This is a genomic window from Kribbella sp. NPDC023855 (assembly GCF_040639475.1).
Taxonomy (GTDB): Bacteria; Actinomycetota; Actinomycetes; order Propionibacteriales; family Kribbellaceae; genus Kribbella.
On record NZ_JBFAAA010000002.1, the window covers coordinates 958,384 to 1,014,445 of the forward strand.

The window sequence follows — 56,062 nt, forward strand, 5'->3', positions numbered from 1 at the left end:
CGCCGATCAAGGCACTGCCTGCGTCGGCGGAGTCGAGCCCGAGCAGGATCCGCAGCGTGGAGGACTTCCCGGCGCCGTTGGGACCGAGGAACCCGGTCACCCGGCCGGCCGCGGCGGTGAAACTTATGTTGTCGACGGCAACCTTCTTGCCATGGCGTTTGGTCAGCGTGGTGATGTCGATCATGGCGATCAAGATGCCGTGCCGGCGGCGGCCGGCGCATCGGCCAAAGGTTGACAGTCAGCGGCCGGCGAAACCCGATTCGTAGGCCAGGATGACGAGTTGGGTCCGGTCCCGGACGCCCAGCTTGACGAACAGCCGGCTCAGGTAGGTCTTCACTGTCGCCTTGCTGAGGAACAAGTCGTCGGCGATCTCCTCGTTCGACAGCCCGCGCACGATCGCGCCGACCACGTCGCGCTCCCGTTCGGTCAGCGCCGCGAACGGGTGCGGTCGCGGCCGGCGGGCGGCAAAGCCGGCGATCATCCGCCGGGTCACCTCCGGCGCCAGCATCGCGTTGCCTTCGTGCACGGTGTGGATCGCCCGGAGGATCTCGGTGGCCGGCGCGTTCTTGAGCAGGAAGCCGGAAGCGCCGGCGTGCAGCGCCTCGTAGACGTACTCGTCGAGATCGAAGGTGGTCAGCATGATCACCTTGGTCCGCGGATGCCGCGCGCAGATCGACTTGGTCGCCGCCAGGCCGTCGAGCACCGGCATCCGGATGTCCATCAGGACCACCGCGGGCCGCAGCCGGTTCGCCGCTTCGATGGCCTGCTGACCATTGGCCGCCTCGCCGACCGCGGACAGCAGCGGATCGTCGTCGATCAGCTCGCACAGCGAGGTACGAAGCAGTTCCTGGTCCTCTGCCACCAGAACCGGGACGGATTCAGCCATCGGTCACCTCCTGCCGCCCAACCGGAAGCGTCGCCCGCACCCGAAACCCGCCGTCGGACCGGCGCCCGGCGGCGAACGTACCGCCCAGCAGCTCCACCCGCTCCCGCAACCCCACCAACCCAAAACCGACTTCCCCCGACAGCATTCCGGTTTGGACCGGCCGCCCTTTCGACGACAGCAATCCGCCTTGGCCTCGGCTGTCCGCCGGCCGCGCTCCGGCGCCGTCATCGTCGATCTCGATCAGGACGTCGCCGTCCATGCCGGTGACGGCTACGCGGCAGTGCGAACCGGGCGCGTGCCGGGCGGAGTTCGTGAGGCACTCCTGCGTGATCCGGTAGACGGCCAGTCCGATCGCCGGCGGTACCTCGTCCACACCGGTCACCCTCAACGTCACCTCCGTCCCGGCACCGCGAACCCGCTCAACCAAGCCGGCGAGCTGACCCAACCCCGGCAAAGGCTCCCGCTGAGCCGTCTCGCCTCCGTCCCGGATCGCACCCAGCGCGACCCGCAACTCGTCGAGCGCCTCCCTGCTGGTCTGCTCGATCCGTTGCAGCTTGCCGCGCAGCCGAACAGGGTCGTCCGCGTCGACGCGCGCCGCGACTCCAGCCGCCACCGAGATCGAGCCGAGAGAGTGCGAGACGACATCGTGCACCTCGCGCGCCACCCGGAGCCGCTCGGCCGCAACCGCCCGATCCTTCTCAGCGGAGACCCTGCGCTCGACCTCCAGCAGCCGCCGTCCGGTCGCAGTACCGAGTGCCCAGGCGCCGGCCAGCGCCACCAGGCTCAGCGTCACATAGCGGGCGGCGTCCTGCCCCTCCGGACTGCCGACCATGGAGACCGCCGCGACCACGGCCGCGAAGATCGCGGAGGCGACCGACGGGAACCGGCCGGTGCTCTTGCGGATTGCGACAGGGTAGAGAGTCCAGGCGGCCGCGATGAACGGGTCCTGGGTGAGGTGGAGTGCGGCACCCCCGAAGGTCGCGGTCCCGACCAGCGCCAACGCGGCTGACGGCGCCCAGGAGCGGAGCAGCATGCCGATCGTCAGCACGGCGATCAGCGCCAGGTGGACGGTCAGGGACCAGCCGGACCGGTCGTCCAGTGGAAGCCAGAACAGCGCGACGCAGAGGGCGGTCATCCCCAGCTGCAAGCCGAGCCGCGCGAACCGGGTCATCGCCCCACTCTAGTAACGCTGCGGAGTGGGTCAGAGGGCACGGAGTGCGTGGAGCGCGGCGGTCGCCTGGTCCACGAGTTGCTCGGCCGACGTCGGCCGGTCGGCTTCGGGGAGACCCGACCACTCGATGGCCAGGTCCTCGACGTACGCGAGCCACGCGTGCACGGTCATCCGGTCGCGGGAGGCCGGGCGGTCGGCTTCGGCTGCCGAGTCGAGGAGTTCCAGCACTCGGGTGGTGAGGCCGGCTCGGGTAGTGGCGTAGACCTGAACGACGAAGTTGTCGCCGCCGGCGGCGCCGCGGACGAAGGAGATGTAGGAGTCCCGGCGCCGGGTTACGAAGGCGACGAAGGAGAGCAGCATCTGGCGGAGCTGCTCGTCGGCGGGCAACGACGGGTCCGGCTTGGTGACCCGGAGCAGGCGGCGGCCGGCGGCGCTCATCACCTCGACGTAGAAGTCGCGCTTGGTCGGGAAGTAGTGGAACAGCAGTCCGCGGGAGATTCCCGCCTCGGCCGCGACCGCGTCGATCGACAGTTCGTGGATCGGCTGGGTCCGCAACATCATCAGTCCGATGCCGACCAGCTGCTTGCGGCGATCCTCCGCGCTCAGCCGTCGGCGCCGCCCGTCCACCGACTTATCCACAGGGCTGTCCACAGGCTGCGGATGCGCTGGGTGGCCCGGTTTCACGCTATTGAGCATTGCTCAGTAAGTGCGCTACCGTCAAGAACAGCCGACCGAGGAGACGTGATGGGGTTCGAACCGTCCGCGAGGGCGCAGGAGTTGATCGGGCAGGTCGCCGAGTTCATCCGGACCGAGATCGAGCCGGTCGAGCCCGAGCTGCACGCCGCGACCAAGGCGGCGGCCGATCCGTGGCAACCACAGCCCGCCTTCAAAGAACTCCAGGCGAAGGCGCGCAAGCAGGGTCTGTGGAACCTCTTCCTCCCGCCGGCGGAACCCGGCACCGCGCAGTACGGGGAAGGTCTGAGCAACCTCGACTATGCGCCGATCGCGGAGCTGACCGGCCGGTCGTTCATCGCGCCGTACGTGTTCAACTGCAACGCCCCCGACACCGGCAACATGGAGGTACTGCTCCGCTACGGCAGCGACGAGCAGAAGAAGCGGTGGCTGGAGCCGCTGCTGGACGGCGCGATCCGGTCCGCGTTCTGCATGACCGAGCCCGACGTCGCCTCGTCCGACGCGACCAACATGGCCGCCACCGCGATCGTCGACGGCGACGAGGTCGTGCTCAACGGGCGCAAGTGGTGGAGCACCGGCGTCGGCCACCCGGACTGCGAACTCCTCATCTTCATGGGCCTCACCGCCCCGGACGCCCATCGGTACGCGCGCCACACCATGGTGCTCGTCCCGCGTGACACCCCCGGCGTGAAGGTCGAGCGGCTGCTCCCCGCCATGGGCCGGTACGACGAACCGCACGGCCACGGCGAGGTTTCGTTCACCGATGTCCGGGTGCCGGTGGCCAATATCCTGGTCGGACCCGGTCGTGCGTTCGAGATCGCCCAGGGACGGCTCGGCCCGGGTCGCGTGCATCACTGCATGCGGCTGATCGGGCTGGCCGAGAAGTCGCTCGAGCTGGCACTGCGGCGTGGGACGAGTCGGACCGCGTTCGGCAAGCCGCTGGTCAACCTCGGCGGCAACCGCGAGCGGATCGCCGACGCGCGGATCGCGATCAACCAGGCGCGGCTGCTGGTGTTGCAGACGGCGTACCTGCTGGACACGAAGGGCCTGGCCGGTGCGTTGAGCGAGGTCAGCCAGATCAAGGTCGCCGTACCGCGGATGGCGCAGGACGTGATCGACATGGCGATCCAGTTGCACGGTGGTGGCGGGCTGTCCGACGACTTCCCGCTCGCCGGGGCGTGGACGAGTGCGCGGGCACTGCGGCTGGCCGACGGGCCGGACGAGGTGCATCGTGGAGTGATCGCGAAGCTCGAACTGGCGAAGTACAAGGAGTCCGAATGAGCAGGGTTCTCGTCACCGGTGGCGCGAGTGGGCTGGGTGAGGCGCTGGTCGCCCGATTTGTTGCCGATGGCCACCAAGTGCTCTGTACCGATGTCGCGGCGGAGTCGCGGGTGCCGGACGGAGCGCAGTACCGGCAGCTGAACGTGCGCGACGCGGACGACTGGGACAAGGCGGTCGCGTGGTGTGAGGAGAACTGGGGTGGGCTCGACATCCTGGTGAACAACGCCGGGATCGCCACCGGCGGCCGGATCGACGTCGAGTCGCTGGACGAGTGGGACCGGGTCGTCGACATCAACCTGATGGGCGTCGTCCGCGGCTGCCGCGCCTTCACGCCGCTGTTCAAACGGCAACGCTCGGGGCACATCGTCAACACGGCCTCGGCGGCCGGGCTGGTGCATCCGCCGATGATGAGCTCGTACAACACGGTCAAGGCCGGCGTGGTCGCGCTGTCGGAGACGCTCTCACACGAACTCCACCCGTACGGCGTGACCGTGTCCGTCGTCTGCCCGTCCTTCTTCCGCACCAACCTGGCGGACTCGATCCAGGGCGCCGACACCGAGATGAACGTCACCGCCCGCAAACTCATCGAGAAGTCACCCCGTACTGCTGACGAGATCGCCGCCAACGTGATCACCGGCATCAAGAAGCACCAGTTCCTGATCATCCCCGACCGCCCCGCCCTCCTCGCCTGGCGCACCAAACGCTTCGCCCGCCCGCTGTACGACCGCCAGATGCGCAAAATCGCCGCCCGAGCCAGAACCCGCACCGAGGCAGCCACCGGAGACCGGTAAATGCCCAACCCACCAACCGACGCCCGCCCAGTCCGCCCCGAAGACACCTTCGACGTCCCCGCTGTGGACACCTGGCTTCGACAGCAGACAACTCTGCCGGCCGGGCTGCCTGAGGTGCGGCAGTTCTCTGGCGGGGCTTCGAACCTGACCTATCTACTGCGGTATCGCGAGCATGACCTGATTCTGCGTCGGCCGCCGGTGGGTACCAAAGCCAGGGGTGCGCACGATATGGGGCGGGAGTTTCGGATTCAGGAGAAGCTCAAGCCGGTGTTTCCGTTGGTGCCGGGGATGGTTGCTTACTGCAACGACAGCAGTGTGATCGGGTCCGAGTTCTATGTGATGGAGCGGGTTGAGGGGATCATTCCGCGGCGGTCGGAGCTTGGGGTTGAGCTCGCGCCTGAGCAAGCGCGGCAGTTGGGGTTCACGTTGGTGGACACGCTGCTGGATCTGCATCGGGTGGATCCGGCCACGGCTGGGCTTGCCGATCTTGGCAAAGGGGAGGGGTATGTCGAGCGGCAGGTGAGTGGGTGGAGTGGGCGGTATCGCAAGGCGAAGACCTGGAACGTGCCGAGTTTTGAGAAGGTGATGGCGTGGCTGGAGGAGAATCGGCCGGCGGACACCAGGATTTGTGTGATTCACAACGACTTCCGGCTCGACAACGTGGTGCTGGCACCCGATGACCCGCTGAAGATCGTCGGGGTGCTCGACTGGGAGCTCGCCACGCTCGGGGATCCGTTGATGGATCTCGGCAGCGCGCTCGCCTACTGGGTTCAGGCCGACGACGACTGGGCTTTCCGGCGATTCAAGATGCAACCGTCCGACGTACCGGGGATGATCAGCCGGGACGAGATCGTGCGCTACTACTGCGATAAGTCCGGGCTCGACGCGTCCAACTGGGCGTTCTATGAAGTGTTCGGGTTGTTCCGGCTCGCCGTGATCGCGCAGCAGATCTACTACCGCTACCACCACAAGCAGACCCGCAATCCCCGGTTCAGGAATCTCTGGCTGCCGGTCAACCTCCTAGAGCGGCGCTGCCGCAAGATCATGAGTCGCTGAATGCCCACCATTTACCTCATCCGGCACGCGCAGGCGTCCTTCGGCCGCAGTGACTACGACCGGCTCTCGCCCCAGGGCGAGCAGCAGGCCGCAGTACTGGGCGAAGCGCTCGCCGAACGCGGTCTCAAGCCGTCCCTCGTCGTCAGGGGCGCGATGCGCCGGCACGCGCAGACGGCCGGGATCGCGCTGAGGGCAGCGGGTCTCGACGTACCGGTCGAGGTCGACGAAGGGCTCAACGAGTTCGACCACGACCAGGTGATCGTCGCGTACAAGCCCGCCTACAAACGCCGCGCGGTACTGCTTGCCGACCTCGCCCGCTCCGGCCATCCGGCGCGGGCGTTCCAGGAGATGTTCAGCGCCGCCACCCAGCGCTGGGTCGACGGCGAGGGCTATCCGGAGTCCTTCGCCGCCTTCTGCCAACGCTCGGAAGACGCAGTACGCCGTACTGCGAACCGCGTCGGCAAAGGCGAGACCGCTTTCGTCTTCACCTCCGGTGGCCCGATCGCGGCCGTCACGAGCAGGCTCCTCGCCGGGACCGACGACCTGTGGCTCAAGCTCAACCCGGTCACCATCAACACCGCGATCACCAAGCTCACCTCCGGGCGCAGCGGCCTGACCCTGGTCAGCTACAACGACCACGGCCACCTCGACGGCACCGAACTGCTCTCCTACCGATAGGGCCAGCTGATGCGACGCAACATCCTGATCACCGGGGCGAGCTCGGGACTCGGCGAGGAGATGGCCCGGCAGTTCGCCGCCAAGGGACACAACCTCGCGCTGACCGCCCGCCGCGAGGACCGGCTGAAGGCACTGCAAGCCGAGCTGACCGCGGCCTACCCCGACGCCACCGTGCTGATCCATCCGCTCGACGTGAACGACCATGACGCGGTGTTCGAGACGTTCCGCACCATCGACGCCGAGCTGCCGCTGGACCGGATCATCGTGAACGCCGGCATCGGGAAGGGCGCGCCCCTCGGCACCGGCCGGTTCGACGCGAACCTGATCACCGCCCAGACCAACTTCACCGCCGTCCTCGCCCAAGCGGAAGCCGCCCTCGAGCTGTTCCGGGCCAAGAACAACGGCCACCTCGTCTTCATCTCGTCAGTGGCCGCGGTGCGCGGGATGCCGAAGTCGGTCACCACGTACGCCGCGACCAAGGCCGCCGTCGCGACGCTCGCCGAAGGGCTCCGGCTGGAGCTGCTCGGCAAGCCGATCAAGGTGAGCACGATCTTCCCCGGCTACATCAGGTCCGAGCTGAACGAGCACGTGGCGAAGACCCCGCTGATCGTCGACACCGTGCCCGGCGTGCGCGCGATGGTCGCGGCGATCGAGGCGGAGAAGGCCAAGGCGTTCGTTCCGTTCTGGCCATGGGTGCCGATGGCGAGGATTCTTGAGTACGCTCCGCTGCCGCTGCTGAAGAGGATGATCTGAATGCGCTGGGGTCTCACCGTTCCGCTGACCGGCGTCCCGCTTCGGGACCACAAGCCGCTGATCACCGAGCTGGCTTCGCTGGGTTACACCGATCTCTGGTCTGCCGAGGTCGCGGGTGCCGACGCGTTCACGCCGTTGGTGCTGGCATCGGAGTGGGACGAGCGACTCCGGCTCGGCACGGCCGTCGTACCGGTTCACACCAGGGGGCCGGCGGCGCTGGCGATGAGTGCGGCCGCGTTGGCCGACCTCGCGCCCGGACGGTTCGTGCTGGGGATCGGGGCCTCGTCGGAGACCATCGTGACCGGCTGGAACGGGATCGCGTACGACCCGCCGCTGGCCCGCACTCGCGACGTACTGCGCTTCCTGCGGTCGGCGTTCGCGGGCGAGAAGGTCGACGGGGAGTTCGACAGCTTCACGATCAAGCGGTTCCGGCTGGAGAAGGCGCCGGACGTTCCGCCCGCGATCATGCTCGCCGCGCTGCGGCCGCAGATGCTGCGACTGGCCGCCCGGGAGGCGGACGGCGCGATCACCAACTGGCTGTCGGCCGATGACGTGCGCCAGGTCCGGGCCGAGCTGGGTGACGGCAAGGAGCTCGCGGCGCGGATCTTCGTCTGTGTCACCGAGGATGCCGAGATGGCCCGCAACATCGGCCGGTTCCTGATCGCGACCTACCTGACCGTGCCCGGCTACGCCGCGTTCCACGACTGGCTCGGCCGCGGCGAGGCGATGAAGCCGATGCGCGACGCCTGGGCCGCCGGTGATCGCAACGCCGCGATGGCCGCAGTACCGCTCGACGTGATCGACGACCTGGTCGTCCACGGCTCGGCCGCGGACTGCCGCGCGCAGATCAACGAGTACGTCGTCAACGGCCTCGACACCCCGATCCTCGCCACCCTGCCGACCGGCGACAACCTGCTGGAGACGGCACGCGCGCTGGCCCTCAACTGATCAGCGCGACCACCGTAGTACCGGCGGCGAAGGCTCCTCGGCGTACCTGGTCGAACAACGCGTACATCATCTTCGCCTCGTAGACCCAGTCGAGCCGGAGACCGTGCCGCGCCTCGAAGTCGTCCACAAACCCATCCAGCTCAGGCGTGCGCTTCGCGTACCCACCGAAGTGATAGCCGCCTTCGAGCCGCCAGGTCCCGACCCGTTGCCCGTACGCCGCCCGCTGCAACCCGGCAACGTCAGCTTCGAGCGACGCCTTCAGCACCGGTACGCCGATCGCCACCTGCCGCGGCTCGAGTCCTGCGGCGACCCCGGCCAACGTCCCACCCGTACCAACCGCGCAGACCAGTACGTCGAACGGCTCCGCGATCTCCGCCGGCAACTCAGCACACCCGAGCAACGCAGGCGTGTTACTGCCTCCTTCAGGGATCAGGTAGAAGTCCCCGAACTCCCTGCGCAGCCGGTCGATCACCTCATCCGAGGTCTTCGCCCGGTACGACGTTCTGTCGAGATAGGTGAGCCGCATGCCGCGCTCCACCGCGTAGGCGAGCGAGGGATTGAGCGGCAGATGCTCCTCGCCGCGAACCACGCCGATCGTCGCGAAGCCGCCGTGATGGCCGACCGCAGCAGTCGCGCGGAGGTGATTCGAGTAGGCGCCGCCAAAGGTGAGCAGCGTGCGAGCCCCAAGGTCGCGAGCAGCAGCCACGTTGTACTTCAGCTTGCGCCACTTGTTGCCCGGGACCTCCGGATGGATCAGATCGTCACGCTTCAGCAGCACCCGCACGCCACCCAGCCGCTCGTCGTGCAGCTCGGCCACTGGCGAGGGCAGTCGAAGCTCGATCAACGGACCGCTCCGTGGTCAGGAAGGTGACAGGTTGAAGGCCCGGATACAGCTGTCCTGGACGATCACGATGCCGCCCATCTTCTTGCCCTCGACGGTGCCGGTGATCGGGACGAGGTAGGGGTTCTGACCGATCGCCACGTCGGAGATGGCGAGCTTCGTCGGTGGCTTGATCCAGGTCTCGATCAGGATGGGAATGATCTGCTTGGTGTCCTCACAAGCCAGCGCGGTCGCCGCCTGGGTGTTGCCGGCGTTCAGCCGACTCACGAAGGTGTAGGCCAGGTTCACCGCACCGGCCGCGTTGGTGACCTTGCCTCCCGGCTTGGTCGGTGCCGGCTTGGTCGGTTTGGTCGTCGCCGCTGTGGGCGGTGGGGTCGGGGCTTTCGACGGCATCTTGGAGGGCACCATCGACGGGACGGTCCGTTGCGGCAGCGTCGGGGTCGCCGCGCTGGCCGGCGAGCTGACCGGGGGAGCCGCGGGATCGGGGTCACCGCCGCTCTCACCGGACGTCAGGCGATACGCCACGAAACCACCGATCCCGAGGATGACGGCCACCAGCATCATGATGACGACGATGATCAGTCCGGCCCGGTCCTTGCGCGGCGGTCCGCCGTACTGCGGAGCTGCCCAGTTCCCGCCCTGCGGCTGGTACGGCTGCGACTGCCAGCCCGGGTTCTGACCGGGCCGATCCTGAGGCCTCGGATCCGAGGAGCCGGGCGGCGGTGGGTAGCTCACAGGTCCAAGTGTGGCAGCGAGAGGTCCACTCCGGGGCGTGCCGGAGGCTGCGGTGCGCCCCGCAGTACAGCAGACTTGATCCGGTGACCGATCGTTCACGGGTAGTCAGGGCCTTTGTCGTCGCCCTGGTGGCCGGCCTTGCGCTGGGTTTCGCGACCCAGGACCTGCAGGCCAAGCTGCCGGGCAACTGGAACACCTTGGCCAACTCGGGCGTCGTCTGGGTCGTCTTCGCCTTCACAGTCACCGCCGTACTGCGCCTGGCGGCGGGCTGGTCCGCAGTACTCGGCTTCATCACCTTGGTCGGTGCTTTGGCTGGGTACTACGCATCGGCTCGCTTCATCGACGACGTCACCAGTTCGGGATCGACCATGGCGGTTTGGTTGTTCGCCGCGCTCGTTGGCGGGCCGGTCTTCGGGGTCGCGGGGAGCTGGTGGAGTGCGGGCGGCGCGGTGCGTAGTACGGGCAGCTGGTGGAGTGCCGGTGGTGGAAGGTTGCGCAGCGAAGGACGGTTGTGGCAGCTCAGCCGGCCGGTCGTTGCGGTGGCGCTGCTCAGTGGAGCTTTCCTTGCTGAGGGCATCTATTTCCTCGGGCAGGTGGAGAACAAGCAGGCCTCCGGCTTGGTGGAGATCGTGCTCGCGGTGCTGGCGCCGATGATGCTCGCGCGGACCAACCGCGACCGGCTGACCGGATTGCTTCTACTGCTCCCGCTCGGCCTGCTGGGAATGGCCTTCTACCGTCTGCTCAACGCCCTGCTGGCCGCCTAGGCCAGGCGGTGCTCCTCCAGCCAGGTGGTGGCTCGGCGTTTGGAGGCTCGGGAGAGCCAGGCGTCCTGGATGACCTCGGTGAGTTCCTGCAGGGTGAGTTCGCCCAGCCGGCTGGCGCGGACCAGGACGGACAAATGTCCGTCGAAGTGCGGCGTGGTGAAGAACGGGTTGCTCTCGTCCGAGACCAGCGCGAGCTTGTCCTCCTCGCTCGGCACCCAGAACACGATCACGTCGTCGTAGCGCTCGCCCGTCTCCGGATCGAACGCGTCCGGCCGGCGCGTCCGGAAGAACACGAACGACTTGCCGCCGACCTGGTAGACCGGGTTCTCCCCGCCACCATGCTCAACCGTCACGTGCGGCATCCCCAACGCCACCGCATGCACGTCGGCCACCCGAGCTTTCCGGCTTCGCTTGGCTGCCATCCCGGCAGTCTATTTACTTCGCGGGCAGGTAGATGGTGAAACTCGAACCGTGCCCCAACCGGCTGGTCGCTGAGATCGTGCCGCGATGCGCCTCGACCAGATGCTTGGTGATGGCCAGTCCGAGTCCGCTGCCACCCGTAGTACGGCTGCGGGAGTGTTCGGCGCGGTAGAACCGGTCGAACAGGTATGGCAGGTGTTCCTCCGCGATGCCCGCGCCGTTGTCCGTGACCGTCAGGTTGTAGCCGTCACCGACGCGGCGTACGCCGACCAGCACCGTGCCGTCGGCCGGGGTGAAGCGGATCGCGTTGGAGACCAGGTTGCCGAGGGCCTGCCGGACTCGTGCGTTGTCCACGATGGCAGGCGCCGGTCCAGTCACCTCCGCGACCAGGCTCACGCCGGCCGCCTCTGCCGCGGGCCGGTGCGCTGACACCACCTGCTGGGCGAGTTCGGACAGATCCTTCAGTTCCGGGTGGATGCGGAGCTTGCCCGCATCGGCCAGCGCGAGGTCCTGCAGGTCCGCCACCAGCCGCTCGAGCAGCCCGGCCTCCTCCAGCAGCGAGGTCACCAGCTCCCGATCGAGCGGTACGACGCCGTCCTCGGAGGCGACCAGATATCCCTTGATGTTCGCCAACGGCGTCCGCAGCTCGTGCGCCACGTCGCTGACCATCGCCTTGCGCTGGTGGTCGTGGTGCTGGATCGATTCCGCCATCGCATTGAACGCATGCCCGAGCCGCGCCACCTCGTCACGCCCCGTCACCGGGACCCGGGCGGCGTGGTCGCCGTTCGTCATCCGCTGAGCCGCTCCGGTGAGGGCCAGGATCGGCCGGACCAGCCGGCGTCCGGCGAACACCATCACGAGTGCCGCGATCAGGAGTACGCCGAGCGCGGTGGCCGCAGTACGGGCCAGGCCTTCGCCGGAGAAGACGTTGAACGAGCTCTTCGCGCCGAGGTAGAGCTTGGCCTCCGGTGCGACGTACGGCGTGAGGGCCGCGACGTGCGCGGTGTTCACGCAGTCGATGAAGGTCTCGGACATCTGCCCGGTGTCGCCGTTGCGGGGAGCGACCGCCTGCAGCATGTTGGGGGAGTCGCCGAGCAGGTCGTACTGCTCGCCGGCCGCGGTGAGGCACTCGGTCGCCCGGCGGATCTCGTCCTTGTTGACCGCGGCCGCCTTGGCGCTGGGAGCGTAGAGAGCGGCCGGCACACACGGATCGTCGTCGCGGCCGACCGTCGGGAACTTCATCACGTTGACGCCGTCAGCCGCGGGGGCCTGCCAGGTCAGTACTGGTACGCCGTCGGGGCGGCTGATCGCCTGCCCTTGCTTGCCCTGCGCCTGCCAGCAGGCGATCGCCTGGTTGGCCAGGTCGGTCCGCTGCCGCTTCTCCGCCTCGGTCAGACCCCACTCCGGCGAGCCGACCATCCGTGAGCTGACGAACTGACCGCCGCCACCCGCCGAGAGCATCGCCCGGGTCGTCGCGACCGATTCGGCGCGGCCGGCGACCGTGCTGGGAGACGAGGTGACGAAGAGCCCATTGGCTCCGGCCCGGGCATCGACCGTCGCCGCCGGCAGCGAAGGGAGTTCAGGGCCGGCGCCGAGCGTCCGGGCCGAGTCGGCGATCACGGTGCCGTCGCTCTCGGTGAGCGCGATCCGCCGGCCGGTCTGGTCGGACAGGCTGTTGACGAGCTTGTCCACCCCGGCCCAGGTCGGGTGGTCGGCGGCGTACGCGGTCAGCTTGCCGTAGATGTCGCCATCGGCCTGCAGCTGGGACGTGTTCTGGTCGATCTCGCCCTGCAGCTTCTCCGACGTGCTGTAGGTGGCGATCACCGCGGTCGCGATGACAGCGCCGAGCGCCACCGCGAGGGAAAGCCCGAGGAATCTGATCAGGACGCTACGACGCATCAGGAGCCACCACCTTGTCGGCCAGCTTGTAGCCCACGCCGTACACGGTTTTCAGGTACGCCGGGGTCGCGGGCGCCGGCTCGATCTTCTTGCGCAGGTTCATCACGTGGACGTCGATCGTCCGGTCGAACACGTAGTGGTCGAAGCCGAACGCGTGCTCCAGCAACTGCTGCCGGGAGAAGGCGCGACCCGGCGATGCGGCCAGGCAGGCCAGGATCTTGAACTCGGCCGGCGTCACCTCGACCAGTGCGCCGTCCAGCCGCACCTCGTGCCTGACCGGGTCGATCTCCAGCCCGCCGACCCGGTACACCTCACCCTCGGCGCGGCCGCGCGTGCGGCGCAGTACGGTCCGGACGCGGGCCACCAGTTCGCGCGGGTTGTACGGCTTGGTCAGGTAGTCGTCGGCACCCAGGTCGAGCCCGAGCAGCAGGTCGTCCTCGGTGGATCGGGCGGTCAGCATGATGATCGGTACGCCGCCGTCGGCGCCCTGGCTGGCCCGCAGGACCCGGCAGACGTCCAGGCCGTCGACCTTCGGCATCATCACGTCGAGCACGAGCAGGTCGGGGCTGCGCCGGCGCGCCTCGTCGATCGCGGCCCGCCCGTCGTGAACCACGACTGTCAGATGGCCCTCTCGCTCCAGGTAGCGCCGGATCAGTTCCGCCTGCTTCCGGTCGTCTTCGGCGACGAGGATCCGGGCTGGCATGGTTCGAGAGTGACTGATCTTCATGAGATTTCGATGAAGATCGGCTGAGAGCATCGGGTGCTGATCGGTCCTTCACAGGTTCTTCACAGCCCGGGAGTCACGCTCCACGGCATGAAGAACAACTCACGCATTGCGCTTTCGCTGGTCGCTGTACTGGCCCTCGCCGGCTGTGGCGCGGATGGCTCGGCCGCGGACAAGGAACCGGCCAAGAGCGACGACAAGAGTCCGCTCGCGGAGTACATGGGCGAAGGATTCACCAGCTTCGGTGGCGGCGGGATGATGCGCGCCGTGCGGATCGGCGGTGGTGAGGAGTCGTCGGAGGAACAGCTGGCCAAGCAGCGCAAGGTCGAGGACGCCACCGTCGCCTGTATGAAGGCGGCCGGTTTCGAGTACGTCGCGGTGCCGCCGGAGTCGCAGGGCAAGTCGAAGTTCGACGAGGCGTTCAAGTTGCCGCCGGACAAGTTCGCCGAGCAGTACGGCTACGGCATCAGCACGATCGACTGGTCCAAGGCGGGGGAGGCCGACGACAACAACCCGAACACGAAGATCCGCAAGGCGCTGTCGCCGAAGGCGCAGAAGGCCTACGACAAGGCGCTCAACGGTCAGTTCGCGCAGGGGAACGTGGCCATCGCCAAGGGGGACTCCACCAGCTCGACCGCGAAGCCCGACACCGGCTGCCGCGGCAAGGCCGCCGAAGAGGTCTTCGGCAAGCGCGACGAGAAGCTGGCCGACTTCAAGAAGTTCGACTCGCTGTTCAAGGACATCGAGGCGCTGCGCAAGCGGATCGAGGCCGACCAGCGGGTGGTGGACGCGACGGCCGCCTGGTCGGACTGTCTCGCCGATGCGGGACACAGCGGCTTCAAGAAGCCTGACGAGCCCCGCGAGAAGATCAGCAAGAAGCTGGACGAGCTGACCGGTGCGACCAAGGGCGGTCCCAGCAAGGGAGGCCCTGCGGTGGTGACCGGGCCGCCGTCGTTCGACAAGGTCGATGCGGCCAAGCTGGCCGACCTGCGCAAGGAGGAGATCGAGCTCGCCAAGGCCGACCAGACCTGTAAGAAGAAGTTCGAGGAGCCGTTCAAGAAGGCGCAGTACGAGCTGGAGAAGGAGTTCGTCGAGGCGAACAAGACCCAGCTCGAGCAGTACCGCGACACGGTGTCGGAGCGGTGACCGCCTCACCCAAGTCCCGCCGCCGGGTCCTGGTCGGGGTCTCCGCGGTCGCGACGCTCTCGCTCGGGGTGGGTGTCGCGGCCGGCAGCCGGCTGATGTCGCCGGAGGACGCGGCGGCCAAGACCGCTCCGCCGAAGGCCTCGCAGATCACCGTGCCGGTGGAGAAGAAGGCGCTGTCCAGCAAGGTCGTGGGCCGGGGAGACACCTCGTTCGACGGCGCGGTGAACATCCGGGTCGAGACGAGCGGGCTGAAGACACCGGCCGTGGTGACGGGCAAGGTGCCGAAGGTCGGCTCCACCATCGAGGCGGGCAGGGCGCTGCTGGAGATCGCGGGCCGTCCGGTGATCGGGCTGCCCGGCGTACTGCCGATGTACCGCTCGCTCGCGCCCGGCTCCAAAGGCCCGGACGTGCTGCAGCTGGAGCAGACCCTGGAGAAGCTCGGCTACGACCCGGGCACCGTCGACTCGAAGTACGACAGCAGTACTGCGCGGGCGGTCGAGGAGCTCTACGAGGCTGCCGGGTACGACGCACCGGAGCCGGACGAGCAGCTCAAGCAGGCGGTCGAAGGCGCGGACAAGAGCGTCGACGCGGCGAAGAACGCGTTGCGCCAGGCGAAGGCGGCGCTCAAGCAGGCCAAGGCCGGCCCGGGCAAGGCGGACACCTCGGTCCAGCAGGGCGCGGTCGACGACGCGGAGGAGAACCTGGCCGACGCCCAGGAGGCGAAGAACGAGGCCGAGTTCAAGGCCGGTACGCCGCTGCCGGTGTCGGAGATCGTCTACGTGAAGACGCTCCCGCGCCGGGTGGACGAGGTGAAGGTCGAGCGCGGCGGCACCGTCAACGGCGTGGTGATGTCGGCCAGCGGTGCGTCGCTGGTGGTCTCGATCAAGGTCGACTCGGCCACCAAGGAGCGGCTCAAGGTCGGGATGCCGGCCAGCTTCGACCTGGGCGACGGGACGATCGTGCAGGCCACCATCCGCCGGATCACCGGCAGTGGGGACGAGTACACCGTGGTGATCGCGCCGAAGTCGCTGACGCCGGCCCAGCTCGAGCGGCTGCGCGAGGCGAACGTCCGGGTCACCATCCCGGTCAAGAGCACCAACGGCAAGGTTCTCGCCGTACCGGTGGCCGCGCTGTCGGCGGGGTCGGACGGTGGCTCGCGGGTCGAAGTACTGCGGAACGGCAAGGTCGAGCTGGTCGCGGTCAAGGTCGGGCTGACCGCCGACGGTTATGCGCAGGTGACGGCAGCGGGCGACGGCAAGCTGACCGAGGGCGACCAAGTGGTGGTCGGCAAATGACCGCGACAGCTGTGGCGCTACCGGCGCCGGTGGTGGAGATGATCGGAGTACGGCGGTTCTTCCCCGGACCGCCCGAGGTACAGGCGATCCGCGAGGTCGACCTGACGATCCGCGAGGGGGAGTACCTGTCGATCGTGGGGCCGTCCGGGTCGGGCAAGTCGACGCTGCTGCACCTGCTCGGGCTGCTCGACAACCCGACCGGCGGGGTCTACCGGCTGGACGGTGTGGACACGATGAGCCTGCGGGAGCGTCGTCGGGCGGTACTGCGCGGTGAGCGGATCGGGTTCGTCTTCCAGTCGTTCCATCTGCTCGATCACCGGACAGTGCTGGAGAACGTCGCACTGTCGATGGTGTACGTCGGGGTGCCGCGCAAGGAACGGATGGCGCGGGCGCGGGTCGCATTGGAGCGGGTCGGGCTGGCACATCGGATGGAGTTCGGACCGAGCACGTTGTCGGGCGGTGAGCGGCAACGGGTCGCGATCGCGCGAGCGCTGGTGGCCGAACCGAGCCTGCTGCTGGCCGACGAACCGACGGGCAACTTGGACAGTGCGAATGCGGAGGCGATCCTCGAAGTCTTCGACGAACTGCACCACGAAGGCATGACGCTGGCCGTCATCACCCACGACAACCACGTCAGCGAACGAGCCCAACGCCAAGTCCGCATCATCGACGGGACCCTCCAATGGTGACCTGGCGCCGCAACCGCTCATCCCCCGACAGCTCCCCGCCAAAGCGGCAACCCAGTGGGTCGTCGCCCGAGGGGCAGCCCGGCGGCTCCGCGCCGGAGCGGCGACCCAGTGGGTCGTCGCCCGAGCGGCAGCCCGGCGGCTCCGCGCCGGAGCGGCAGCCTGGCGAGCCGTTCGTGCATCCTCAAGCAGGCCCCCCGGATCCCGCCGGCGGGCCGTCCACTTCCTCGCCCGGCCCGGCCCGGCCTCAGCGCGGATCGCCTCCGCGCCCGCGCAGGCGGGTCCGGCTTGCCGTGGCGGGCGTCGTACGGCGGATTGCTGGGCCTCGGCGGTTGACGGGTGGGCCGGCGGTGCGTGATCTCCTCGACGAGGCGCTGGCCGGGGTTGCTGCTCGGCCGACTCGGTTGATCCTGACCACGCTCGGCACGGTGCTCGGCATCGCGGCGCTGGTCGGGACGGTCGGGCTCGGGCAGACCGCGGCCGGGCAGATCACCCAGCGGTTCGACCTCGCCGCCGCGACGCGAGTGGTCGTCTCACCAGACGACGGCGGGCAGGAAGGCGAGGCGGCGACCGAGCTGCCGTGGGACGCGCCGCTGCGGCTCTCCCGGCTGAACGGCGTCGAGGCGGCCGGTACGGTCAGCGAGGTCGACGTCGGTGACGAGCTGGTCCGCAGCGTGGCCGGGCTTGGTCAGAAGGACGGCTACAAACTGCAGGTCATGGCCGCCTCAGGTGGGCTCTTCGACGCCGTCCGCTCCGTGTTGAAGACCGGCCGGTTCTTCGACTCCGGCCATGACCAGCGCGGCGACCAGGTCGTCGTACTGGGCAAGAACGCGGCGAAGCGGCTCGGTATCAACCGGGTCGACTCGCAGCCGGCCATCTTCCTCGGCGACCAGGCCTACACCGTGATCGGCATCCTCGACTCGGTCAACGGCAAGGCCGAGCTGCTCGACGCCGTGATCATGCCGAACGGCACAGCCAAGAAGGCCTACGACCTGACGGCACCGGATTCAGTCGAGATCCGTACGGCGGTGGGCGCGGCGCAGCTGATCGCCAAGCAGGCGCCGGTCGCGATCGACCCGAACAACCCGAGCGCGATCAAGGTCGACGCCCCGCCGCAGCAAGGCGGAGTACGCAAGGGCGTCGAGTCCGACCTGAACGCGTTGTTCCTGTTGCTCGGTGCGGTCGCACTGCTGGTCGGCGGCCTCGGGATCGCCAACGTGACGCTGCTGTCGGTCCTGGAACGCGTCTCGGAGATCGGCCTGCGCCGCGCACTGGGCGCCGCGCGAAGACACGTGGCCGGACAGTTCCTGGTGGAGAGCGTGATCGTGGGGTTCCTGGGTGGCCTGCTCGGGACGGCCGTCGGAGTGCTGCTGACGGTCGGCGTCTCGCTGCTGCGGGACTGGACCCCGATCCTCGACAACAAGCTGACCTTCGGCGCTCCGTTGCTCGGGGCAGCGATCGGGCTGATCGCGGGCACCTACCCGGCGTGGAAGGCTTCCGCCATCCAGCCGATCACCGCACTGCGGGGGACCTGAGCTCCGAAGACCAGCGGGAGTACACGAAAGCGGTCAGCAGGAAGCCGAGCACCACGAAGGCGAGGACCGGGTACGACTTCCCGTCGTCGGGCAGGATGACGGCGCCGAGCGCGGCGGCCGACACCTGCCCGACGTTGAAGATCATGTCGTAGAGCGAGAAGACGCGACCACGGTAGACATCGTCGACACCCGTCTGGACGAGGGTGTCGACGCTGATCTTCACGCCCTGCGCGCAGAACCCGGTGAGGAAACCGGCCACTAGCATCGCGGGCTGGGTGTAGAGCCCGCCAGGAAAGGCAGTCACCACCGCCGCCGCGACGAAGAGCACGGTGATCCAGCGACGCAGGGTCAGGACCCGCGTGGCCCACGGGGTCACCAGAGCGGCGACGAACAGGCCGGCGCCGATCGCTCCGGTCGCGATCGCCAGCGCGCCGAACGCCTCGTCCAACTGGTCGGGACCGTAGAACCTGTTGCGGTACAGCAGGATCATCGCGACCGTGACGAGGCCGAAGAAGAACCGCAGCGAACCGATCGCGGCCAGCCCGAGCGCCGCCTGCCGCCGCTCCTTGAGATGCCGGCCACCGTCGATCAACCCGGCGACGATGCCCCGGATCGCTTCCACCACACCGGGTTCCTCACCGGTCAGGTCCGGGCCGAGCTGGTTCCGCCGCAGCCGCAACGCGAGCAGGGCAGCCACGACGTACACGGCGGCCGTAGTACCGAGGACTGCGATGTCGGAGTCGGAGACGAGTTTGATCCCGGCTCCGAATCCACCGCCGATCAGGAACGACGCAGTACCGGAGGTCGGCGTGACCGCGTTGGCCATCACCAACTCGTCGGTCTCGACCACGTGCGGCAACCCGGCCGACAATCCGGACAACAGGAAGCGGTTGACCCCGAGCGTCAGGAGTACGGCGAGATAGAACGGCACCCCTGCGTTGCCGAGAGCAACAATCCCGGCAACCACCAGCACCAGCCCGGCACGGGTCAGATTCGCCCCGAACAGAATCTGCCGCCGCGACCACCGATCCAGCAACACCCCGGTGAACGGTCCGAGCACCGAGAACGGCAACAACGCGACCGCGAACAACCCCGCAATCGCCGCGGCATCCGGCGCCCGCTCCGGCGAGAACAACACGTACGACGCCAACGCGACCTGAAAAACCCCGTCCCCGAACTGCGAGCTCAACCGAACAGCAAACAGCCGCCGAAAATCCCCCCGCCGCAGCAACCTGCCCAAATCCCGGATGAACTGCACGCCTGCACTGTAACTACCCCCGGCTCAACCTCTCCGCGGCAGTGCGGCCGCGCTGGTTGACCGGTACTACGCCGGCGACCCTGCCGAGGCCGATCAGCGGCATGTTGCCGTAGATGGTTTCGGTGTGGCCGGCGGGAACGACGTAGGTCTCGTGCCAGATGCCGACGGCGTTGCTCTTGTAGGCGTACTTGAAGAAGTTGGTCCACGCCGGCCGATGAGTTCGCCCGGGGTCGTTGGCGAAGGCCTGCAGTTTCTCGGCGGACTCCCAGTACTGGATCATCGTCACGCCGCGGAAGGTCGGGAAGGTGCGAAAACCGAGCAGCCCGCTGTCTGGATCGGCGCTCAGCTCCCGCAGCATCGGGCCCATCGCCTTCGACACCGGAAGCCAGTGCCGCCACGCGCGGAGCTTGTTCACCCGGAAGCCGATCAGGAAGACCACCAGCTCCTGGTCGTACGCCGCGGTCTGACGTCCCTCGATCATCGCTCTCCCCTTAGATAGTTCAACTCCCCAATATTGGACAGTGATACTCTCCAAACGTCAAGAGGGAGACGACGAATGTGGATCGCTGAACTGTCCCGGCGTACCGAGGTGCCGGTCGCGACGATCAAGTACTACCTGCGCGAAGGCTTGCTAGCGCCCGGCGAGGCGGTCGGCGCGACGCGATCCCGGTACGACGAATCGCACGTGCGCCGGTTGCGGTTGATCCGGGCGTTGGCGGAGTCAGGTGGTCTGTCGCTGGCCCGCGTGCGGAGCGTGCTCGCCGAGGTGGACGAGGAGTCGCGTGACCTGCACGAAGTACTGGGCTCGGCCCATGGCGCGCTGATTCCGGACGATCTCACGGCGAGCGTCGAGTCACGCCTTCGCGTCGACGAGTTGATCGCTGACCAGGGCTGGTCGGTGTACTTCGAGGCTGCGGACCGCGTCTTGCTGGCCGGCGCACTCGATGCGCTGGAGAAGGTCGGATATCACCTCGACGACGAACTGCTGGCGACCTATGCGTCCGCGGCGACGCAGGTGGCGGACGCCGAGATAGCCCATCTCCCGACTGGCGACCGCCAGCAGACCGTCGAAGCCACCGTGCTCCTGACGGCGCTGGGCGGCCCGGTGCTCCTCGCTCTCCGGAGGCTGGCCCAGCAAAGCGCCTCAGCCCACCGCCTCGGCTCCGCGCACCAACCCAGCTGAGCGACCGCCGGCCGTGCGCACGCAGTACGGGCTAGTTGGCGCGGGCTGCTTGGCGTTCCAGGAGGCGGGTGCGTTGGTCTACGAAGCGGGTTGCCTGGGCGTCGAGGGCGGTCATGAACTCGGCGAGTTCGTCGCGGGCCTTGGCGCCGTCGCCGGTCAGGTCCTCGCGCTCGAAGACCTTCCACATCCGCAGGATCGGCGCGACCACCTCGTCGTGGTGCAGGCGGAGGTCGTAGATGCCGGCCTTGGCGATCGTCACCGAGTTGCGGGCGAAGCCTTCCATCGTGGCGCCGGGCATGGAGAAGTCGCGGACCTCGTTGACGACCGCGCGCATCGTCTCGTTCGGCGCCGACTCGAACGCGGCGGCGACCAGGTTGCGGTAGAAGATCATGTGCAGGTTCTCGTCGGTCGCGATCCGGGCCAGTAGCTGGTCGGCGATCGGGCAGCCGGTGGCCTTGCCGGTGTTGCGGTGCGAGACGCGGGTGGCCAGCTCCTGGAAGCTGACGTAGGCGATCGCCTCGAGCATGTTCTTGTCGACCTGGTGCCCGGCGGTCATGTGCGCCATCCGGGCCACTTCGAGCTCGACCGGGTCGACGCCGCGGGTGACCACCAGGTAGTCACGCAGCGCGATCCCGTGTCGGCCCTCCTCCGCGGTCCAGCGGCCGACCCAGGTGCCCCACGGCCCGCCGAGCCCGAACTGGGTGGCGATCTCCCGGTGGTACGACGGCAGGTTGTCCTCGGTCAGCAGGTTGGTGATCATCGCGACCTTGGCGACCGGGTCCAGCCGGGACTGCTCCGGCGCCCAGTCCTCACCACCCAGGAACGCGAAGTCGCGACCCTCGCTCCACGGCACGTAGTCGTGCGGGTTCCAGTTCTTGGTGATCGCCAGATGCCGCTCGAGGTTCTCCTCGACGACAGGCTCCAGCTCGTGCAGCAGGTTCGTCACCAGCTTCTCGTTCACCGGGATCTCCTTCGTCGTCGCCTCATGAGTCGGCAGAGCCTCTACCCTACGGCACCGTAAGTTACGCAAGCGTAGGTTTGGCGCGCCGCCACCGCTCCAGCAACTCGGCCAACGCGCTGGCCTGACCGAGCATCGGGAAGTGGCCACCGGGGAGTTCATGTGGGGCAAACCCGAGCCGGTCGACGGTCAGCTTGCGCAGATAGTCGGCAGGGAACAGCAGGTCCTCGGTGGCGATCACCGCCTGCGTGGGTACGGACGGCCAGCGCTCGAACAGCGCGGGCTCGCCCATCGGCCGCCCAGCCTGCGGCCTGAGCTGCCGTCTCGCCTCCGCGGCCAGTTCCGCCGGGAGGTCCTGGAAGAAGTAGTCCGACTCGGGGTCGCCCTTCCAGTCGTACGACGTGTTGCTCCAGTACTCGTTGACCGTCTCACCCGGTCGCGGGATCATCCCGGCCACGAACACGAGCAGCTCGACCGGCAGCCGTTCGCAGACCGCGGCCGCGGTGAAGCCGCCGAGTGAGTGCGCGACGACGACCAGGTCGGTGCGCTGACCGACCGCGGCCACCACCGCATCGCAGTACTGGCTGAGCCCCGCGGACTCGTCGTCGCAAGGGAGGTCGACGGCGATCACCTCCTGACCGCGTGCCTGGAGCTCGGCGGTCAGTGGGTGCCAGTGCCAGGGCGTGCAGCCGGCGCCGGGGATCAGTACATAGGTCACCCCGCCACCTTAGGGTGGGTGGATGGATCGGAGTGGGTATCCGCATTTCCTCGCGATCAGTACGCGGTGGAAGGACAACGACGTCTACGGGCACGTGAACAACGTCGAGTACTACAGCTTCTTCGACACCGTGATCAACGACTTCCTGATCCGGGCCGGTGGGCTCGACATCCATCGCGGCGACGTGATCGGGTTGTGCGTGGAGTCGCAGTGCACCTTCCAGCAGTCGCTCGCGTTTCCGGATCCGGTCGACGCGGGGTTGCGGGTGGCGAAGGTGGGCAACTCCAGCGTGACGTACGAGATCGGCTTGTTCCGTGGCGGTTCCACCGAGCCCGCGGCGACCGGCCGGTTCGTGCATGTGTTCGTGGGTCGCTCCGATCGCCGGCCGGTCCCGATCCCGCCGGGGATCCGCACCGCTCTGGAAGGGATCGCCGGATGATCGTGCGAGGCGCAGTACTGCGGGAGATGGGACTGCCGAGCCCGTACGCCGAATCGCGCCCGCTCGCGATCGAGGAGGTCGAGCTCGCGCCACCCGGGCCGGGCGAACTGCTGGTCAGGATCCGGGCGGCCGGGTTGTGTCACTCGGACCTCTCGGTGATCAACGGGTCGCGACCGCGGGTGATGCCGATGCTGCTCGGCCACGAGGCGACCGGCGAGGTGGTGCGGTCGGAGGCATCTGGGTTCGCCGTTGGCGACACGGTCGCGTTCGCCTTCGTACCGGCCTGCGGCACCTGCGGCCCTTGCGCAGAAGGCAGAGCCGCCCTCTGCGAACCAGGAGCAGCCGCCAACACCGCCGGCACCTTACTCTCAGGCACCCGCCGCTTAACCACCATCACCCCCACGCCCGGCTCCACCTCCACCGCCGGCCCGGCCAGCTCCCCCTTCGCCTCCACCGGCTCGGCCGGTTCCGGGTTCACCTCCGGGGTGCTTAACCATCACCTCGGGGTGTCCGGATTCGCTGACCATGCGGTTGTCTCGGCGCGATCCGCGGTGAAGATCGACCCCGAGCTGCCACCGGAGATCGCCGCTCTCTTCGGTTGTGCGGTGATGACCGGTGTCGGCGCGGTCGTCAACACCGCCCGCGTGCAGGCCGGTCAAAGCGCCGTCGTCTTCGGTCTCGGCGGCGTCGGTCTGTCCGCACTCCTCGGCGCGGCTCTCGTCGGCGCCCACCCGCTCGTCGCCGTCGACGTCGTGCCCGAGAAGCTCGCACTAGCCCGCGAACTAGGCGCCACCCACACAATCGATGCCCGAAGCAACGATGTCGTCGAGCAGGTGCGCGCCGCGACCAGCGGCGGCGCGCAGTACGCGATCGAGACCGTCGGCAGCGCCGCCGTCCTGGCCCAGGCCTACGCGGCGACCAGCCGCGGCGGCACGACGGTGACCGTCGGCCTGCCGGATCCTTCGCAACAGTTGAGCATCCCGGCGGTCAGCCTGGTCGCCGAGGAGCGCACGCTCAAGGGTTCGTACCTCGGCTCGGCGGTCCCGAGCCGAGACATTCCGCGGTACATCGCGCTCTACCAGGCGGGCCGTCTGCCGGTCGACCGCTTGCTGACCTCCACGGTCCGCCTGGAAAACCTCAACGAGGCGTTCGACACCCTGGCCGCCGGTACGGCGATCCGCCAGGTGCTGCTCCTTTAGTCAGGAGTCGACCGAGAAGGACGAGGAGCCGTCCTCCATCACAGCAGTGCCGGTCTGGAACGGCGTCGGCGTCAGTGCGGAGTACGTCGCTCCGGTGCTGGTGACCCGGCTCTCGACCAGCTTGAAGCCCGTCGCCGGCGCGTCCTCGGTGAAGAGCCGCTTGCCGGTGCCGACCGCGACCGGGAAGGTCAGCAGGCGGTACTCGTCGATGAGGCCGGCCTGGTGCAGCGAGCGGGCCAGCGCGGCCGAGCCGTGGATCTGGAGCTCGCCGCCAGCCTGCGCCTTCAGCTCCTCGACCTGCTTGATGACGTCACCCGTGAGCGCGGTGCTGTTGTTCCAGGCCGGCTCGAGCGGCGTGGAGGTGGCGACGTACTTCGGCAGGTTGTTCAGCCCGGTGGCGGTGTTGCTGCCGTCGTCGATCTGCGACCAGTAGGCCTGCATCATCGTGTACGTCGTCCGGCCGAGCAGGATGGCGTCCGCCTTGGCGAACCAGCCCTCGACGATCTCGCCCATCACCTCGTCGCCGTACGGGATCAGCCAGCCGCCGCGGTCGAAGCCGCCGCTGCGGTCCTCCTCGAAGCCGCCGGGGCCCTGCATGACGCCGTCGATGCTGAGGAAGGTGTGGAGGGTGAGCTTCATGGTTCTCTCCGTTTTTCGTCGCGGTGGTTTGTGCTTTCGACGACGCGTCGGGCGGGACCCGGGCCGATCGACATTCTGCCGAATGTGATCCACATCACAGCAAACCACTGCGGTGTCAAGGAGTCTGAACGGCCCTGGGGCAGCCTCTGGAGAACGTAAATTCGCCGGAAAAATATATACAGACCGGCAACCGATGGGGCACTCTACGCAGAGTGCGCGGCTGCGCACCACAAGTGAGGCAACGACGGTTCCGCCCCCGCCGGCGTCATCGCCACGGAACCGTCAGGAGTCCCTGAGGAGGGCCCCAGATGCATAGCAGGTTCCGCCGATCCGGTGCGCTGGTCGGCACCGGTGCCGTTCTGTTCGGAGCGCTGGCCGTCGTGGCCGGCAACCAGGCAGACGCCCAGCAAGGTCCGGCTCCGCTCGACACGCTGCTCGGGCAACCGCTTCAGGGTAAAGCCGCCCTCGGCAAGGTCCAGCCGCGACTCGCCGAACTGGCTGAGCGCAACGGCCTGGGCGAGCAGCAGTTGCAGCGGATCCTGGCCACCGACAAGACCAGTTGGCTGGACAAGGACGGCAAGCTCTTCTACGCCGAGCCGATGGCCAGCGCCAAGCAGCGGTCCGCCTCGGCCACCGCCAAGTCGCCGAAGTGGGCCACCACCGCGGTCGCCGCCGCGACCGGGCCGGCCTTCGAGCTGCACAGCAAGCCCGGCTCGAACCGGGTGATCTACCTGGACTTCGACGGCCACACCATCACCGGCACCGCCTGGAACACGAACGGCAAACCGTCGACGGTCAACGTCACGGCGTACGACACCGACGGCAACACCGCCAACTGGAGCACCACCGAGCAGAACGTCGTACGGGAGGTGTGGGCCCGGATTGCCGAGGACTACGCGCCGTTCGACGTCGATGTGACGACGCAGGCGCCGGCTGAGTCGGCCATCACGCGGTCGGGCTCGACAGATCAGCAGTACGGCACGCGGGTCCTGATCGACCCGACCAGCTGGTACCAGTCCGGTTGTGGGTGTGGTGGTGTCGCGTACGTCGGCGTCTACGACGACCCGTCGCGGCACTCGTACTACCAGCCCGCACTCGTGTTCACGAAGGGCGTCGGTACGGGCGCGAAGAACATCGCCGAGGCCGCCTCGCACGAGGCCGGTCACAACCTCGGGCTCAGCCACGACGGCACCTCGTCGGTCGGGTACTACTCCGGCCACGGCGCTTGGGCGCCGATCATGGGTGTCGGCTACTCCAAGGCGATCAGCCAGTGGAGCAAGGGCGAGTATTCCGGTGCCAACAACAAGGAAGACGACTTCGCGGTGGTCGGCCAGAACGGCCTGGCACTGCGCGGCGACGACCACGGCAACGGCACCGCCGACGCGACTGCCCTCACGCTTGGCACGGCCGTCAAGGGTGTCTACGCCAACGACTCGGACGTCGACACCTTCCGGGTCGACCTGTCGGCCGGCACCTTCACGTTCGCGGCCAGCGCCGCGGCGTCCGGCGCCAACCTGGACATCAGGCTCCAGCTGCTCAACTCCGCCGGTACGGTCGTCGCCACCGCTGACCCGGCGTCCGGCCAGAGCAACTCCGGTACGCCGACCGGCCTGAGCGCCAGCATCAACCGCCAGGTCACCGCCGGCCGGTACTACCTCCGCATCGAGAACACCGGCTACGGCAACCCGCTCAACACCGGCTACTCCACCTATGGAAGCCGAGGCGCGTACTCGGTGAAGGTCACCGCCGGCTAGCCAGCCGTGCCCCGGGACATGTGACCGCTCGCCCCGGCCACATGTCCCGGCCGCACCTACGGGAGTCGAGGCGCCTGCAGCCTCATCGTGTCCTGACCAGTTGTGTCATACGCCGACGCCGTGGTCGGCGAGGAGAGCGATGAGGGTCTCGTGCCCTTGGGTCAGCTCCCATTGCTCGGCAGCAAGCCCAGCAATCCTCGCCGCCGCCACGTTGTCGGCCCTGTCGTCGATGAAGAGGATGCTGGCGGGGTCAGCCGCGATCCGTCGCGCGGCTTCGGTGAAGAAGGCCGGGTCCGGCTTGGCGACGCCGAGATCGTAGGAGTAGCAACTGACGTCGAAGAGGTCGTCGTACCCGAGGGTGGTCCGCATGTGCCCGCCCCGGTACTGCTCCTGATTCGTCCCCAGGTGCACGCCGTACCCGTTCCGCCGAAGCTTCTCGACGATCGCGAACGACTCCTCACTCCGCACGATCCGGTGCCACACATCCCGGTACACCACCTCGACAGGCACCACAACGCCGTACTCCGCAAGCGTCGCCGCCAGCAACGGCAGGTAGTCGTCCTGCCCGGCCAGCGCCGGCAGCTCGTCCTTCCAAGTCCGGCGCAGAAACTCTTCCGTCCGTTCGCCGAGATACGGCTCCATCGCGGCAGCCCACCCGCCAGGAATGTCCTGCAACACCCCGTCGGCATCGAACAGAACATGCCGGATCCCCGAACCGGCAACCTGCCGCTCGGAACCTGCACTGGTCGGCGCAAGCGCTTGTACACGTCGGTAGGTGCCGGTCACTGGCCCATGATCATCGACAGAGGTGGGGCGACTCCACGCAATATCAACTCGCGGGCAGAGGGTGCGGAAGAGCTACCCGCCGCGAGAGACGCCGAGGGTTGCGATGAGGTCTTCGTGGAGTTCGAACCAGACGGAGTGGCAGGAGTCGGCGTCTGTGCGGTCGATCCAGGTCGGATCTCCGTCCCGGGCGCGGTCGAGGGCTGTTGCGAACCTGCGGTCGTAGTCGCCGAGGCGGGCGAGGACGGCGCCGATTCGCTCGGACAGCGGGCGAAGCGCCTGCTCGATCGTTCTCAGTTGCTCGATGACCTGGCCGTCCCACTGCGGGTCGTCGTGGTCGTTGAAGGCCAGCAGGTCGGCGGGTGTCGGCTTGAGCTGCCAGTCGGTACAGGCCTGCTGCAGTTTTCCGTTGAGTGGCAGAAACTCCCGGTACGCCGCGTGGATCGTCTCGCGTCCGGTCGCTTGATCGAGTTCGGTCGCGAGTTGGCGCTCGTTCTCCGCGCGCCCTCGGTCGGTGAGGGACCAGCCGCCCGTTCCGGCGAATTCGCTCCAGGTGATCCAGCCGTAGGCCTGGTGGTCGAGCAACAGTTCCGACGTCCTCGCCTGGTCGAGGCCGAACCTGCCGGCGACAGTGACGTCGTCCGCGACGCCCTTGAGCCGTACGGCGTGCAGCGTCAGCAACTCCGGAGTGGAGGTCGTGGTCACGGCGTCCCATCCGAGAGCCGGCTGGTCCGCGTGGTGAGCCGATCGAGACGTTGCTGGCAGGCCTGAGGTGAGTTCAATCCCAGCGCGGCGGCCATCTGCGCCCAGGTGAGTCCGAGCCCCCGCGCCGCGAACAACAGCCCGGTCTCGAGCTGATCGATCTCAGCCCGCGCGGCGGGCAACAGTTGGAGCGCCGCTACCACCGCATCGGTCATCTCCTGATCCGCCGCCTCACCGAACGGCGCCGAACTCGACCGCCACAGAAAGAACTGGATCAGGTCAACCGCCGACGGCGGCATCGCCCCAACCTGCCACGGCCGCTGCTCAAGCTGATCCGCACCAGCCGCCAGCAACCGCTCCCGAGCCTCCCGCTCCCGCTGCGCCTGCCCCTGATCACTCATGCCCTCGTTGCCTTCCACCCGGAAACAGTCCATCATCAACAAAGTGTTGTCAACATTCTGTTGAAACCGATGGTGGCCGCCTGCTCGTGAGGAGTGCTCGTTGATCATCCGACTCACCGAGGCGACGCTGGAGAACGCCGGCGCCAAGGCCGCGGTCCTCGGCCGTCTCGCCCGCGCCGGCTTCCCGGTCCCACCGGGTTTCGTGATCCCCGTCGACGCCTACCGAGCCGTCACCGCCGGGCTGAACCTGACGGAGGCCGCGTCCAGCGCCCCCGACGAAGTACGCCGCCTGGTCGCGGCCCAGCCGGTGCCACCGTGGCTACTCGCCGAACTGGCCGAGGCACTGACCGACCTGGGTGACCACCCCGTCGCAGTACGGTCGTCCGCTACTACCGAGGACACCCCGACCGCCTCAGCGGCAGGCCAACATGACACCTTTCTCGGAGTCGACGCCCTCCCCGAGGCCGTCGCCGCCAAGATCCAGGCGATCTGGGGATCCCTTTGGAGTCTCCGCGCCGTCGCCTACCGCCAGTCCAATCCCACCGCCCACCCATCACCCGCGGACCCCGGCATAGCAGTCATCGTCCAACGCCACGTAGACGCCCAGGTCGCCGGAGTCCTCTTCACATCGGCCTCCCGCACCCCCGACGACACCGCAGTAGCGGAGGGCACCGCAGTGCTGGACGACACCGCGATGCTGGGTGGCGCCGCGTTAGTGGAAAGCACCGCAGCACCGGACGGCTCCGCAGTGCTGGACGAGACCGCAGTGCTGGGCGGCTCCGCAGTGCTGGACGAGACCGCAGTGCTGGGCGGCTCCGCAGTGCTGGACGAGACCGCAGTGCTGGGCGGCGCCGCGTTAGTGGAAGGCACCGCAGCACCGGACGGCTCCGCAGTGCTGGACGAGACCGCAGTGCTGGGCGACACCGCATCGCTCGACACCGCAGTAGTGGAGGGCACCGCAGTACTTGACGACACCGCGGTGCTGGCTGGCGGCGGGTTGGTGGAGGGCACCGCAGTGCTGGAAGCGTCTTGGGGGCTGGGGGAGAGCGTCGTTCAGGGCTTGGTGAACCCGGATACCTACACGCTCACCACCACCTCCGGCCGGCGTCTTCTCACCCGTCGGCTCGGCACCAAGCTCGTCCGGACGGACCGCAATATCTCCGCCGGTCTTGCCGATGGTTCTGGGATCGTGGCGAGTGAAGTCGCGGCTGTTCAGCAGCGAGAGTTCTGCCTCAGCGAGTGCCAGGTGGAACGACTCATGGAGCTTGGGCAGGAGGTTGCCGACTACCTCGGCGGTCAACAAGACATCGAGTTCGCCGTGGAGGGCGACCATGTCTGGCTGCTCCAAGCCCGCCCGGTAACAGTTCCCCTGCTGCCCCACGAAACAGCGGCGAGCGCGGTCGGCGTACTGCGGGGAGTTGGTGGGGGTGCTGGGGTCGCGTCCGGGCCGGCTCGGTTGGTGGACAGCGTTGCGGACTTCGCTCGGGTTCAACCGGGGGACATCTTGGTCTGCCGGTTCACCGATCCTGCGTGGACTCCCTTGTTCGGTGTGGTCGCCGGTGTCATCACTGAGGTCGGCGGCCGGCTCTCGCACGCGGCCATCGTGGCTCGTGAACGTCGAATCCCCGCCGTGCTCGGTGTCCCCGACGTCATGACCACCCTGGCGGACGGGCAGCCGATCACGATCGAGGGAAGCACCGGAGTGGTTACGCCGGGTCCGGTCGGCCGGCGCGGTTAGTGCCGTGTTCCAGCCGGGATCTGCCGAGCCAGTGAAGGGCGAGGATGCCGAGGCTCAGGTGTAGGAGGCTGGCGACGAGGGCGGTGATGTGGAGGCCGGTGACAAAGGCGGATTTGGCGTTCAGCACCGTTGCGGCGGCGAGGCCCGGGAGTTGGAGGGTCTCGGCGAGTGTGGGGGCGACGTCGGGGCCTTGGAGTCTGAAGACCAAGGCGGCGAGTGAGCCGAGCAGTGCGATGCCGAGCGCGTTGCCGATCTCGTTGCTGGTCTCCGCGATCGCTCCTGCTGCGCCTGCTCGGTCCGTCGGTACTGCGCCGACTGCGGTGTCGGCGACCACGGCGAAGGAGATGCCGTAGCCGATGCCGGCGATGGCCGTGGAGGCGATGTACCAGCCGACGCCGCCGGTGATCGTTGTCGGGAGAAGTAGGAGCAGGCCGGCGGCGATGGAGAAGTGGCAAACGATCAGGATGGCTCGCTTGCCGATCCGATCGACCACCATCGGGGTGACGACGCAGGTGGTGGTCAGCAAGGCGGCGCCGGGAAGGGCGAGGAGTGCGGTCTGCAGGACGGGCAGTCCTAGGACGGACTGGAGGTAAATGCCTGCCAGGTAGGCAGTTGCCGACCACGCGGCCAGTGGCAGCAGACCGGTGATGACCGCGATGGTGAAGATGCGGTCGCGGAAGAGTGAGAAGTCCATCAGCGGGTGTTCCAACGCCCGCTGTCGTCGGCCGAACCAGATGAGCAGCGCGACTCCTGCCACGCCGGTCAGTACGGCCGTGAATGAAAGACCCTCGGCCGCCATGTGCTTGAGGCCATAGATGAAGAGCAGAAGGCCCGCTGCGGACGTCACCACGCTGAGGATGTCCACGCGTCCAGGTCGAGTCGTGCGTACCTCGCCGAGCAGTGCTGGTGCGAAGAGCAGGAACAGCGCGATGACGGGCAGGTTGATCAGGAAGACCGATCCCCACCAGAACCGCTCGAGCAGCAGGCCGCCGACGATCGGACCGATCGCGAACCCAGCTGCGAACACCGCCGCGAAGATGCCGATGGCCTGCGCCCGGCGACGGGCATCGGAGAACAGCTCACTTAGCACCGCCAAGGCTGATGGCAGCAACGTCGCACCGGCGATACCCATCAGTGCGCGGGCGGCGATGAGCAGCTCGGCGTTGGGTGCGAAGGCAGCCATCACCGAACCAGCACCGAACGCCGCCGCGCCGATCATCAGCAGGCGCCGGCGTCCGTACCGGTCACCGATGTTGCCAAAGGCAATGAGAAGTGATCCGACGGCGAACCCGTACACATCAAGAATCCACAGGGTCTGATCCGCGCCGGGTGTCAGGGCTTGGCTGATCCTGGGCATCGCCAGGAACAGGATCGACCCGTCCATGGACACCAACACCACAGGCCCAAGCACCACCAACAACCCAAGCCACGCGCGCGAGCCAGCTCCGCGGTTGGTGCGGGCGTGAGTTCGGGGACGGTTCGGTTCTGGGTGGGAGGTCGGGACCTGGGGTTTCTCAGGGTGGGTGGTCATGGTGTCGAGGTTCGGGGATGGCGTGAGGGACAGCCAGGCTCCTGGTGTGGGTATACCCGGCAGGTGCACCCACGGGGGTGATTGGCGACCTAGGCTCGTGGTGTGGAGACGCTCGGAGGATTTTTGAAGAGTCGGCGGGACCGGATCACGCCGGCTGACATCGGGTTGCAGACCTACGGGACTCCGCGACGAGTACCAGGGCTGCGTCGCGAGGAGCTCGCACAGTTGGCGGGTGTTAGTGCGGGGTACTACACGCGACTTGAACAGGGGCAGGCGGATGCTGCGTCTGATCAGGTCCTTGACGCTCTGGCTCGGGTGCTGCAGCTCGACGAGATCGAGGCGGTTCATCTGCACAACCTTGCGCGGCGGCCCGCCGCGTCTGGACTCTCCGAACCACCCCACGAGACACCACATCCTCGTGTCCTCAGCCTGCTGAAGTCGCTCGACGCTGCCACGCCCGGCGCTGGTCTTGGGGCGACGGGGAGATGTTTTGGCCTGGAACCGACTCGGGCACGCGCTGTTCGCGGAGCACGTTGACTTCGAGGCGCCTCAGGACAGCCAGCGCCGGCCGTCTATTCCGCGGATGTTCTTCCTTGACCCGCTCACTCGTGACCTGCACCGGAACTGGGACGAACTCGCACGTATCCACGTTGCGTACCTCCGATTGACTGCTGGTCGTTTTCCTACCGATGCCCGTTTGGCTGAACTGATCGGCGAACTCGCGATGGGGAGCGATGAGTTCGCCACCTTGTGGGCAGGAGGTGAAGTTGCGGATTGCACTGTGGGGGACATGCAGCTGCAGCACCCGACCATCGGAGCAGCCAGCGTTGCCTATCAGGTCTGGCTTCAGCCGGACAGTCCGGATCACCGGCTTGAGATCTACACACCCAATGACGCGAGCTCGGCCGATGCTCTGCGGATCCTCACGCAGGATCGTGGATAGCTAGTCGGTCAGTTGACGGTCCTGTCGTTGGGGCTCTAGTTGGCGCGCGGTCGTGGTGGCTGCGGGGGTGGAGTGGGGCATTGGCAGGTGCTGGAGCGTGGGCGGTTGGTGGCGTGATGCCGGCGAAGGCGTGATGGATTGCGGCGGCTTGGGATGAGGGGGTTGGCGCTGCGTGCTGCCGGTGGACGGGGGCGGGGGACGGGGCGGTGGCTGGGGAGGTACGGGCAAGGCCGAGGACGTTGGGCTGTGCGTCGGCTACGGCTACTCGCGGCGGTGCAGGCGACATAGCTGTGGTTGAGGTCGGCGAGGCCGACATGGCTGTGGTTGGGGTGAGGGGTGTTGCACTCTCCGGGGCGATGGCCAGCGGGATCTGGGTGGTGGTTCGCGACTTGGTGGGGGTGGTGGGTGTGGGGCGGCGTCTGGGTGGGGTGAGGTGGAGGTGGGTGCGGTGTGGGGGTGGGGTGTGGTGGTGTTCGAGGGTGGTGAGGGATTGGTGGAGGGTGGTTAGGAGTCTGGTGGTGGCGGCGTGGGAGCGGGAGGCGGCGAAGCCTCGGGGGAAGGGTTCGTAGAGTTCCAGGCCTTTGAAGGAGTTGCGGAGGGCTTCTTCCAGTTGCAGGCGGACGGCGGGCGCGTCGTCGGGTGGGACCAACTGTGGGAGGCGGCTGGAGTTGTAGATGAGGGCTACGGCCTGTGGCCATTGGCCTTCTGCGGTTTGGCGGTTCAGGAGGTTGAGGGTTTCGCCGGGCTGTGAGCCGGTCCGGCGGTCGAGGTCGGTGGTGAAGAGGCGAACGGCTGGGACGAAGGCGGCGTACGACGGTTCGGTGCGGATGTCGAGGATGCCGGGGGCAACCTTGTCGATCTCGAGCTCGCGGAGGTAGTCGTTCAGATGGTCATGCGCCCAGGCTTCGGCGACTCCTTCTTCCAAGGCTCGACCGCCGGGAAGTTTGAAGGCGGCGTGGGCTGCCTCCTGCGTGGCACCGGCCGGTCCGAGGAAGTGGGATTGCTCGTGCAGCAGCGTCAGCAACGCATCGCGGCATCGGGCTAGCTCAGCGTCGGTCCGTAGCTCGCCCGGACGCCGGTAGAGATCCTGCAGTGGGTCGAGGATGAAGTCCCGGTCCAGATGCAGCGTCCCGTCCCAGTGCGCCAGACCGAGGACTCCGTCCTCGGCCTCGATGATCTGGCCGTTCCACCCGGACTGATCCGCGCCGCTGATGCGCAACGCCGCCCAGGCATGCTGCTCCAGCAGGCTTTCGAGTGAGTCGATCATGATCGACGCGCCGTCGCCAGGCGGACCAGGGAGTCCACAGATCGTCTGAGGTTGGCCTTCTCGCGGGGATCCTGGCAGGCCTCCGCGCGCCGGCGCAGGTCGGCGATCAGCAGTTGGGTGCGGGTCTCTCGGTCGTCGGTGGATTCCATGGCTGTCCTCCCGGAAAGTTGGTCTCGCCGGAGAACATATGGAGATTCACCGCCGGCCCAGCCGCGGATTTACCAGCTGTGGACAACCCTCAGAAAAGCGTCGGCGGCTCGGCCGGCATCGGCTCGGGCAGCGGGCCGAGCTCAGGCACGCGGGCGCGCACGTCGTCGTAGAAGCGCCGCGCGAGCGCGAGCGACTCGACGTTGTCGGGCGTGTGCAGGAAGACGGTCGGCGACCGCCCTTCCGACAGCCAGGAGGCAGTCTGGTCCGCGAGGTACTGCCAGCCCTCGATGGTCACGGAGACGTCGTCGCGCCCGATGTAGCGGACGATCGGGTACTGCGTGAGCGCTCGCGTTCGCCGAGGTACTCGCGGCTTGCTCAGCCACGCCTCGCGTTCGCCGTAGCTCGAAGCAGGTGTTTCGAAGAGGGTGACCGTGTCGAACGGGACCCACTCGGCTCCGGCGCGACCGAGCACTTGTTCCAGTTGCTGGGTCGCTCGATCGTCGGTGAAGAAGGCCGGGTGCCGCACTTCGACGGCGTACCGGAAGGCCGACGGTGCTCTGTGCAGGAACGATGCCAGGGAGCCGAGCTCGGAGGGGCTGAACGAAGGCGGCAGCTGGATCCACAGAGCATGGGCTCGCGGGCCGAGGGGCTGCATGGCGTTGAGGAAGGTGCGCATTTCCGCATCGGCGGCGTCATGCAAACGCAGGTCATGCGTGATCACCTTCGGCAGCTTCAGCACGAAGCGGAAATCAGGCGAGACCTGCGCAGCCCACATCTCGACGGTCGCCCGAGCCGGAGTCGCGTAGAAGGTCGTGTTGCCCTCGACCGCGTTGCACCAGGTCGCATAGGCCTCGAGCCGTTCACTCGCAGGCAGCGGATGCGGCAGGAACCGCCCGTTCCAGGGCGCGTGCGTCCACATCGCGCACCCCACATGCAGCCGCATTGCCGGGACGTTACCGAAGAACACCGACAAGAAAACGCAGGGCCCCGCGACCGGTGAGGGTCGCGGGGCCCGTAGTACAAGGGGAGCGGGTCAGCGCTCGACCTCGCCCTTGATGAACTTCTCCACCAGGTCGCGGCAGACGTCGTCGGCGTACTGCTCCGGCGGCGACTTCATGAAGTACGACGAGGCGGACAGGATCGGGCCGCCGATGCCGCGGTCCTTGGCGATCTTCACCGCGCGGATCGCGTCGATGATGATGCCGGCCGAGTTCGGCGAGTCCCAGACCTCGAGCTTGTACTCCAGCGACAGCGGGACGTCACCGAAGTTGCGGCCCTCGAGCCGGATGAAGGCCCACTTGCGGTCGTCCAGCCAGGCCACGTAGTCCGACGGGCCGATGTGCACGTTGCGCGGGTCGATGTCGTCGACCAGCTGCGAGGTGACGGACTGGGTCTTGGAGATCTTCTTGGACTCCAGCCGGTCGCGCTCCAGCATGTTCTTGAAGTCCATGTTGCCGCCGACGTTGAGCTGGTAGGTCCGGTCGACGGTGACGCCGCGGTCCTCGAACAGCTTGGCCAGCACGCGGTGCGTGATGGTGGCGCCGATCTGCGACTTGATGTCGTCGCCGACGATCGGCACGCCCGCCGCGGTGAACTTGTCCGCCCACTCCTTGGTGCCGGCGATGAACACGGGCAGCGCGTTCACGAAGGCGACCTTGGCGTCGATGGCGCACTGGGCGTAGAACTTCGCCGCCTGCTCCGATCCGACCGGCAGGTAGCAGACCAGCACGTCGACCTGCGCCTCACGCAGCGCGGCGACCACGTCGACCGGCGAAGCGTCGGACTCGGTGATGGTCTCGCGGTAGTACTTGCCGAGACCGTCCAGGGTGTGACCGCGCTGCACGGTGACGCCGGTCGGCGGCACGTCGCAGATCTTGATCGTGTTGTTCTCGCTGGCACCGATCGCGTCGGCGAGGTCGAGGCCGACCTTCTTGCCGTCCACGTCGAACGCGGCGACGAACTCGACGTCGCGGACGTGGTACTCACCGAACTGGACGTGCATCAGACCGGGGACGCGCTCGTCGGGCTTCGCGTCGCGGTAGTAGTGCACGCCTTGGACGAGCGAGCTGGCGCAGTTGCCGACACCGACGATCGCTACGCGGATCGAAGTCATCTGGAACTCCTTAGTTGGGGGGTGGAACAGGCGGTTGGTGCTCTTCAGGGGGCCGCTGCCGGCTGCGTTCGCCGTCGATCAGCTCGTTCAGCCAGCGGACCTCGCGCTCGGCCGACTCCAGGCCGTGCCGTTGCAGCTCGAGGGTGTACGCGTCGACCCGCTCCGCGGTCCGGCTCATCGCGGCCCGGAAGTTGGCCAGCCGCTCCTCCATCCGGGCCCGGCGGCCCTCGAGGATGCGCAACCGGGTGGCCGGATCGGTCCGGCCGAAGAACGAGAACCGGACGCCGAACGTGTCGTCCTCCCACGCCGACGGACCGGCCTCACTCATCGCCTGAGCGAAGTGGTCCTTGCCGTCGGCAGTGATCGTGTAGACGATCTTCGGTCTCCGCCCGGCGTCCGGCGTACCGGTGTCGGCGGAGATCAGTCCGTTGCGGAGCATCGCCTTCAGGCACGGGTAGAGCGATCCGAACGACAGCACGCGTCCCCAGCCGAACTGGGCGTTGACGCGCTTACGGAGCTCGTAACCGTGCATCGGCGCTTCGTGCAACAGGCCGAGTACGGCGAGTTCCAGGACTCCGCTGCGGTTTCCCATGACCCACCTCCCTCGACCTATTTTGTCATGCTTTGTCATGACGTGATGTATCGAGTTGATACATCGCACCGCCACTGTAAGCACCGCGATCGGCTGTGGACAACTCCTGACAAAGACGGACTTTGTCAGCTACATCACGACGCGCAGCCAGAAAACCTGTTACGTCAGGCGCTGAGCTGCGTTAATCAGCTGACACAGAGTCGTGGTCCAGGAGCGGAGGGTCATGGCGGACAGCCATGGGAAGCACGCGAAGCACGGCGCCGAGGGCGAGGGCCCGCTGGCCCGGACCGCTCTGCGCTTCACCGCCTTCACCGAGAAGTGGTTGCCGGACGCGTTCGGGTTCGTACTGGTCGGCACCTTCGTGGTGCTCCTGTTCGGCCTGGTCACCGGCGAGCCGCTGCTGAAGCGGCCGGACGATCCGGCGGCGATCAAGGGCTACGGCCTGGTCGACGCGTGGGGCCTGGGGTTCTGGAGCCTGATCACCTTCACGCTCCAGATGGCCATGATCATCATCGGCGGGTACGCCGTGGCCACCAGCCGGCCGGTCGCCCGAGTGATCACCAGGCTGGCCCGCATCCCCAAGTCACCCCGTACTGCGGTCGCCTTCGTCGCGGCGATCGCGATGCTGGCGTCGTACCTGAACTGGGCCTTCAGCCTGATCTTCGCCGCCATCCTGGCGCGCGAGGTCGCCCGCAACGTGCCGAAGGCCGACTATCGCGCGCTCGGCGCCATGGCGTTCCTGGGGCTCGGCACGGTCTGGGCGCAGGGCCTGTCCGGCTCGGCCGCTCTGCAGGTGGCTAGCGCGAGTAGTAGTCCCGCTCCGGTGCAGGAGGTGATCCGGGAGGGCGGCCACCCCAGTGGGATCATCCCGTTGAGCGACACGATCTTCACCTGGCAGGCGATCGCCGCCACGCTCCTGGTGTACGTCGTGGGCGTGGCGATGGCGTGGTTCATCGCACCGGGCGAGGGCAATGCCCGCACGGCCGAGGAGATCGGCATCGAGCTGCGGCCGCTGATCGGCAGGGGCTCTGTCTACAACGGGCAGCGGGTCGATGGGGCCGAGGACGAGAAGCGCAGGCCGGGGGACTGGCTCGAGCACTCGCCACTGTTCAGCCTGCTGGTCGTCGCACTCGGTGCGATCTACCTGGTCCGGTACTTCGACGGCAAGAACTTCTTCAGCGCGCTGGACCTCAACACGGTCAACCTCATCCTCTTCCTGCTCGCCATGCTGCTGCACTGGCGTCCATGGCGGATGGCCCGCGCGGTGCGGGACGGCGCACCGGCAGCGGCCGGCGTACTGCTCCAGTTCCCCTTGTACGGCGGCATCTTCGGCATGATCGCCTACACGGGGATCTCCGCCCGGTTGGCCGGGTGGTTGGTGCAGGCAAGCAACCAGGTGATCTTCCCGCCGCTGGTGGCGATCTACTCGTGCATCCTGGGGATCTTCGTGCCCAGTGGTGGCAGCAAGTGGGTGATCGAGGCGCCGTACGTGCTGGACGCTGCGAACCAGCTCAACGTGGACGCGGGCTGGATGGTGGTCGTGTACGACCTCGGGGAGGCCAGCGCCAACCTGCTGCAACCGTTCTGGATGCTGCCGACGCTGGCCATCCTCGGACTCAAGGCCCGCGACATCATGGGCTACACGTTCACGATGTTCCTCGCCTGCTTCCCCGCGGCGCTGATCGCGGTGACGCTCCTGGCACCCCACATCACCGGCTGAGCCGAGTAGTGATCAGCGTCTTACCGTAAGTGGCCGACGGACCGCTACGATCCAGGGCGGAATAGGGAGCGTTACCACATCCGCCGTACGCTGGGACGCAATGACTTCAGCGAGATCGTCGAGGATTGCACTGTGAGTGAAGCTCGTAGGAAGGCCCCTACCCGTACGCGCGCCAAGAGACACTGGGCGCTGAGGGCGTTGGGCTGGCTGCTGGCACTCTGCTTCCTCGGGGTGATCGGTGCCGTCGCCACCTTCTTCATCGGCTACCAGACCACCGAGATCCCGGACCCGAACAAGGAGTTCGCGACCAACACCACACAGGTCACGTACGCCGACGGCAAACAGCAGCTGGGCTCGTTCTTCGAGCAGAACCGGCGCTCGGTGCCCCTGGAGCAGATCCCGAAGTACGTCCAGGACGCGGTCATCGCCGCCGAGGACCGGACCTTCTGGACCAACCCCGGCATCTCGCCGTCGGGTATGGCCCGGGCGGCGTACAACATCGTCCGGGGCAGGCAGCTGCAGGGCGGTTCCACGATCACCCAGCAGTACGTGAAGATCATGTACCTGACTCAGGAGCGGACCTTCTCGCGGAAGTTCTCCGAACTCTTCATCGCGACCAAGCTGAGCCGGTCGCAGGACAAGAAGGAGATCCTCGAGGGGTACCTGAACACCATCTACTTCGGTGAGGGCGCGTACGGCATCGCGGCCGCGGGCGAGGCGTACTTCGGGGTGAAGGACCCGAATCAGCTCAGCATTCCGCAGGCTGCCTTCCTGGCAACCGTCCTGAACAACCCGACCCGCTTCGACCCGGACAACCCGGCGGCGAAGAAGCGGATCCTGGAGCGGTACCAGTACGTCATCGACGGGATGCGGCAGAGCGGATCGATCTCGGACGCGAAGGCAGCGAAGTACAGCGCGCGCGTCCCTCCGACCGCGAAGAAGCAGAAGAGCAGCAGGTACAAGGGCTGGCAGGGCTTCCTCCTGGACATGGCCCGCAAAGAGCTGGTCAAGGAAGGGTTCACCGACGAGCAGATCGACGGTGGTGGTCTGAAGGTGCGGACGACCTTCGACTACAAGCTGCAGAGGGACGCGGTGGCCGCTGTCTTCAGCGACAAGCAACCAGGCAAGCCGGACAAGCTCCATGTGGGCCTCGCCTCCGTGCGGCCAGGCACCGGCGAACTGGTGGCGATGGTCGGTGGTCCCGACTTCCTGAAGAGCCAGCTCAACTGGGCGACCGCCAAAGCCAGACCAGGGTCGTCGTTCAAGCCGTTCGCGGTGGCCGCGGCACTCAAGGCCGGCAAGACGCTCGAGGACACCTTCGAGGGTGATGGTCCGATCGAGATCCGGGGCGGCGAGTACGACAACGAGCTCGGCGAGGACTACGGCCGGGTCAGCTTGCTGAAGGCCACCGAGATGTCGGTCAACACGGCGTTCTACGACCTGGTCGACCGGCAGATGGACGGCGGCCCCGGGAAGGTCGCCGAGATGGCCGAGGCCGCCGGCGTACCGAAGATCCCGGCTTCCGACCGGGAGGCACCCGCGCTGGTGCTCGGTCCGAATGCCTACGCGTCACCGGTGGACATGGCCGGGGCCTACTCGACCTTCGCCGCGGACGGCAAGCGCGTCCCGGTGCATGTGATCAGCGAGGTCCGGGATCTGGCCGGCAAGGTGATCTGGTCGGCCAAGGCGAAGCCCAAGTACAAGCCGGTCCAGACGATCGACGCCGAGATCGCCAAGACGACCAGCTACGCCTTGCAGCAGGTCGTCGAGGACAAGGACGGGACCGGTCGGCGCGCGAAGGAACTCGACCGGCCCGCGGCGGGCAAGACCGGAACCGCCGGTGGTATCTCGATCGACCACCGCCGGGCGAATGCCAAGTGCAAGTGCAAGGAATTCAAGGACGGCTCCGACACGCTGACCTCCTGGTGGGTCGGCTACACGCCGCAGTTGTCGACGGCTGTGCTCTACCGCGCAGGCAAGGAGGGCGAGTCGGACCTCGACCCCTACAGCGACGACCCCGCGTTCTTCGGTGGCAACTACCCCACGAAGACCTGGCTCGACTTCATGAAGCCGGCGATGGAGAACCTGCCGGAGGAGGAGTTCTCGGAGCCGTCGGAGGAAATCATGGGCACGCCGACGCCGACCTACACGCCGAAGCCGAGCACGCCGACGCCGACGAACACGCCGCCTCCGTCGAGCACTCCGCCGCCGTCAAGCCCGCCGCCGTCGAACACGCCGCCCCCGTCGTCGAACACGCCGAAGCCGCCCAAGCCGTCGGATACCCCGACGAGGACGAAGCCGACAAAGCCGACCTTCCCGACAATCCCCACCGGCCCACCGGGCACGGGCACGGGCACGACACCTCCACCTGAACAACAGAACAACCCGTAGTCCCAGCCGACGGCACCCCGCTCCGGGGTGCCGTCGGCTTCTACGAGGCGGAGTCGAGTGGCTGAGGTGACGGGGAGGCGAGCCATGGTGTCGCGGCGTCGTCGGGTGGCGGCGACGGTGGCGGGGGTGATCGGGATGGTGTCGGGGGCAACAACCGTGATTCCGGTCGGGCTGGTCGTCGGTGGTCTGGCATCCGCGGGTGTGGGTGGGATCGCGTTCTGGCGGACGCGCGCGCGGGCAGCCGATCGTTGATGAGGCACCATGGTCGGGTGAGATCGGGTCGGCGGGTCGTGGCGTGGTGGCCGGAGTCTGCGCGGGAACGGGCGTCTGGTGGTTGTTGAGCGGGCGGCTGAGGACGAGTCGCCGCAGCGGGCGGGTCTGGAGCAGCCGGAGCGGGCGGGGGTGGAGCAGCCCCAGCGGCCGCGTGTGGAGGAGTCGCAGGAGGCTCGGCGGGCCAGCGGCGGGGGTGTGCTGGGGGTTCGGTGGCGGCCGGATGGGGTGGTGCGGGAGACGCTTGGGTGGTGGTTGGTCAGCCGGATCGGGATCTTTCTGCTGTCCGTGTCGGCGCCGCTGCTGTTCAACTCGGGGAAGAACTATCCCGACGTCTGGCGCGCCTGGCTGCAGTGGGACGTCGCGCACTTCAAGGCGATAGCGGAGTTCGGCTACAACCGCGGTGAGCCGTCCGGTGCTCCACTGGCAGCGTTCTTCCCAGGACTGCCGTACCTGATGCGTCTAGTCGGCTGGACCGGCATAGGCCCGGTCGCTGGTGGCGTAGTGATCTCCCTGGTCGCCAGTGCCGTCGCAGGCGTCTACCTGGCCCGGCTGGCGCAGTACGAGTTCCCGCAGCTGACCAACTTCGGGCCGAAGGCGGCGCTGATCTGGTTCACCGCGCCGGTCGGAGTGTTCCTCGCCGCGCCGTACACGGAGGCGTTGTTCTGCGCCTTGGCCTTCCCCGGCTGGCTCGCGGCGCGGCAGGGGAAGTGGGGCAAGGCGGCGCTGTTCGTGGCGCTCGCGTGCACCGTCCGGGTCTCCGGCATCTTCCTCGCCGCCGCGCTCGTGGTCGAGTTCCTCACCTCGAAGAAGAGAGACTGGTACTCCGTACCGTGGCTGGCGCTGCCGGCCATCCCGGTGCTCGGCTTCATGGCCTACCTGAAGCAGATCCACGGCTCCTGGTTCGCCTGGCAGGAAGCGCAGGAGAAGGGCTGGGCCCGTGAGTTCACCAAGCCGTGGACCTCGCTGGCCAACACCATCGACGCCGCGACCGAGGGCCACTTCTCGGGCGAGCGCAGCGACTGGACCTGGATGTTCCGGGCCGAGCTGGTCACTCTCGCTGTCGGCCTGATCCTCCTGGCCTGGTTACTCTGGCGTCACTCGTGGGGTGAGGCCGCCTGGGTGGCCGCCACGATCGCTGCGTTCGTCACCTCGTTCTGGATCTACTCGCTGACCCGCGCCACCCTGCTCTGGTGGCCGCTGTGGATCGGCCTGGCGGTGCTGGCCGAGCGAAGACCCTGGTTGGGCCGCCTCTACCTGGCGGTGGCGATACCCCTGGCAGCCATCTGGGCAGCCGCCTTCTTCACCGGCCACTGGAGCGGCTGACGCCGGAGCACAAACTGAGTAGTAGTGCTCACGTGGCTGATCGCGTGCCTCACCTACCGTCATCGGTATGACCGAGACAGCGAGTGGCGACAAGCGACTGAGGTTCCAGTTCTTCTCGCTGCTGCTGGCGCTCGCCACCGGGGCGGGGGTGGGACTGCTGGCCGGGTTCATCGGTGCCTCGGTGTACGAGAGGCAGTGCCTCCCGGATGAGGAGTGCTGGGCCCTGCTGGCCGGCCTCAGTGTCGGCCTGATCGCCGCGGGCGTCACCGCCGCGATCACCGTCATCGCGCTGGCCGTGGTCACCGGAGCCGGAGTGGCGTTCGGTGTGGGAGCGGCCATCGCGTTCGTGCTCGCAGCCGCCGCGGGCCTCGCCTGGTTCGAGGGGTGGGTTCCACTCCTGTGCCTGGGGGCCGCTCTCGCCCTGGTCGGCGCGTTCACCCTTGGGACCGGGAAGCGGCCGAAGCCGCTAGCGATCCTGCTGGCGGTCGCCGTGCTCGCCATCGCCGCCTACCCCGCGGGCAAGCGGTTCTACGAGGTCCGCCAGGTGCAGCACAGCATCGAGAGCCTGATCGAGCGGCCGCTCCAGCCGGACCTGGCAGACGCGGATCTCTGGAGTGTCAACTACGGAACCAAAGGGGGTCGGGTACCTCGTCCAGGAGCCCGAGCGCACAACCGGCAAGCGGCCCACCGATGTCGAGGTCGAAGTCCGGGTACTGCGCCCCGCCCCGTCGCCCTGCACAGGTTTCGCCGACCTGGCCCCGGCCGCCACCAAGGACTGCGCTGAGCTCCAGCCCGGCGTCTGGCGTGGCCGCGACGCCCACAAGGCCCACTTCTGGGTCCGCGGCGACGGCGACCAGTGGGCCCACGTGGTGGCCGGCCACCACCTCGACGACAGCTCCCTGCAGGGAGCTCATGACGCCCGGGCTGAGCAGGTCGCCCGGTCCCTGAAGCCGGGATCGGCCTGGCCGCTCGCCGCAGCCGCGACGGACTGCAAGTTCTGCGCCTGGCCCGCTTGATTGTCCGCGATGTGGACACTTTGCGCTCAAGGCAACCTAACCGGAGCCTCGCTCGTCAGTAAAAGTGTTGGGGTGGCAGGCCGGGCGGGGTCGCCACCCCTCCATACTTCCCCGCCGACAGGCGCGGACGTCCGGCGGAACCTCTCAGGGGCAGGTTCCGCCGGAAGTTTTTGCCCGGGAGGTCGTGGCGGCCGATCAGCCGCCACGACCCCAGGGTCAGCCCGCCAACGAGCCCAGGGGATCAGCCGTAGTTCCGGTTGATCGACTGTGACGGTGTCGGGCTCGGCTTGGTCTCGGCAACCCGCTTCTCGCTCGGGTGGACGCCCGCCTCGATCCCCTTCAGCGTCCCGAGCAGTTCGAGCTCGGCCAGCGTCACCCCGTCAGCCCCGGCCGCCGGAGTCATCACCAGCCGGTACTGCGTAAACGCCCGCGGCCCGGCGACGCTGAACGACCTCGTGTACGCCGGGAACGCCCACGCCTGGCCACTCCGCTTGTCCACCTCGGTCCACGTCGTCCCGTCGTTCGACCCTTCGAGCGTCCACGCCGACGGCGCGGTACCGGTCGTTCCGCTGGTCAGCGTGTACATCGTGACCGGCCGTCCCTGTTGCAGCTGAACCGTCACGGTCGGCTTCGCGCCGGCCAGCGTGACCTGCGTCTTCGAGTCGTTGTCGGTCAGTGCGGTGACGTCCACTCCGCCCGCCGAGACCACGGCGCCGGAGTCCTCGGTCGAGTCGCGCCACGTCTTCGGGTCCTCGCCCGGGGTCGTGATCGACGGGGGAGCGTCGTTGCGGCCGGTGCCCCAGGTCGACGGCTGGTCGGTCATGTCGAACTCGATCTTGCCGCCGGAAGCGATCAGGTCGTGCGGCAACGCGGTCGAGGTCCACTTCTTGCCGTTGACCCTGACGCCCTTCACGTACTTGTTCGTTGCGCTGTTGTTCGGCGCGCTGACGGTCAGCTTCTTGCCACCGCCCAGCCGCACCGTCGCCTTGGTGAACAGCGGCGCACCGATCGCGTACGACGGCGAGCCCACCTGCAGCGGGTAGAAGCCGAGCATGCTGAACAGGTACCACGCGGACATCTCGCCGTTGTCCTCGTCGCCCGGGTAGCCCTGGCCGATCTCCGACCCCAGGTACAGCCGCTCGAGCACCTCGCGCACTTTTTCTTGCGTCTTCGACGGCTGGCCCACGAAGTTGTACATGTACGCGATGTGGTGCGACGGCTGGTTGCTGTGGCCGTACTGGCCCATCCGCACGTCCCGCGCTTCGAGCATCTCGTGGATCGTGCCGCCGTACCCGCCGGTGTGCAACGCGTCTTCCGGCGTACTGAAGAACTCGTCGAGCTTCTTGGCCAGACCTTCGCGGCCGCCGTACAGGGCAGCCAGGCCGGCACCGTCCTGTGGGGTCGAGAAGGCCATGTTCCAGGCGTTCGTCTCGGTGTAGTCGTGACCCCAGTCGCGCGGGTCGAAGGTGCTCGGCGAGTGGCCCCAGACGCCGTCCGGTCCCTTGCCCTGGAAGAAGTTCAGCGCCGGGTCGAACAGCGTCACGTAGTTGCGCGCGCGGTTCAGGTAGTAGTCGTAGTTGTCGAGGTACTCCTGCCTGAGCGGGTCGCTCTTCTTCGCGGCGTCGTACAGCGCCTTCGACATGTTCGCGATGCCGAAGTCGTTGATGTAGCCGTCCATCGACCAGCTGAAGCCCTCGCCGGTGGTGTTCGCGGTGTAGCCGTTGAACACCGAGCGGTCCAGGCCCTTGCGGCCGACGTTGTCAGACGGCGGACGGGCCGACGCGTTCTTGAGTGCCGCGTCGTACGCCGCCTGGACGTCGATGCCCTTGATCCCCTTGAGATAGGCATCGGCGAAGGCGACGTCCGAGCTGGTACCGACCATCAGGTTGGCGTAGCCCGGCGACGACCAGCGCGAGATCCAGCCGCCGTCCTTGTACTGCTGGACGAATCCGTTGACCAGGTCGTCCGCGGTGTCCTGCGAAAACAGGCTGTACGCCGGCCAGACGGTTCGGTAGGTGTCCCAGAACCCGTTGTTCACATAGGTCTGGCCGGACACGATCTTCGAGCCGGTCGTGGTGGGGGTGTCGGGCCCGACCTTGGGTGAGGTCGGCGACGCGTAGGTGATCACCGGGTTCTTCGCCGTACCGGTGTTCTCCGAGCCGTTGTTCGGGTAGAGGAACAGCCGGTAGAGGTTCGAGTAGAGCGTCGTGAGCTGGTCGGCCGTCGCGTCCTCGACCTGGATCGTGCTGAGCTTGGCGTCCCAGGCTTCCTGCGCCGCGTTGCGGACCTTCTCGAACCGGCTGCCCTCGGGCAGTTCGAGCTCGAGGTTCTTCTTCGCCTGCGCCGTACCGATCAACGAGGTCGCCATCCGCAGTTGGACCTGCTTCACCTTCGGGTCGAAGGAGAAGTAGCCGCCGACGTTGGCGCCTCCACCGTTGGTGAGCTTGCCGCTGGCAACTACCTTCTGGTCGACCACGCCGTACACGAACAGCCGGCCGGCACCGGTGGACAGACCGCTCTTCACGTCGCTGTAGCCGGTGACGACACCCGTCTCCGGGTCGAGGGTCAGGCCGCCGAGGTTGCTGGTGTTGTCGAACACCAGCGAGGCCTTGCCCGCCGGGAACGAGAACCGCAGCATCGCCGCGTGGTCGGTCGGGCTCAGCTCGACCGCGTTGCCGTTGTCGAAGGTGACGCCGTAGTAGTACGGCCGGGCGGTCTCGTTGTCGTGGCTGAACGCCCAGGCCCGCGCCTTGCGGTTCGCGGTCGGCGTCTCGGCAGTGGACGGCATCACCTGGAAGGTCTGCCGGTCACCCATCCACGGGCTCGGCTCGTGGCTGATCGAGAACGCCTGGATCTCCGGCTTGTTCTGGTCGTTGTTGCCCTTGGCGTAGTCGTACAGCCAGGAGATCGAGCCGGCGTTCGTCACCGGCGTCCAGAAGTTGAAGCCGTGCGGTACGGCGGTCGCCGGGAAGTTGTTGCCCCGGGAGAAGCCGCCGGTGGAGTTCGTCCCGCGGGTGGTGATGGCCAGGTCCGAGGGGTGATGCCGGGCGATCTTCTGCGCGGCGGCGTCCGAGTGGGTCGCCTTGCTGATCCGGATGTCGTCGATCCAGCCGCGGAAGTCGGCCGGCCCGGACGGCTTGTCGTACCCGACCAGGATCCGGGTGACCGTCTTGCCCGCCGCCACCTTGCCCAGGTCGGCCTCGATGTTGTTCCACTGGTTCGTGGACAGACCCTTGGCGTCGCCCTGGCCGCGCGGGCTGAGCTCGAAGCCGTGGTGGTCCTTGGCCTTCAGATCGCTCAGGTAGGTGCCGTCGGAGAAGGCCAGGTCCACCGCCGCGAACGTGCTCGGGTAGCTGAGGTCACCCTCGATGTGCTCGGGGAAGATCTTGTATCCGAGCCGGGTGTCCGGGCCGATCGTCAGGTCCACGTCGGCGATCTTGTTCCAGGTGTAGCCGCGGCCCTCGGCGGTCTGGTGGCCGGCGTACCGGAAGCTCTTGACGCCGGTGAAGCCGGTCCGGGCGCGCGCGTTGTAGGCGCTGGTCGGCCCGGAGTCGAGGCGCGACTCGGCGTTCTCACCGGGCGGCGGCAGCGGGGCGCCGTTGGACAGGTACCAGTCGGCGAGCTGGACGATGTTCTCACCGTGGTTCAGCGTGACGTCGAACTTGAAGAACTTGTACGCCGTCTCGTTGCCGAACGTGTACTCCTTGGTCTGGAACCGGGTGGCGAAGTCCTCGCCGGTCCGGGTGTCCAGCGCCGTCCAGGTGGTGCCGTCGTTCGAGCCGGACACGGTCCAGTTCTTCGGGTCGCGGCCGGGCGCGTCGTTGGCCGAGGTGAGCGCGTACTTGCGGATCACCACCGGCGCCGACGTCTCGTAGATCAGCCAGCCGGTCGGCTGGAACACCAGCCACTTGGTGAACTTGTCGCCGTCGGCCGCGTTGGTCGCGATCTCACCGCCACCGGTGTTCTCGCCGTTCGCGGTCACCTTGACGACCTTGTCCATCTCGCTGCCGCCGATCCCGGTCGGCGTCGGTCCGCGGACACCGTCGGCCCGCGGCTTCCCGTCCGGGCCGGTCTCGACCGCGTCGGTGTACCCGGGCTGAGGCTGGCCCGGCTCGAAGGAGGTGAAGAAGCTGGAACCGGCGACGGCCGGCTGCGCCTCGGCGGCCGGATTCGCGTCGGAGGCGGCGTTGGCTGACGTCGATGAGGACATAGCAGTCATTGTCACAACAAGACCGAGGGACGTGACGAGCCCCAGTGGGCGGCGGAGTGGGCGGCGGAGATCCATCTACGCTCCTTGCACGACAAGCCCGGCGTACGGCGGCCGCCGTGTACCGGAGGTTTTACGCGGCCCCGATGACAAGGTTGTCAGCCCGCGTCGGGGTGATCCTGCCCATCCGATCACCGATGGTCAAGAGTTCGTCGCACACCGTTCCCGACCGGCCGCCCGATCAGACGTCTTTGGCGAGACGCCTGGTGCCCCGGCGGTAGGTTGCTGGGTATGGACGGATTCGGGGACAGGGTGCTCGTGACCGGCGCGGCCGGCTTCATCGGACGGGCCGTGGTGGCGGCCTTGCGGGCGCGGGACCTGCCGGTGACGGCGGTGGATCGTGAGCCGCCGGACGCTGCCTGGTCCACCGACGAGGGTGTCACCGCGATCACCGGTGACCTGGCCGACCAAGAGATCTGTATCCGGGCTTTCGAGACCCGCCCGCGAGCAGTGGTCCACCTGGCGGCACTGACGTCGGTACTGCGCTCCGTCGACGCCCCGATGCGAACCTTCGCCGAGAACGTCACCATCACCCAGGTGCTGCTCGAACTGTCCCGGGGCAGCGGCGTGGACAGCTTCGTGCTGGCCTCGACCAACGCGGTGGTCGGCGATGTCGGCACCGACACGATCACTGCCGACCGTCCGTTGCGCCCGCTCACGCCGTACGGCGCGACAAAGGCCGCGGGCGAGATGCTGCTCTCGGCGTACTCCGGGAGCTACGGGCTGGCGACGGCCGCACTGCGGTTCACCAACGTGTACGGCCCGGGCATGGCGCACAAGGACAGCTTCGTGCCGCGGATGATGCGCGCCGCGCTGGCCGGCACGGGTGTCCAGGTCTACGGCGACGGCAAGCAGCGCCGGGACCTCGTGTACGTCGATGACGCGGTCGGCGCGGTCATCCTGGCCCTCGACACTCGTTTTGACGGCCGGGCCATCATCGGCTCGGGCAACTCGGTCTCCGTGCTCGACCTGGTCGAGGCAGTGCGAGCGGTGACGGGTGCCGCAGTACCGGCTGAGCATGTGGAGGCGCCGGCTGGGGAGATGCCGGCAGTAGTGGTCGATGTGTCCGCCAGCGCGGAGACGCTCGGCTACCGGCCCACGGTTTCGCTGGAGGACGGCCTGGCTCGGACGTGGCAGTACTTCCGGGCTCAGTAAGGCGGACCCTCCGGTCCCACTGGCTGCTCGCCATCTTCCTGGTGGCGGGCCTGGTACTGCGTGTGCTGGCGACGGTCGCGTACCGCCCGGCCATCCTCTACACCGACTCGGTGCAGTACCTGAACAACATGGAGGACCTGAGGCCGGACCAGCTCAACCCGATCGGCTACGACTTCGTCCTCAAGCCACTGGTCGACCTTGGCGGCCTCACTGCCGTGGTGATCGTCCAGCACCTCGCAGGGCTGGCTCTGGGCGTTGCCATCTACGCGCTGGCTCGCAGGCTCACTGTCTACAGGTGGCTGGCGGCTCTGGCGGCTGCACCGATCCTGCTCGACGCCTACCAGGTGCAGATCGAGCAGAACATCATGGCCGAGACCACCTTCGACGTACTGCTCGTGGCAGCCCTCTGGACGCTGCTGGGCTGGGGCAAGCCAGGCTGGAAGCGGGCGCTCGCGGCCGGCCTCCTCCTGGGTGCTGCCTTCGCAGTACGCACGATCGGCATCACTCTGATAGCTGCAGTGGTCCTGTACCTGATCGTGGCTTTCCGCGACCGCCGGCTCGTACTGCGAATCGCTGCCGCACTAGCCGGCTTCGCAGTCGTGTTCGGCGCATACGTCGGCTACATGCACGGCGAGACGGGTAAGTGGGCCATCTCCGGTGCCGACAACCAGGTCCTGTACGGCCGGACCGCAGTGGTCGCCGACTGCGCCAAGCTGCCGCTCAACGACGGCACCAAGCTCTTCTGCCCCAAGGAGCCGCTCGGCCAGCGTCTCGGCGTCGACAACTATGCCCACAACCACTACGGCGACCCGAACTGGCCCGGCCCACTCCCACCCGGTACTACGAAGCAGCAGTTGGCCCAGGAGTTCAGTGCCCTGGTGATCCGGCATCAGCCGCTCGACGTCGCAGTCGCCGTCGTGAAGGACTTCCTCAAGGGTTTCGCCCCCACGAGAACCTCTCTGCCAGAAGACGTGCCCCTGGACCGCTGGCAGTTCCAGCTGACCTACCCGTACCTGGACCAGCCCAACACGACGAAGGCCTCGCAGCTGTGGGGTGGGATGGCCCCACACGTCAACCACGACCCAGCCGCAGTACTGCGGGCCTACCAGCTCAATGGCGGCTACACGTCGGGTCTGGCGCTCGGGATCGCAGTACTGATCGCACTGGCTGCTGTAGCCGGCTTGGGGCGGGCAAAGGAGTCAGGGCTTCGCTCAGCAGCTCTGCTGCCGGCTGCTGGCGGAGTGATCCTGCTACTGGGCTCTGCAGCGTTTGAGTTCTCCTGGCGCTATCAGTTGCCGGGGCTTGTGCTGTTCCCGCTGGCTGGGGCTATCGGGTTGCGGGCCATGCTGGGCAAGGATCAGGCGCGAGCGCCGCTGGCGAGCTACCCGGATGAGACTGATTCCGGGGCGCTGGCCGACTTCCGGGCCAGACACGGCGATGTGGCTTTTGCGCCGGTCGTTGTGGTGATTGCCGCCTACAACGAAGCCGGCGGCATCGGGGCCGTCCTGGCTGACATGCCTAAGACCTGTGCCGGGTTGCCGGTCGACGTACTGGTTGTGGTGGATGGCGCCGAGGACAACACGGCAGAGATCGCCGCAGCGCATGGTGCCTTCGTTTGTGTTGCCCCGCGCAACCGTGGGCAGGGCGCCGCGCTTCGGCTCGGCTATCACCTCGCAGGAGAGGGCGGAGCGGAGTACGTCGCCACGACGGATGCGGACGGTCAGTACGACAACAGCGAGCTCGAGGTGCTGTTGCAGCCGATCCTGGACGGCAAGGCGGACTTCGTCACGGGCTCACGCCGACTGGGTGAGGAGGACGCGGACAGCAGGTTGCGATGGCTCGGTGTGCGCGTATTCGCTGCCCTGGCGTCGATTCTGACCCGCCGGCGGCTGACCGACACGTCATTCGGGTTCCGCGCCATGCGGGCAGCGCTTGCCTGCCAGGTGACGCTGCGCGAGCCGCAGTACCAGTCGTCGGAGCTGCTGCTCGGAGTACTGGCCAGTGGTGCTCGCGTTGTCGAGTTGCCGATGACCATGCGGCGCCGCGGTGACGGAACGAGCAAGAAGGGGCCGGGACTCGTCTACGGCGCCAACTACGCGCGGGTGATGCTCACTACTTGGTGGCGGGAGTACGTGCCACGCACAGTACGGTTTGGCCGAAAGGAACGCGCACCCGGCGCTCCACCGCCCGCGTGACCGGTACTACGAACCTGTCGTAGATGGCGACCAGTCTGGGATTGGGTGCGGTGCTCCCGCCGCGCCGAACCGCTGCCCACCAAGCGATCCCACCCAACAGGTTGACCGGCTTCGCCACCTCGACCTCGAGCCCGGCTCTCCGCACCGCGGCGCTCACGGTGGCCGGCGTGTAGCGGCGAAAGTGCCCGACCCGGCGGTCGAACTCGCCGTACAGCTGCTGGTAGCCGGGAACCCACAAGACGATGCTGCCTCCCGGTACGACGAGTTTCGCCAACGAGGCAAGGGCGGCCGCATCGTCCTCGAGGTGTTCCAGCACGTTGATCGCGATCACCGATTCGACCGGCTCGGCCAGCGAGAACTCCTTGCCCAGAGCAAACTGTCGCGCCTCGACCTCGGGCCGGTCGCCGAAACGCTTGGCCAGCAAGGCGACCGCGCCAGGATCCGCGTCGGTGACGACCAAGCGGTCCAGTCCACTCAGCCCGGCGGCGAACTCGCCGAGGCCGGCGCCGACCTCGAGCACCGAGCGTCCGCAGTACGGGAGGATCAGTTCGCGCTGGTAGCGGCGATAGCGCGGCTGATCGGCGCCGCCTTGCTCGAGGGCGCGTCCGGTGGCGCTGCTGAAGGCTCCGGAATGTTCTTGCATCCAGCCCATTCTGCACCGTCCGCCCCAGCCGTTCCGGGTGCGCGTCGATTCACAGGAGATTGCCAGGGTTCGGTCAGGTGATTCCCGTCTGAGCTGGGTACACAAGGAGAGATCGGCAACATTTCCGTCTGGAAGGTGGTTGGTCCGTGCGCGTACTCGTCCTGGGTGGTGACGGCTATCTGGGGTGGCCGACCGCGCTGCATCTGTCCGACAGTGGGCATCAGACGGCGGTGCTCGACAACTTCGCCCGGCGCGGGTACGACCGCGAGCTCGGAGTCGACAGTCTCGTCCCGATCGAGGACCTGGACACCCGGGTGGCCGCGTGGCAGGAGGTGTCGGGGCAACAGATCACGGCGTACACGGGTGATCTGTGCGATGCCGAGTTCGTCGATCGGGTCCTGCACGAGTTCCGGCCGGAGGCGATCGTGCACTTCGCCGAGCAGCGCGCCGCGCCGTACTCGATGATCGACCGGGCGCACGCCGTCTACACCCAGCAGAACAACGTGATCGGCACACTCAACCTGATGTACGCCGTCGCCGAGCTCGATCCGGACATCCACCTGGTCAAGCTGGGCACGATGGGCGAGTACGGCACGCCCAACATCGACATCGAAGAAGGCTGGCTGGACGTCGAGCACAACGGCCGCACGGACCGGATGCTCTATCCGAAGAAGCCTGGCTCGATCTACCACCTGAGCAAGGTGCACGACTCGCACAACCTGGAGTTCGGCTGCCGGGTCTGGGGCCTGCGGGTCACCGATCTCAACCAGGGGGTGGTCTACGGGCAGCAGACGCCGCAGACCGCGCGGGATCCACGGCTGGCCACCCGGCTGGACTACGACGCGGTGTTCGGCACGGTGCTGAACCGCTTCGTCATCCAGGCCGTGCTGGGTGAGCCGTTGACCGTCTACGGCACCGGCGGGCAGACCCGCGGCCTGCTGGATATCCGGGACACCGTCGAGTGCATCCGGCTCGCCGTCGAGAACCCGGCCAACGCGGGGGAGTTCCGGGTCTTCAACCAGATGACGGAGAGCTACTCGGTCCGCGAGATCGCCGCCCTGGTCGCCGAGTGCTTCCCCGGTCCGGTCCAGATCGAGCATCTGGAGAACCCACGCGTCGAGCAGCCGGAGCACTACTACAACGTCAAGCACACCGGTCTGGTCGGCCTGGGCCTGCAGCCGCACCTGCTGTCGGAGACCCTGATCGAGTCGATGTTCGACATCGTCGCCGAACACAAGGACCGGGTGAACCTGGCCGCCCTGCTCCCCACCGTCCGCTGGCGCACCTGACCTGAGCGTGGGGGGTGTCGGCGAAGTTGAGGGATCACCCCTCATGCGTCACAGCACCGATGCGAACAGGCTGATACCAGCAGCCGAGCCGCGATCCAGCGGCCCCTACTGGAGGTACAGCCCATGTTCCGCAGGACCAGCATCGCCCTGGCTACCGCCGCGGTGGCCGCCACAGCCACGGTCGCCGCACCCGGTACCGCGAACGCCGAGATCGGCATCCCGGTGCCGTGCGTCGAGAGCCACGACCTGGCCGGCGCCAACTTCAACGTCAAGCTCTGCGGCGTCAGCGACGTCGACCAGGACCGGATCGGACTCGACGGCCTCGGCCTCTACTACTGCGGGCCCGCTTCACTGCTCAACGTCATGTACTACTTCAACCGGCACGACGGCGCTCCGCTGGGCTACGGCACCGACAAGGTCGCCGACCTGGACCCCAAGGATCCGGCCGACTTCGCGAAGACCACCTCGTTCCTGTACCGGATCGGCGTCGACGCGCAGTACAAGCCGCCGGGTACGAGCACGAAGAACCTGCGCCACGCCTTCGACGTCGCGGCCACGCCGGCCGTCCAGGCGAACTGGGCTGTCAAGAGCGGCTACGTCGACTCGAAGAGCACCGACAACTTCTCCGGCGAGCTGGCCGCGCGGCTCTCGGACGGCCCGGTGCAGATGGTGATCGGCTTCTACAAGACCCAGTACGGCGGAGTCGAGCGGGAGAGCGGCCATCTGGTCACCGTCACGTCGGCGAAGGGGCTCTTCGGGGACGACGAGCTGACCATCACGTACGCCGACCCGTCACTGGCCAGTGACAAGAACATCGGTGACTTCTTCAAGACCCAGTCGGCGTACCGGTCGGAGACGGCCACGCTGAAGAAGACCCTGATCCACGAGTACCTGCGTCCGGAGGACGACCCGGCGACGGTCGTGGACGAGAGCACCAAGCTCGGCACCTGGCGCTGGGTCAACCGGTGGAAGCTCAGCGGGGTCGACTACAACTCCAATCTGACTCCGATGGTCGAGGGCTTCAACTGGTTCGACATGGACAAGCAGGGCTACCAGGGCCACTGAGTTTCACCGGGTGCCGGCGACCAGCAGGATCGGGAGTACGGCTAGGAAGCGGTCGCGGTGGCCGCGGTCGGCTTGTTCGGCCAGCCAGCCGTCGGCGTCCTCCCGGGTGATCAGCGCCTTGGAGACCGCCGCCGACGCCGCACCCTCCAACTGCTTGGCCAGCTGCCGGTACTCCGTGACTACCTCGGTGTGGACGACGACCTCGACGTCCTGGAAGCCGGTGTCGAGCAGCAGATTGCGGAACCCACGGGCAGCCCGGGGCGAGACCGATCGTGACTCCAGCCCGAGTTCGATCACGTCAGTCAGGTCCTGGTCGTCGCTGTCGAGCATGAGAAAGCCGTAGTCCTGCCCGACGAGCACGATCCGGCTGCCTGGTCGCAGTACCCGCCAGGCCTCGGCCAGCGTGGGCTGGGGGTCCTCGAGCAGGTGGAAGAGCCGGGCCGCGCGGTAGCCGTCGACCGACTCGTCTTCGAGCGGTAGCTGGTCGGAAGAGGCCACGTGGAACACCGCGTCCGGCGTACGGGAGCGGGCGGTGGCGATCGCGGCGGGATCGGAGTCCACGCCGATCGTCTTGACTTGCGCGCGGCTCAGCTCATCGACCGCGTGCCCGGCACCGCAGGCCACGTCCACGCAGGTGTCGCCGGGTCCGAGGCGGAGCAGCCGGTACGACTCGGCCCGCAGCGCGAGCGCGCCGGGCGTCTGTTCGATCCGGTCCAGAAATGTCGTTTCACCCATGGAACCAACGCTGCAACTTCAGGTGCACCTGAAGTCAAGACCGGCGGTCACCCGGCACGAGCGACCGCCGGACCCAGCTCAGTCCATCGAGACCTTGTCGAAGATCGTGGTGGTGAAGCGGACGTCCACGCCGACCTCGTCGCCGACGGCGGGCGGGGCCACCGATGACGGCAGGAAGAGCATGCTGGCCTGCATGTGCGGTGGCTCGGCGAACCAGCGCTGCTTGCCCTCTATCGTGAACGGCGACAGCGCCATCCCGGCCGCGTCCAGGCTACCCTTCGCCATCGCGATCGCGCGCTGCCGGACGGTTGCTGCCGCGGTGGGAGCCTCCAGACCGACGCCGTGCGCAGTACCGCCGGAGACCACCAGGATGTGGCCGTCGCCGGCGACTCGGCGCTGCCGGTAGCCGACGCGCTCGCCGCGGCGTACGGAGTGGACGTCGAGGACCGTCGCGCGCACGGTGAAGGCGCCGCGGTCACCGAGCCACAGGCCGGTGCCCATCCGGAGCTTCACGTTCTCGCCGATGTCCGCGAGCTTCTGCTGCGGGACGTGCGACACCCACAACGGTCCGTTGCGGACCGCCCGGGCGGCGCGGCCGAGCTCCTGAGCCTCCCGGATGTTCGCGGACGTACCGCCCGCGCCCATCGGGAAGTGCAGCGACCAGCCTTCGAACTTGATCCGGTCCAGCGCGTTCAGCAGCATCGTGTGCCGCAGTTCGCGGGCGCCGATGCCGTGCCGGCGCATCGAGGTCTGCACCTCGATCAGGACCCGGCTGCCGGCCGGGATCGAGACCAGGTCGGCCAGCCGGCTGACCGTGTGGATGACGTTCTTGCCCTGCGGGATCTCCAGGAACGGGCGCCAGGGCGAGAGCACCACGACGTCGTCCTTGAAGTCGGGCGGGACCTCGGTGTAGGTGCCGACCGCGACCGTCTTCGCGCCGAACGCGCGGGACTCGGCCAGCAGCCGGGTGTTGCCGACGCCGTACCCGTTGCCCTTGGCGACCGGGATGATGTCGGGGTTCCACGTGGAACGAAGATGGTCGCGCCATCGATCGGAATCGATGTGCAGGATCAGGGGCATGTTGTCATCGCCGTCTCATGTAGAGGTCGAATGCGGTGTAGAGCGCCTTGTTCAACGGCAGATCCCACTCACCGACGTACTCGACGGCTTCGCCGCCGGTGCCGACCTTGAACTGGATCAACCCGACATGCGGGTCGTTCGGGTCCAAGGTGTCGGTGATGCCCCGTAGGTCGTACACGGACGCGCCCGCGGCGAGCGCGTCCGACATCATCCGCCACTGGATCGCGTTCGATCCACGGA

Annotated in this window: 55 protein-coding genes (2 of these 55 running past the window's edge); 27 read left to right on the forward strand and 28 right to left on the reverse strand. The window is 67.7% G+C overall.

Going from position 1 to position 56,062, the window contains the following annotated elements; translation table 11 throughout:
• The 4 genes in view from AB0F51_RS10335 to AB0F51_RS10350 are tightly spaced (at most 54 nt apart) and all read right to left on the reverse strand, a layout consistent with a single transcriptional unit that may run on beyond the window.
• On the reverse strand, positions 1-184 hold the 5' end (the start) of the coding sequence (locus tag AB0F51_RS10335; protein WP_360277003.1) for an ATP-binding cassette domain-containing protein. Its footprint begins 551 nt before the window's first position; only the first 184 of its 735 coding nucleotides appear in the window; its start codon is at positions 182-184; its stop codon lies beyond the left edge, outside the window.
• Positions 185-238: 54 nt separating this feature from the next.
• Entirely contained in the window at positions 239-886 is a 648-nt protein-coding gene (locus AB0F51_RS10340) for a response regulator transcription factor (RefSeq protein WP_360277005.1), read from the reverse strand.
• Positions 879-2,057, reverse strand: coding sequence for a histidine kinase (locus tag AB0F51_RS10345; protein ID WP_360277008.1), 1,179 nt, complete (start codon positions 2,055-2,057; stop codon positions 879-881). The genes AB0F51_RS10340 and AB0F51_RS10345 overlap by 8 nt, the downstream gene beginning before the upstream one ends.
• Before the next feature lie 30 nt (positions 2,058-2,087).
• The gene (locus tag AB0F51_RS10350; protein WP_360277010.1) at positions 2,088-2,696 is read right to left on the reverse strand and encodes a TetR/AcrR family transcriptional regulator; all 609 of its coding nucleotides are present in this window, start codon (positions 2,694-2,696) and stop codon (positions 2,088-2,090) included.
• A 105-nt stretch (positions 2,697-2,801) separates the two neighbouring features.
• Here AB0F51_RS10350 and AB0F51_RS10355 point away from each other — a divergent pair, with 105 nt between their 5' ends.
• Genes AB0F51_RS10355 through AB0F51_RS10380 form a run of 6 tightly spaced genes read left to right on the forward strand, consistent with a single transcriptional unit; the run spans position 2,802 to position 8,257 of the window.
• Positions 2,802-4,031, forward strand: a complete 1,230-nt coding sequence (locus AB0F51_RS10355) for an acyl-CoA dehydrogenase family protein (RefSeq protein ID WP_360277013.1) — start codon at positions 2,802-2,804, stop codon at positions 4,029-4,031.
• Entirely contained in the window at positions 4,028-4,822 is a 795-nt protein-coding gene (locus tag AB0F51_RS10360; RefSeq protein ID WP_360277016.1) for an SDR family NAD(P)-dependent oxidoreductase, read from the forward strand. The genes AB0F51_RS10355 and AB0F51_RS10360 overlap by 4 nt, the downstream gene beginning before the upstream one ends.
• Positions 4,823-5,878 carry a phosphotransferase family protein gene (locus tag AB0F51_RS10365; protein ID WP_360277019.1) on the forward strand — a complete coding sequence of 352 codons (1,056 nt, stop codon included), beginning with the start codon at positions 4,823-4,825 and terminating at the stop codon, positions 5,876-5,878.
• Positions 5,879-6,556, forward strand: a complete 678-nt coding sequence (locus tag AB0F51_RS10370; RefSeq protein WP_360277022.1) for a histidine phosphatase family protein — start codon at positions 5,879-5,881, stop codon at positions 6,554-6,556.
• 9 nt (positions 6,557-6,565) lie between these two features.
• A complete protein-coding gene (locus AB0F51_RS10375) occupies positions 6,566-7,309 on the forward strand; it encodes an SDR family oxidoreductase (protein ID WP_360277025.1) in 744 nt (247 codons plus the stop codon).
• Positions 7,310-8,257: an LLM class F420-dependent oxidoreductase gene (locus AB0F51_RS10380; protein WP_360277027.1), complete on the forward strand. Its 948-nt coding sequence runs from the start codon at positions 7,310-7,312 to the stop codon at positions 8,255-8,257. It abuts the gene before it with no gap.
• Here AB0F51_RS10380 and AB0F51_RS10385 read toward each other — a convergent pair.
• Complete coding sequence (locus AB0F51_RS10385; protein WP_360277030.1) at positions 8,250-9,101, reverse strand: pyridoxal-phosphate dependent enzyme; 852 nt, start codon at positions 9,099-9,101, stop codon at positions 8,250-8,252. The two genes, AB0F51_RS10380 and AB0F51_RS10385, sit on opposite strands and share 8 nt — an antisense overlap.
• A gap of 15 nt (positions 9,102-9,116) precedes the next feature.
• Positions 9,117-9,833, reverse strand: a complete 717-nt coding sequence (locus AB0F51_RS10390) for a hypothetical protein (RefSeq protein WP_360277033.1) — start codon at positions 9,831-9,833, stop codon at positions 9,117-9,119.
• 83 nt (positions 9,834-9,916) lie between these two features.
• Here AB0F51_RS10390 and AB0F51_RS10395 point away from each other — a divergent pair, with 83 nt between their 5' ends.
• Entirely contained in the window at positions 9,917-10,597 is a 681-nt protein-coding gene (locus AB0F51_RS10395) for a DUF6518 family protein (RefSeq protein ID WP_360277035.1), read from the forward strand.
• Here AB0F51_RS10395 and AB0F51_RS10400 read toward each other — a convergent pair.
• From AB0F51_RS10400 to AB0F51_RS10410, 3 genes are read right to left on the reverse strand one after another with little or no spacing between them, the layout of a single operon-like run.
• A complete protein-coding gene (locus tag AB0F51_RS10400) occupies positions 10,594-11,019 on the reverse strand; it encodes an MmcQ/YjbR family DNA-binding protein (protein WP_360277038.1) in 426 nt (141 codons plus the stop codon). The two genes, AB0F51_RS10395 and AB0F51_RS10400, sit on opposite strands and share 4 nt — an antisense overlap.
• A gap of 13 nt (positions 11,020-11,032) precedes the next feature.
• Complete coding sequence (locus AB0F51_RS10405; RefSeq protein WP_360277041.1) at positions 11,033-12,916, reverse strand: HAMP domain-containing sensor histidine kinase; 1,884 nt, start codon at positions 12,914-12,916, stop codon at positions 11,033-11,035.
• Positions 12,906-13,619, reverse strand: coding sequence for a response regulator transcription factor (locus tag AB0F51_RS10410; RefSeq protein ID WP_360277043.1), 714 nt, complete (start codon positions 13,617-13,619; stop codon positions 12,906-12,908). Before AB0F51_RS10410 ends, AB0F51_RS10405 begins: the two co-directional genes overlap by 11 nt.
• 111 nt (positions 13,620-13,730) lie before the next feature.
• Here AB0F51_RS10410 and AB0F51_RS10415 point away from each other — a divergent pair, with 111 nt between their 5' ends.
• The 4 genes from AB0F51_RS10415 (at position 13,731) to AB0F51_RS10430 (ending at position 18,302) form a co-directional block, all read left to right on the forward strand.
• A complete protein-coding gene (locus AB0F51_RS10415) occupies positions 13,731-14,786 on the forward strand; it encodes a hypothetical protein (protein ID WP_360277046.1) in 1,056 nt (351 codons plus the stop codon).
• Positions 14,783-16,081, forward strand: a complete 1,299-nt coding sequence (locus AB0F51_RS10420) for a peptidoglycan-binding protein (RefSeq protein WP_360277048.1) — start codon at positions 14,783-14,785, stop codon at positions 16,079-16,081. Before AB0F51_RS10415 ends, AB0F51_RS10420 begins: the two co-directional genes overlap by 4 nt.
• Positions 16,078-16,770: an ABC transporter ATP-binding protein gene (locus AB0F51_RS10425; protein ID WP_360277051.1), complete on the forward strand. Its 693-nt coding sequence runs from the start codon at positions 16,078-16,080 to the stop codon at positions 16,768-16,770. Before AB0F51_RS10420 ends, AB0F51_RS10425 begins: the two co-directional genes overlap by 4 nt.
• 347 nt (positions 16,771-17,117) lie before the next feature.
• Complete coding sequence (locus tag AB0F51_RS10430; RefSeq protein WP_360277054.1) at positions 17,118-18,302, forward strand: ABC transporter permease; 1,185 nt, start codon at positions 17,118-17,120, stop codon at positions 18,300-18,302.
• Here AB0F51_RS10430 and AB0F51_RS10435 read toward each other — a convergent pair.
• Positions 18,280-19,491: an MFS transporter gene (locus tag AB0F51_RS10435; protein WP_360277057.1), complete on the reverse strand. Its 1,212-nt coding sequence runs from the start codon at positions 19,489-19,491 to the stop codon at positions 18,280-18,282. The two genes, AB0F51_RS10430 and AB0F51_RS10435, sit on opposite strands and share 23 nt — an antisense overlap.
• A gap of 82 nt (positions 19,492-19,573) precedes the next feature.
• Positions 19,574-20,041 carry a DUF4188 domain-containing protein gene (locus AB0F51_RS10440; protein WP_360277060.1) on the reverse strand — a complete coding sequence of 156 codons (468 nt, stop codon included), beginning with the start codon at positions 20,039-20,041 and terminating at the stop codon, positions 19,574-19,576.
• A gap of 75 nt (positions 20,042-20,116) precedes the next feature.
• Between AB0F51_RS10440 and AB0F51_RS10445 the strand changes: the two genes are divergently transcribed.
• A complete protein-coding gene (locus AB0F51_RS10445) occupies positions 20,117-20,743 on the forward strand; it encodes a MerR family transcriptional regulator (protein WP_360277063.1) in 627 nt (208 codons plus the stop codon).
• Between the two features lie 31 nt (positions 20,744-20,774).
• Here the strand turns inward: AB0F51_RS10445 and AB0F51_RS10450 are convergent, their stop codons facing one another.
• Together AB0F51_RS10450 and AB0F51_RS10455 are read right to left on the reverse strand one after the other, a co-directional pair.
• A complete protein-coding gene (locus AB0F51_RS10450) occupies positions 20,775-21,704 on the reverse strand; it encodes an acyl-ACP desaturase (protein ID WP_360277066.1) in 930 nt (309 codons plus the stop codon).
• Positions 21,705-21,765: 61 nt separating this feature from the next.
• A complete protein-coding gene (locus AB0F51_RS10455; protein WP_360277069.1) occupies positions 21,766-22,419 on the reverse strand; it encodes an alpha/beta hydrolase in 654 nt (217 codons plus the stop codon).
• A gap of 22 nt (positions 22,420-22,441) precedes the next feature.
• Here AB0F51_RS10455 and AB0F51_RS10460 point away from each other — a divergent pair, with 22 nt between their 5' ends.
• Positions 22,442-22,858 carry a thioesterase family protein gene (locus AB0F51_RS10460; RefSeq protein ID WP_360277072.1) on the forward strand — a complete coding sequence of 139 codons (417 nt, stop codon included), beginning with the start codon at positions 22,442-22,444 and terminating at the stop codon, positions 22,856-22,858.
• Complete coding sequence (locus tag AB0F51_RS10465) at positions 22,855-24,057, forward strand: zinc-dependent alcohol dehydrogenase family protein (RefSeq protein WP_360277074.1); 1,203 nt, start codon at positions 22,855-22,857, stop codon at positions 24,055-24,057. Before AB0F51_RS10460 ends, AB0F51_RS10465 begins: the two co-directional genes overlap by 4 nt.
• On the opposite strand, the gene AB0F51_RS10470 is transcribed toward AB0F51_RS10465, so the two are convergent.
• The gene (locus tag AB0F51_RS10470; RefSeq protein WP_360277077.1) at positions 24,058-24,696 is read right to left on the reverse strand and encodes a dihydrofolate reductase family protein; all 639 of its coding nucleotides are present in this window, start codon (positions 24,694-24,696) and stop codon (positions 24,058-24,060) included. It abuts the gene before it with no gap.
• A gap of 308 nt (positions 24,697-25,004) precedes the next feature.
• Between AB0F51_RS10470 and AB0F51_RS10475 the strand changes: the two genes are divergently transcribed.
• Positions 25,005-26,450 (forward strand): pre-peptidase C-terminal domain-containing protein, encoded by a 1,446-nt coding sequence (locus AB0F51_RS10475; RefSeq protein ID WP_360277080.1) that lies wholly within the window; start codon positions 25,005-25,007, stop codon positions 26,448-26,450.
• 105 nt (positions 26,451-26,555) lie between these two features.
• Here the strand turns inward: AB0F51_RS10475 and AB0F51_RS10480 are convergent, their stop codons facing one another.
• The 3 genes from AB0F51_RS10480 to AB0F51_RS10490 form a co-directional block, all read right to left on the reverse strand.
• Positions 26,556-27,236 (reverse strand): HAD-IA family hydrolase, encoded by a 681-nt coding sequence (locus AB0F51_RS10480; RefSeq protein ID WP_360277083.1) that lies wholly within the window; start codon positions 27,234-27,236, stop codon positions 26,556-26,558.
• A gap of 72 nt (positions 27,237-27,308) precedes the next feature.
• Positions 27,309-27,938 carry a transcriptional regulator gene (locus tag AB0F51_RS10485; protein ID WP_360277085.1) on the reverse strand — a complete coding sequence of 210 codons (630 nt, stop codon included), beginning with the start codon at positions 27,936-27,938 and terminating at the stop codon, positions 27,309-27,311.
• Positions 27,935-28,444, reverse strand: coding sequence for a hypothetical protein (locus AB0F51_RS10490; protein ID WP_360277087.1), 510 nt, complete (start codon positions 28,442-28,444; stop codon positions 27,935-27,937). The genes AB0F51_RS10485 and AB0F51_RS10490 overlap by 4 nt, the downstream gene beginning before the upstream one ends.
• On the opposite strand from AB0F51_RS10490, the gene AB0F51_RS10495 reads away from it, so the two are divergent.
• Positions 28,437-30,074 carry a PEP/pyruvate-binding domain-containing protein gene (locus AB0F51_RS10495; protein WP_360277090.1) on the forward strand — a complete coding sequence of 546 codons (1,638 nt, stop codon included), beginning with the start codon at positions 28,437-28,439 and terminating at the stop codon, positions 30,072-30,074. The two genes, AB0F51_RS10490 and AB0F51_RS10495, sit on opposite strands and share 8 nt — an antisense overlap.
• On the opposite strand, the gene AB0F51_RS10500 is transcribed toward AB0F51_RS10495, so the two are convergent.
• A complete protein-coding gene (locus AB0F51_RS10500) occupies positions 30,043-31,458 on the reverse strand; it encodes an MFS transporter (RefSeq protein ID WP_360277092.1) in 1,416 nt (471 codons plus the stop codon). The two genes, AB0F51_RS10495 and AB0F51_RS10500, sit on opposite strands and share 32 nt — an antisense overlap.
• 249 nt (positions 31,459-31,707) lie before the next feature.
• On the opposite strand from AB0F51_RS10500, the gene AB0F51_RS10505 reads away from it, so the two are divergent.
• Positions 31,708-32,142, forward strand: a complete 435-nt coding sequence (locus AB0F51_RS10505) for a helix-turn-helix transcriptional regulator (protein ID WP_360277095.1) — start codon at positions 31,708-31,710, stop codon at positions 32,140-32,142.
• On the forward strand, positions 32,096-32,548 hold the full coding sequence (locus AB0F51_RS10510; RefSeq protein ID WP_360277097.1) for a hypothetical protein: 453 nt from the start codon (positions 32,096-32,098) through the stop codon (positions 32,546-32,548). The genes AB0F51_RS10505 and AB0F51_RS10510 overlap by 47 nt, the downstream gene beginning before the upstream one ends.
• Here AB0F51_RS10510 and AB0F51_RS10515 read toward each other — a convergent pair.
• The 5 genes from AB0F51_RS10515 to AB0F51_RS10535 all read right to left on the reverse strand — a co-directional run bounded on the left by AB0F51_RS10515 (position 32,529) and on the right by AB0F51_RS10535 (position 36,670).
• Positions 32,529-33,815, reverse strand: a complete 1,287-nt coding sequence (locus AB0F51_RS10515) for a hypothetical protein (protein WP_360277100.1) — start codon at positions 33,813-33,815, stop codon at positions 32,529-32,531. The two genes, AB0F51_RS10510 and AB0F51_RS10515, sit on opposite strands and share 20 nt — an antisense overlap.
• A complete protein-coding gene (locus AB0F51_RS10520) occupies positions 33,812-33,964 on the reverse strand; it encodes a hypothetical protein (protein WP_360277102.1) in 153 nt (50 codons plus the stop codon). The genes AB0F51_RS10515 and AB0F51_RS10520 overlap by 4 nt, the downstream gene beginning before the upstream one ends.
• Positions 33,965-34,053: 89 nt before the next feature.
• Positions 34,054-34,908, reverse strand: a complete 855-nt coding sequence (locus AB0F51_RS10525) for a DUF72 domain-containing protein (protein WP_360277105.1) — start codon at positions 34,906-34,908, stop codon at positions 34,054-34,056.
• A gap of 90 nt (positions 34,909-34,998) precedes the next feature.
• A complete protein-coding gene (locus tag AB0F51_RS10530; RefSeq protein WP_360277107.1) occupies positions 34,999-36,078 on the reverse strand; it encodes an inositol-3-phosphate synthase in 1,080 nt (359 codons plus the stop codon).
• 10 nt (positions 36,079-36,088) lie between these two features.
• Positions 36,089-36,670: a PadR family transcriptional regulator gene (locus AB0F51_RS10535; protein WP_360277110.1), complete on the reverse strand. Its 582-nt coding sequence runs from the start codon at positions 36,668-36,670 to the stop codon at positions 36,089-36,091.
• 223 nt (positions 36,671-36,893) lie between these two features.
• On the opposite strand from AB0F51_RS10535, the gene AB0F51_RS10540 reads away from it, so the two are divergent.
• The 5 genes from AB0F51_RS10540 (at position 36,894) to AB0F51_RS10560 (ending at position 43,161) form a co-directional block, all read left to right on the forward strand.
• Positions 36,894-38,390 carry a TIGR00366 family protein gene (locus AB0F51_RS10540; protein ID WP_360277112.1) on the forward strand — a complete coding sequence of 499 codons (1,497 nt, stop codon included), beginning with the start codon at positions 36,894-36,896 and terminating at the stop codon, positions 38,388-38,390.
• Positions 38,391-38,522: 132 nt separating this feature from the next.
• A complete protein-coding gene (locus tag AB0F51_RS10545) occupies positions 38,523-40,781 on the forward strand; it encodes a transglycosylase domain-containing protein (RefSeq protein ID WP_360277115.1) in 2,259 nt (752 codons plus the stop codon).
• 84 nt (positions 40,782-40,865) lie between these two features.
• Positions 40,866-41,033 (forward strand): hypothetical protein, encoded by a 168-nt coding sequence (locus AB0F51_RS10550; protein WP_360277118.1) that lies wholly within the window; start codon positions 40,866-40,868, stop codon positions 41,031-41,033.
• Between the two features lie 78 nt (positions 41,034-41,111).
• Positions 41,112-42,377, forward strand: coding sequence for a mannosyltransferase family protein (locus tag AB0F51_RS10555; protein ID WP_360277121.1), 1,266 nt, complete (start codon positions 41,112-41,114; stop codon positions 42,375-42,377).
• A gap of 67 nt (positions 42,378-42,444) precedes the next feature.
• Positions 42,445-43,161, forward strand: a complete 717-nt coding sequence (locus AB0F51_RS10560) for a hypothetical protein (protein ID WP_360277124.1) — start codon at positions 42,445-42,447, stop codon at positions 43,159-43,161.
• A gap of 473 nt (positions 43,162-43,634) precedes the next feature.
• On the opposite strand, the gene AB0F51_RS10565 is transcribed toward AB0F51_RS10560, so the two are convergent.
• Positions 43,635-47,603 (reverse strand): GH92 family glycosyl hydrolase, encoded by a 3,969-nt coding sequence (locus AB0F51_RS10565; RefSeq protein WP_360277127.1) that lies wholly within the window; start codon positions 47,601-47,603, stop codon positions 43,635-43,637.
• 288 nt (positions 47,604-47,891) lie between these two features.
• Between AB0F51_RS10565 and AB0F51_RS10570 the strand changes: the two genes are divergently transcribed.
• A complete protein-coding gene (locus AB0F51_RS10570) occupies positions 47,892-48,815 on the forward strand; it encodes an NAD-dependent epimerase/dehydratase family protein (RefSeq protein ID WP_360277130.1) in 924 nt (307 codons plus the stop codon).
• Complete coding sequence (locus AB0F51_RS10575) at positions 48,791-51,010, forward strand: glycosyltransferase family 2 protein (RefSeq protein ID WP_360277133.1); 2,220 nt, start codon at positions 48,791-48,793, stop codon at positions 51,008-51,010. The genes AB0F51_RS10570 and AB0F51_RS10575 overlap by 25 nt, the downstream gene beginning before the upstream one ends.
• Here AB0F51_RS10575 and AB0F51_RS10580 read toward each other — a convergent pair.
• Complete coding sequence (locus AB0F51_RS10580; RefSeq protein ID WP_360277136.1) at positions 50,928-51,653, reverse strand: methyltransferase; 726 nt, start codon at positions 51,651-51,653, stop codon at positions 50,928-50,930. The two genes, AB0F51_RS10575 and AB0F51_RS10580, sit on opposite strands and share 83 nt — an antisense overlap.
• Positions 51,654-51,799: 146 nt before the next feature.
• Between AB0F51_RS10580 and AB0F51_RS10585 the strand changes: the two genes are divergently transcribed.
• Positions 51,800-52,942: an NAD-dependent epimerase/dehydratase family protein gene (locus AB0F51_RS10585; protein WP_360277139.1), complete on the forward strand. Its 1,143-nt coding sequence runs from the start codon at positions 51,800-51,802 to the stop codon at positions 52,940-52,942.
• Between the two features lie 123 nt (positions 52,943-53,065).
• Complete coding sequence (locus AB0F51_RS10590; RefSeq protein ID WP_360277142.1) at positions 53,066-54,007, forward strand: hypothetical protein; 942 nt, start codon at positions 53,066-53,068, stop codon at positions 54,005-54,007.
• Positions 54,008-54,010: 3 nt separating this feature from the next.
• Here the strand turns inward: AB0F51_RS10590 and AB0F51_RS10595 are convergent, their stop codons facing one another.
• The 3 genes from AB0F51_RS10595 to AB0F51_RS10605 form a co-directional block, all read right to left on the reverse strand.
• Positions 54,011-54,742, reverse strand: a complete 732-nt coding sequence (locus AB0F51_RS10595) for a methyltransferase domain-containing protein (RefSeq protein WP_360277145.1) — start codon at positions 54,740-54,742, stop codon at positions 54,011-54,013.
• A 78-nt stretch (positions 54,743-54,820) separates the two neighbouring features.
• Positions 54,821-55,822 carry an alanine racemase gene (locus tag AB0F51_RS10600; RefSeq protein WP_360277147.1) on the reverse strand — a complete coding sequence of 334 codons (1,002 nt, stop codon included), beginning with the start codon at positions 55,820-55,822 and terminating at the stop codon, positions 54,821-54,823.
• Between the two features lie 4 nt (positions 55,823-55,826).
• Positions 55,827-56,062, reverse strand: partial view of a peptidoglycan bridge formation glycyltransferase FemA/FemB family protein gene (locus AB0F51_RS10605; protein WP_360277150.1) — the 3' portion only. The gene runs 895 nt beyond the window's last position; only the last 236 of its 1,131 coding nucleotides appear in the window; its start codon lies beyond the right edge, outside the window — the gene reads right to left on this strand; the stop codon is at positions 55,827-55,829.

Coding starts and splice junctions, on each gene's coding strand:
- AB0F51_RS10340 (WP_360277005.1), bottom strand. CDS start 886: ATGGCTGAATCCGTCCCGGTTCTGGTGGCAGAGGACCAGGAACTGCTT.
- AB0F51_RS10345 (WP_360277008.1), bottom strand. CDS start 2,057: ATGACCCGGTTCGCGCGGCTCGGCTTGCAGCTGGGGATGACCGCCCTC.
- AB0F51_RS10355 (WP_360277013.1), top strand. CDS start 2,802: ATGGGGTTCGAACCGTCCGCGAGGGCGCAGGAGTTGATCGGGCAGGTC.
- AB0F51_RS10360 (WP_360277016.1), top strand. CDS start 4,028: ATGAGCAGGGTTCTCGTCACCGGTGGCGCGAGTGGGCTGGGTGAGGCG.
- AB0F51_RS10365 (WP_360277019.1), top strand. CDS start 4,823: ATGCCCAACCCACCAACCGACGCCCGCCCAGTCCGCCCCGAAGACACC.
- AB0F51_RS10370 (WP_360277022.1), top strand. CDS start 5,879: ATGCCCACCATTTACCTCATCCGGCACGCGCAGGCGTCCTTCGGCCGC.
- AB0F51_RS10375 (WP_360277025.1), top strand. CDS start 6,566: ATGCGACGCAACATCCTGATCACCGGGGCGAGCTCGGGACTCGGCGAG.
- AB0F51_RS10380 (WP_360277027.1), top strand. CDS start 7,310: ATGCGCTGGGGTCTCACCGTTCCGCTGACCGGCGTCCCGCTTCGGGAC.
- AB0F51_RS10400 (WP_360277038.1), bottom strand. CDS start 11,019: ATGGCAGCCAAGCGAAGCCGGAAAGCTCGGGTGGCCGACGTGCATGCG.
- AB0F51_RS10405 (WP_360277041.1), bottom strand. CDS start 12,916: ATGCGTCGTAGCGTCCTGATCAGATTCCTCGGGCTTTCCCTCGCGGTG.
- AB0F51_RS10410 (WP_360277043.1), bottom strand. CDS start 13,619: ATGCCAGCCCGGATCCTCGTCGCCGAAGACGACCGGAAGCAGGCGGAA.
- AB0F51_RS10415 (WP_360277046.1), top strand. CDS start 13,731: ATGAAGAACAACTCACGCATTGCGCTTTCGCTGGTCGCTGTACTGGCC.
- AB0F51_RS10425 (WP_360277051.1), top strand. CDS start 16,078: ATGACCGCGACAGCTGTGGCGCTACCGGCGCCGGTGGTGGAGATGATC.
- AB0F51_RS10440 (WP_360277060.1), bottom strand. CDS start 20,041: ATGATCGAGGGACGTCAGACCGCGGCGTACGACCAGGAGCTGGTGGTC.
- AB0F51_RS10445 (WP_360277063.1), top strand. CDS start 20,117: ATGTGGATCGCTGAACTGTCCCGGCGTACCGAGGTGCCGGTCGCGACG.
- AB0F51_RS10460 (WP_360277072.1), top strand. CDS start 22,442: ATGGATCGGAGTGGGTATCCGCATTTCCTCGCGATCAGTACGCGGTGG.
- AB0F51_RS10465 (WP_360277074.1), top strand. CDS start 22,855: ATGATCGTGCGAGGCGCAGTACTGCGGGAGATGGGACTGCCGAGCCCG.
- AB0F51_RS10470 (WP_360277077.1), bottom strand. CDS start 24,696: ATGAAGCTCACCCTCCACACCTTCCTCAGCATCGACGGCGTCATGCAG.
- AB0F51_RS10475 (WP_360277080.1), top strand. CDS start 25,005: ATGCATAGCAGGTTCCGCCGATCCGGTGCGCTGGTCGGCACCGGTGCC.
- AB0F51_RS10490 (WP_360277087.1), bottom strand. CDS start 28,444: ATGATCAACGAGCACTCCTCACGAGCAGGCGGCCACCATCGGTTTCAA.
- AB0F51_RS10500 (WP_360277092.1), bottom strand. CDS start 31,458: ATGGACGGGTCGATCCTGTTCCTGGCGATGCCCAGGATCAGCCAAGCC.
- AB0F51_RS10515 (WP_360277100.1), bottom strand. CDS start 33,815: ATGATCGACTCACTCGAAAGCCTGCTGGAGCAGCATGCCTGGGCGGCG.
- AB0F51_RS10520 (WP_360277102.1), bottom strand. CDS start 33,964: ATGGAATCCACCGACGACCGAGAGACCCGCACCCAACTGCTGATCGCC.
- AB0F51_RS10525 (WP_360277105.1), bottom strand. CDS start 34,908: ATGCGGCTGCATGTGGGGTGCGCGATGTGGACGCACGCGCCCTGGAAC.
- AB0F51_RS10530 (WP_360277107.1), bottom strand. CDS start 36,078: ATGACTTCGATCCGCGTAGCGATCGTCGGTGTCGGCAACTGCGCCAGC.
- AB0F51_RS10535 (WP_360277110.1), bottom strand. CDS start 36,670: ATGGGAAACCGCAGCGGAGTCCTGGAACTCGCCGTACTCGGCCTGTTG.
- AB0F51_RS10540 (WP_360277112.1), top strand. CDS start 36,894: ATGGCGGACAGCCATGGGAAGCACGCGAAGCACGGCGCCGAGGGCGAG.
- AB0F51_RS10550 (WP_360277118.1), top strand. CDS start 40,866: ATGGTGTCGCGGCGTCGTCGGGTGGCGGCGACGGTGGCGGGGGTGATC.
- AB0F51_RS10560 (WP_360277124.1), top strand. CDS start 42,445: ATGACCGAGACAGCGAGTGGCGACAAGCGACTGAGGTTCCAGTTCTTC.
- AB0F51_RS10565 (WP_360277127.1), bottom strand. CDS start 47,603: ATGTCCTCATCGACGTCAGCCAACGCCGCCTCCGACGCGAATCCGGCC.
- AB0F51_RS10570 (WP_360277130.1), top strand. CDS start 47,892: ATGGACGGATTCGGGGACAGGGTGCTCGTGACCGGCGCGGCCGGCTTC.
- AB0F51_RS10580 (WP_360277136.1), bottom strand. CDS start 51,653: ATGCAAGAACATTCCGGAGCCTTCAGCAGCGCCACCGGACGCGCCCTC.
- AB0F51_RS10590 (WP_360277142.1), top strand. CDS start 53,066: ATGTTCCGCAGGACCAGCATCGCCCTGGCTACCGCCGCGGTGGCCGCC.
- AB0F51_RS10595 (WP_360277145.1), bottom strand. CDS start 54,742: ATGGGTGAAACGACATTTCTGGACCGGATCGAACAGACGCCCGGCGCG.
- AB0F51_RS10600 (WP_360277147.1), bottom strand. CDS start 55,822: ATGCCCCTGATCCTGCACATCGATTCCGATCGATGGCGCGACCATCTT.